This window comes from Consotaella salsifontis, assembly GCF_900167365.1.
Taxonomy (GTDB): domain Bacteria; phylum Pseudomonadota; class Alphaproteobacteria; order Rhizobiales; family Rhizobiaceae; genus Consotaella; species Consotaella salsifontis.
The window spans coordinates 110,936-168,092 of record NZ_FUXL01000010.1 but is presented as its reverse complement, the minus strand read 5'-3'; the positions used below and the strand labels follow the sequence as shown (position 1 = coordinate 168,092).

General features: G+C 64.3%; 53 protein-coding genes (2 of these 53 cut by a window edge). 38 read left to right on the top strand and 15 right to left on the bottom strand.

Annotated features, from left to right (window positions below):
* Window positions 1-1,033, bottom strand: the 5' portion of a protein-coding gene (locus tag B5D38_RS15135; protein WP_078708955.1) for an FGGY-family carbohydrate kinase. The gene continues 383 nt to the left of window position 1, outside the view; only the first 1,033 of its 1,416 coding nucleotides appear in the window; it begins with the start codon at window positions 1,031-1,033; the stop codon falls past the left edge of the window.
* A gap of 8 nt (window positions 1,034-1,041) precedes the next feature.
* Complete coding sequence (locus tag B5D38_RS15130; RefSeq protein ID WP_078708954.1) at window positions 1,042-1,836, bottom strand: class I fructose-bisphosphate aldolase; 795 nt, start codon at window positions 1,834-1,836, stop codon at window positions 1,042-1,044.
* Between the two features lie 415 nt (window positions 1,837-2,251).
* On the opposite strand from B5D38_RS15130, the gene B5D38_RS15125 reads away from it, so the two are divergent.
* The 10 genes from B5D38_RS15125 to B5D38_RS15075 all read left to right on the top strand — a co-directional run bounded on the left by B5D38_RS15125 (window position 2,252) and on the right by B5D38_RS15075 (window position 13,662).
* On the top strand, window positions 2,252-3,190 hold the full coding sequence (locus B5D38_RS15125; protein WP_116002767.1) for an ABC transporter substrate-binding protein: 939 nt from the start codon (window positions 2,252-2,254) through the stop codon (window positions 3,188-3,190).
* A gap of 194 nt (window positions 3,191-3,384) precedes the next feature.
* Window positions 3,385-4,947, top strand: coding sequence for a sugar ABC transporter ATP-binding protein (locus tag B5D38_RS15115; RefSeq protein ID WP_078709267.1), 1,563 nt, complete (start codon window positions 3,385-3,387; stop codon window positions 4,945-4,947).
* A 35-nt stretch (window positions 4,948-4,982) separates the two neighbouring features.
* Window positions 4,983-5,927, top strand: a complete 945-nt coding sequence (locus tag B5D38_RS15110; protein WP_078709281.1) for an ABC transporter permease subunit — start codon at window positions 4,983-4,985, stop codon at window positions 5,925-5,927.
* A 204-nt stretch (window positions 5,928-6,131) separates the two neighbouring features.
* Entirely contained in the window at window positions 6,132-7,298 is a 1,167-nt protein-coding gene (locus B5D38_RS15105; RefSeq protein ID WP_078709266.1) for an ROK family protein, read from the top strand.
* Between the two features lie 157 nt (window positions 7,299-7,455).
* Window positions 7,456-8,721 carry an ABC transporter substrate-binding protein gene (locus B5D38_RS15100; protein ID WP_078709265.1) on the top strand — a complete coding sequence of 422 codons (1,266 nt, stop codon included), beginning with the start codon at window positions 7,456-7,458 and terminating at the stop codon, window positions 8,719-8,721.
* A gap of 53 nt (window positions 8,722-8,774) precedes the next feature.
* A complete protein-coding gene (locus tag B5D38_RS15095; RefSeq protein ID WP_245319257.1) occupies window positions 8,775-9,695 on the top strand; it encodes a carbohydrate ABC transporter permease in 921 nt (306 codons plus the stop codon).
* On the top strand, window positions 9,692-10,543 hold the full coding sequence (locus B5D38_RS15090; protein WP_078709264.1) for a carbohydrate ABC transporter permease: 852 nt from the start codon (window positions 9,692-9,694) through the stop codon (window positions 10,541-10,543). Before B5D38_RS15095 ends, B5D38_RS15090 begins: the two co-directional genes overlap by 4 nt.
* A gap of 17 nt (window positions 10,544-10,560) precedes the next feature.
* Complete coding sequence (locus B5D38_RS15085) at window positions 10,561-11,679, top strand: ABC transporter ATP-binding protein (RefSeq protein ID WP_078709263.1); 1,119 nt, start codon at window positions 10,561-10,563, stop codon at window positions 11,677-11,679.
* Window positions 11,676-12,647 carry a BadF/BadG/BcrA/BcrD ATPase family protein gene (locus tag B5D38_RS15080; RefSeq protein WP_078709262.1) on the top strand — a complete coding sequence of 324 codons (972 nt, stop codon included), beginning with the start codon at window positions 11,676-11,678 and terminating at the stop codon, window positions 12,645-12,647. The genes B5D38_RS15085 and B5D38_RS15080 overlap by 4 nt, the downstream gene beginning before the upstream one ends.
* 13 nt (window positions 12,648-12,660) lie before the next feature.
* Window positions 12,661-13,662 carry an SIS domain-containing protein gene (locus B5D38_RS15075; RefSeq protein WP_078709261.1) on the top strand — a complete coding sequence of 334 codons (1,002 nt, stop codon included), beginning with the start codon at window positions 12,661-12,663 and terminating at the stop codon, window positions 13,660-13,662.
* Window positions 13,663-13,902: 240 nt separating this feature from the next.
* Here B5D38_RS15075 and B5D38_RS15070 read toward each other — a convergent pair whose 3' ends face one another.
* From B5D38_RS15070 to B5D38_RS15020, 11 genes are all read right to left on the bottom strand, one after another.
* Entirely contained in the window at window positions 13,903-14,829 is a 927-nt protein-coding gene (locus B5D38_RS15070) for a LysR family transcriptional regulator (RefSeq protein ID WP_116002761.1), read from the bottom strand.
* A gap of 10 nt (window positions 14,830-14,839) precedes the next feature.
* Complete coding sequence (locus B5D38_RS15065) at window positions 14,840-15,520, bottom strand: aspartate/glutamate racemase family protein (protein ID WP_078709260.1); 681 nt, start codon at window positions 15,518-15,520, stop codon at window positions 14,840-14,842.
* Window positions 15,517-16,980, bottom strand: a complete 1,464-nt coding sequence (gene hydA / locus B5D38_RS15060; RefSeq protein WP_078709259.1) for a dihydropyrimidinase — start codon at window positions 16,978-16,980, stop codon at window positions 15,517-15,519. Before hydA ends, B5D38_RS15065 begins: the two co-directional genes overlap by 4 nt.
* Window positions 16,981-16,997: 17 nt before the next feature.
* Window positions 16,998-17,786 (bottom strand): SDR family oxidoreductase, encoded by a 789-nt coding sequence (locus B5D38_RS15055; protein ID WP_078709258.1) that lies wholly within the window; start codon window positions 17,784-17,786, stop codon window positions 16,998-17,000.
* Window positions 17,787-17,788: 2 nt separating this feature from the next.
* Window positions 17,789-18,724 (bottom strand): dihydrodipicolinate synthase family protein, encoded by a 936-nt coding sequence (locus B5D38_RS15050; protein ID WP_078709257.1) that lies wholly within the window; start codon window positions 18,722-18,724, stop codon window positions 17,789-17,791.
* 10 nt (window positions 18,725-18,734) lie between these two features.
* Window positions 18,735-19,370, bottom strand: a complete 636-nt coding sequence (locus B5D38_RS15045; protein ID WP_078709256.1) for a flavin reductase family protein — start codon at window positions 19,368-19,370, stop codon at window positions 18,735-18,737.
* Window positions 19,371-19,372: 2 nt separating this feature from the next.
* Entirely contained in the window at window positions 19,373-20,302 is a 930-nt protein-coding gene (locus B5D38_RS15040) for an N-carbamoyl-D-amino-acid hydrolase (RefSeq protein ID WP_078709255.1), read from the bottom strand.
* 29 nt (window positions 20,303-20,331) lie between these two features.
* The gene (locus tag B5D38_RS15035) at window positions 20,332-20,997 is read right to left on the bottom strand and encodes an amino acid ABC transporter permease (RefSeq protein ID WP_078709254.1); all 666 of its coding nucleotides are present in this window, start codon (window positions 20,995-20,997) and stop codon (window positions 20,332-20,334) included.
* Between the two features lie 4 nt (window positions 20,998-21,001).
* Window positions 21,002-21,685 (bottom strand): amino acid ABC transporter permease, encoded by a 684-nt coding sequence (locus tag B5D38_RS15030; RefSeq protein ID WP_078709253.1) that lies wholly within the window; start codon window positions 21,683-21,685, stop codon window positions 21,002-21,004.
* A 4-nt stretch (window positions 21,686-21,689) separates the two neighbouring features.
* On the bottom strand, window positions 21,690-22,427 hold the full coding sequence (locus tag B5D38_RS15025) for an amino acid ABC transporter ATP-binding protein (protein ID WP_116002759.1): 738 nt from the start codon (window positions 22,425-22,427) through the stop codon (window positions 21,690-21,692).
* A 97-nt stretch (window positions 22,428-22,524) separates the two neighbouring features.
* Complete coding sequence (locus B5D38_RS15020) at window positions 22,525-23,373, bottom strand: transporter substrate-binding domain-containing protein (RefSeq protein ID WP_078709251.1); 849 nt, start codon at window positions 23,371-23,373, stop codon at window positions 22,525-22,527.
* 942 nt (window positions 23,374-24,315) lie between these two features.
* Between B5D38_RS15020 and B5D38_RS15010 the strand changes: the two genes are divergently transcribed.
* The 5 genes from B5D38_RS15010 (at window position 24,316) to B5D38_RS14990 (ending at window position 30,613) form a co-directional block, all read left to right on the top strand.
* A complete protein-coding gene (locus B5D38_RS15010; RefSeq protein ID WP_078709249.1) occupies window positions 24,316-26,235 on the top strand; it encodes an ABC transporter ATP-binding protein in 1,920 nt (639 codons plus the stop codon).
* A 28-nt stretch (window positions 26,236-26,263) separates the two neighbouring features.
* Window positions 26,264-27,796: a glutathione ABC transporter substrate-binding protein GsiB gene (gene gsiB / locus B5D38_RS15005; RefSeq protein ID WP_078709248.1), complete on the top strand. Its 1,533-nt coding sequence runs from the start codon at window positions 26,264-26,266 to the stop codon at window positions 27,794-27,796.
* Window positions 27,797-27,881: 85 nt separating this feature from the next.
* Entirely contained in the window at window positions 27,882-28,802 is a 921-nt protein-coding gene (gene gsiC, locus B5D38_RS15000; RefSeq protein ID WP_078709247.1) for a glutathione ABC transporter permease GsiC, read from the top strand.
* On the top strand, window positions 28,799-29,686 hold the full coding sequence (locus B5D38_RS14995) for an ABC transporter permease subunit (protein WP_078709246.1): 888 nt from the start codon (window positions 28,799-28,801) through the stop codon (window positions 29,684-29,686). The genes gsiC and B5D38_RS14995 overlap by 4 nt, the downstream gene beginning before the upstream one ends.
* Before the next feature lie 51 nt (window positions 29,687-29,737).
* Entirely contained in the window at window positions 29,738-30,613 is an 876-nt protein-coding gene (locus tag B5D38_RS14990; protein ID WP_342587360.1) for a M55 family metallopeptidase, read from the top strand.
* Between the two features lie 174 nt (window positions 30,614-30,787).
* Here the strand turns inward: B5D38_RS14990 and B5D38_RS14985 are convergent, their stop codons facing one another.
* On the bottom strand, window positions 30,788-31,549 hold the full coding sequence (locus tag B5D38_RS14985) for a DeoR/GlpR family DNA-binding transcription regulator (RefSeq protein WP_165690874.1): 762 nt from the start codon (window positions 31,547-31,549) through the stop codon (window positions 30,788-30,790).
* 183 nt (window positions 31,550-31,732) lie between these two features.
* Between B5D38_RS14985 and B5D38_RS14980 the strand changes: the two genes are divergently transcribed.
* From B5D38_RS14980 to B5D38_RS14945, 8 genes are all read left to right on the top strand, one after another.
* Window positions 31,733-32,719, top strand: a complete 987-nt coding sequence (locus B5D38_RS14980) for a TRAP transporter substrate-binding protein (RefSeq protein WP_078709243.1) — start codon at window positions 31,733-31,735, stop codon at window positions 32,717-32,719.
* 81 nt (window positions 32,720-32,800) lie between these two features.
* Window positions 32,801-33,274 (top strand): TRAP transporter small permease, encoded by a 474-nt coding sequence (locus B5D38_RS14975; protein WP_078709242.1) that lies wholly within the window; start codon window positions 32,801-32,803, stop codon window positions 33,272-33,274.
* Between the two features lie 2 nt (window positions 33,275-33,276).
* On the top strand, window positions 33,277-34,548 hold the full coding sequence (locus B5D38_RS14970; RefSeq protein WP_078709241.1) for a TRAP transporter large permease: 1,272 nt from the start codon (window positions 33,277-33,279) through the stop codon (window positions 34,546-34,548).
* Window positions 34,549-34,556: 8 nt separating this feature from the next.
* Window positions 34,557-35,579, top strand: coding sequence for a zinc-dependent alcohol dehydrogenase family protein (locus B5D38_RS14965; RefSeq protein WP_207552963.1), 1,023 nt, complete (start codon window positions 34,557-34,559; stop codon window positions 35,577-35,579).
* Window positions 35,580-35,583: 4 nt separating this feature from the next.
* Window positions 35,584-36,507 (top strand): carbohydrate kinase family protein, encoded by a 924-nt coding sequence (locus B5D38_RS14960; RefSeq protein ID WP_078709239.1) that lies wholly within the window; start codon window positions 35,584-35,586, stop codon window positions 36,505-36,507.
* A 4-nt stretch (window positions 36,508-36,511) separates the two neighbouring features.
* Window positions 36,512-37,357, top strand: coding sequence for a class II fructose-bisphosphate aldolase (locus B5D38_RS14955; protein ID WP_078709238.1), 846 nt, complete (start codon window positions 36,512-36,514; stop codon window positions 37,355-37,357).
* A gap of 32 nt (window positions 37,358-37,389) precedes the next feature.
* Entirely contained in the window at window positions 37,390-38,841 is a 1,452-nt protein-coding gene (locus B5D38_RS14950) for an NAD-dependent succinate-semialdehyde dehydrogenase (protein ID WP_078709237.1), read from the top strand.
* Window positions 38,842-38,843: 2 nt separating this feature from the next.
* Window positions 38,844-39,896 (top strand): tartrate dehydrogenase, encoded by a 1,053-nt coding sequence (locus B5D38_RS14945; protein WP_078709236.1) that lies wholly within the window; start codon window positions 38,844-38,846, stop codon window positions 39,894-39,896.
* Between the two features lie 225 nt (window positions 39,897-40,121).
* Here the strand turns inward: B5D38_RS14945 and B5D38_RS14940 are convergent, their stop codons facing one another.
* A complete protein-coding gene (locus B5D38_RS14940; protein ID WP_078709235.1) occupies window positions 40,122-40,949 on the bottom strand; it encodes an oxidoreductase in 828 nt (275 codons plus the stop codon).
* A 75-nt stretch (window positions 40,950-41,024) separates the two neighbouring features.
* Here B5D38_RS14940 and B5D38_RS14935 point away from each other — a divergent pair, with 75 nt between their 5' ends.
* From B5D38_RS14935 to B5D38_RS14865, 15 genes are all read left to right on the top strand, one after another.
* On the top strand, window positions 41,025-41,948 hold the full coding sequence (locus B5D38_RS14935; RefSeq protein ID WP_078709234.1) for an AraC family transcriptional regulator: 924 nt from the start codon (window positions 41,025-41,027) through the stop codon (window positions 41,946-41,948).
* A gap of 215 nt (window positions 41,949-42,163) precedes the next feature.
* Window positions 42,164-42,604: a response regulator gene (locus B5D38_RS14930; RefSeq protein ID WP_245319254.1), complete on the top strand. Its 441-nt coding sequence runs from the start codon at window positions 42,164-42,166 to the stop codon at window positions 42,602-42,604.
* 256 nt (window positions 42,605-42,860) lie between these two features.
* Window positions 42,861-43,544, top strand: coding sequence for a Crp/Fnr family transcriptional regulator (locus tag B5D38_RS14925; protein WP_078709278.1), 684 nt, complete (start codon window positions 42,861-42,863; stop codon window positions 43,542-43,544).
* 73 nt (window positions 43,545-43,617) lie between these two features.
* Window positions 43,618-44,754 carry an HWE histidine kinase domain-containing protein gene (locus B5D38_RS14920; protein WP_165690873.1) on the top strand — a complete coding sequence of 379 codons (1,137 nt, stop codon included), beginning with the start codon at window positions 43,618-43,620 and terminating at the stop codon, window positions 44,752-44,754.
* Between the two features lie 82 nt (window positions 44,755-44,836).
* Window positions 44,837-46,282, top strand: a complete 1,446-nt coding sequence (locus tag B5D38_RS14915) for a GAF domain-containing protein (RefSeq protein ID WP_078709231.1) — start codon at window positions 44,837-44,839, stop codon at window positions 46,280-46,282.
* Window positions 46,180-47,814, top strand: coding sequence for a PAS domain-containing protein (locus tag B5D38_RS14910; RefSeq protein WP_245319253.1), 1,635 nt, complete (start codon window positions 46,180-46,182; stop codon window positions 47,812-47,814). Before B5D38_RS14915 ends, B5D38_RS14910 begins: the two co-directional genes overlap by 103 nt.
* Window positions 47,807-48,187 (top strand): response regulator, encoded by a 381-nt coding sequence (locus tag B5D38_RS14905; RefSeq protein WP_078709230.1) that lies wholly within the window; start codon window positions 47,807-47,809, stop codon window positions 48,185-48,187. The genes B5D38_RS14910 and B5D38_RS14905 overlap by 8 nt, the downstream gene beginning before the upstream one ends.
* Before the next feature lie 865 nt (window positions 48,188-49,052).
* Window positions 49,053-50,612, top strand: a complete 1,560-nt coding sequence (locus B5D38_RS14900; protein WP_165690872.1) for a beta strand repeat-containing protein — start codon at window positions 49,053-49,055, stop codon at window positions 50,610-50,612.
* Between the two features lie 123 nt (window positions 50,613-50,735).
* Window positions 50,736-52,142: a beta strand repeat-containing protein gene (locus tag B5D38_RS14895; protein WP_078709228.1), complete on the top strand. Its 1,407-nt coding sequence runs from the start codon at window positions 50,736-50,738 to the stop codon at window positions 52,140-52,142.
* 98 nt (window positions 52,143-52,240) lie between these two features.
* Window positions 52,241-53,953, top strand: a complete 1,713-nt coding sequence (locus B5D38_RS14890) for a hypothetical protein (RefSeq protein WP_078709227.1) — start codon at window positions 52,241-52,243, stop codon at window positions 53,951-53,953.
* Window positions 53,954-54,075: 122 nt separating this feature from the next.
* Entirely contained in the window at window positions 54,076-54,576 is a 501-nt protein-coding gene (locus B5D38_RS14885) for a hypothetical protein (protein ID WP_078709226.1), read from the top strand.
* Between the two features lie 71 nt (window positions 54,577-54,647).
* Window positions 54,648-55,403, top strand: coding sequence for a hypothetical protein (locus B5D38_RS14880; protein WP_131829932.1), 756 nt, complete (start codon window positions 54,648-54,650; stop codon window positions 55,401-55,403).
* A 10-nt stretch (window positions 55,404-55,413) separates the two neighbouring features.
* Complete coding sequence (gene csgH, locus B5D38_RS14875; protein WP_078709224.1) at window positions 55,414-55,791, top strand: curli-like amyloid fiber formation chaperone CsgH; 378 nt, start codon at window positions 55,414-55,416, stop codon at window positions 55,789-55,791.
* A gap of 99 nt (window positions 55,792-55,890) precedes the next feature.
* Window positions 55,891-56,625, top strand: a complete 735-nt coding sequence (locus B5D38_RS14870; protein WP_165690871.1) for an SH3 domain-containing protein — start codon at window positions 55,891-55,893, stop codon at window positions 56,623-56,625.
* Between the two features lie 396 nt (window positions 56,626-57,021).
* Window positions 57,022-57,157: the 5' portion of a curli assembly protein CsgF gene (locus B5D38_RS14865; RefSeq protein ID WP_245319251.1), read on the top strand. The gene runs 344 nt beyond the window's last position; the window shows 136 of its 480 coding nt (coding positions 1-136); it begins with the start codon at window positions 57,022-57,024; its stop codon lies off the right edge, out of view.

Genomic DNA, 57,157 nt, shown 5'->3' with positions numbered 1-57,157 from the left:
GCAGCGCCCCGGTCAATGCCTCGGGTCTCGCCTCTCCGCCGATCAGCGCCGCGGCCTGCTCCCTGCCGCTGAAGGCGTGCTCCGGCCAGCCACGGTCGAGAAGATCGCGCAGCGCAGGGCCCGGCACCGCTCGAAGCTGGGACGCCAGTTCGAAGACGTAAAGGCAGGCTTCGCCAGCGGGTGCGAGCAAGGCCGTCGAACGCACGAGAGGGGGATGGTGCTGCACGCACGTTCCCGTTTCCGCGTGAAGCAGCTCGGCGGTTCCGAGCGAGTCGACGATCGCATCCGGAGCGCCGGCGCGGATCAGGGCCGCCGCCACCGGGTGGTCATGCCCGCCCGCAATGAGCGCCGCGCCGGGCGCGACGGCGCCGCGCAGAACGAGTGAACACTGCCCGCCCACGGTTCCGATCCGGCTCCCCGCCAGCGCCACGTCGGCAAGCGAGGGGGCGCGAGAGGCCTCCAGAAGTTCGGGAAGGAAGGCGCGCCGGGAAATGTCGTAACATCCGCTGCGCACCGCCAGCGACTCGCTGAAGAATGGCCGATGGGCCCACTTGGCCAGGGGGTAGTCGGTGAGCGAAATCCACCACCGCCCCCGCGCGAACTCCTGCGGACGGTGGCGCGCCGACCACAGCCATTTTGCCGCCGTCCTCGTCGGATCAATGGCAATGCCCGTCCTTCCTTCCAGCGAGTGGTGTTCGGCTAGAAGTGCTGCCTCCGCCTCGGCCCGGCGGTCGAACCAGGGAATCGAATAGCCGACCGGCATGATGTCGCCATCGACCATGAGCCCATCCTCGCCAACGCCCGCGGCGCTGATGGCGAGGATGCGCCGGGGGGTCGAAAGACGCCGCCAGGCCCGCACGATCATGTCCTCGAGGACCGACGTCAAATAGGCTGCGTCTGTTTCGACCGCTCCCTCGGCCATGATCCGCGGCGTCGGGCGCGCCTCGGCGGCGAGCGTGGCGCCGCCAGCGTCGACGATCGCCACCTTGACGTTCGTCGAGCCGATGTCGATGCCGCAGAAAAGGCCGTCCATCTTCTGCCTCACCAGGCGCGCTTGAACTTTTCCCGGCTGACGCGCGCCAGCTCGCCGATCACGCGCTTGGCCTCGGCTTCCGGCCGCTGCCAGACCTTGCGGCCCACGACGAGACCCTGGGCTCCGGCGGAGATCGCCGCATCGGCATCCTTGATCGTGGAATCCGAGTCGCCCGACAAGGCGCCACCCGCCACGACGATCGGCACGCCAAGCTCTGCCACCAGCTTGCGGGTGCCTTCCGCGCCCGGGAAGGTGATCTTGATGATGTCCGCGCCGAGATCATAGGCGACGCGAGCAACTTCGAGTTCGGCTTCCAACACCTCTTCGCTGCGGGGAGCCGCGAGCAGGACCGGCTCGACCATCACCGGCATTTCCCAACGCGAAGCCTCGGAGATGACCCGGCCGATGCGCTCGCAATAGAGGACCTTCTCGGCGTCCGAGACGTTCCAGGGCAGCAACAGCTTGACGCAATCGACGCCAAGACGGACCGCGTCTTCCACCTGGGCAACCAGCGTTCCGGTCCCGGTCTCGGGCTTGCCGGTCGGCCAGAATGCGTCGATGGCCAGAACGCGCACCAGGGCAGGGTGCCGCGCAAGGTCGGCTTCGGTGGCGCGGACGATGCCGGTCGTCACCATGAAGCCGGTGATGTCTTCGCCCATGAAACGATGCATCACGTCGACCGGCGACTCCAGCGCCGGCACGCGCCCCCAAACGACGCCATGGTCGACGGGGACGATCAGGCACGCCCTGTCCGGCCGGAAGATGCGGTTCATGCGGTAGTTGGTGGAAAGGCGGTGCGCCATCGCTCGCTCCCAAATTGCGGACCACTTCGAAGATACCGCGACTGCAGCATCCAAATTGACCGTATTGTACGGACAAAAAACTTCTATGCTCTCGTTGTGTCTCCGTCAACGCCCTTGACAATGCGCCGAATCCACTCGTATCGTCATGTTTGTACGGACAATAACGGCATGCCGAGGCGCTGGACGCGCAACGCTGCGCGTGTTGCATCCGGCGGAGAATGACGGGAGGTCCGATCGATCCGACCAGTCGCGGCTCGTCCGACGGCATCGTGTCATCGGGAGTTGGTCTGTCCCCGTTTCGGGCGCAGATCGACAGGGCGGGATTGCGCTGATCGTTCAGATCGCCTCGCCATGGCGAATGCTCGTCTCGCAACCGGCGTGGGCGCGAGACATCCAACGGAAGTGGAGGAACATGATGCATAAACTGAAACTGCTGGCGGCAGCAGCGCTGGCGGCGGCCTCCTTCTCGAGCGGTGCGCTCGCCGATGGCCCCGATCGCGTCGGCATCACCGTCGGAACGCTCGGCAACCCATTCTTCGTGCCGCTTGTGCAGGGGATGAAGGACGCCATTCTCAAGGCCAATCCGAGCGCCGAGATCACGGTGGTCGGCGCGGACTACGAGCTCGCCAAGCAGTCGTCGCAGATCGACAATTTCATCGCCGCGGGCGCGAAGATGATCATGCTGAACGCTGTCGATCAGGTGGCCATCGCCCCCGCGGTCCAGCGCGCGAAGGCTGCGGGGATCGCGGTCGGCGCGGCGGATGTTTCGGCGGCCGGGGCGGACGTCACGGTCATGACCAACAATGTCCAGGCCGGGCAGATCGCCTGTCAGTATCTGATCGATCAGCTCAAGGGCAAGGGCGATGTCGTCATCATCAACGGCCCCCCGATCTCCTCGATTCAGGATCGCGTCACGGGCTGCAAGAAGGCCTTTGCCGACGCTCCCGGCATCAATGTCCTTTCCGACAACCAGGATGGCAAGGCGAGCCGCGAGGGTGGCTTCGCCGTGATGCAGGGGCTGCTCACCCGCTTCCCCAAGATCGACGGTGTCTTCGGCGCCAACGATCCGACGGCGATCGGTGCCGATCTCGCGGCCAAGCAGTTCAATCGTGACGAGATGATCATCACCGGCGTCGATGGTTCGCCCGATCTCGTTGCCGCGCTCAAATCGGGCAATACGCGCATCGTCGGTTCCGCCTCTCAGGACCCGTACAAGATGGCCTACCGGGCGACCGAGCTGACGCTCGGCATCCTCAAGGGGGAGAAGCCCGCCAAGGACACCGAGCTCCTCGACACCAAGCTGGTGACGAAGGACAATGTCGACAGCTATGTCGGATGGGACGCCCAGCGCTGATCGCGGGCGATTTCAGCTAGAACTCGAAGGCGCGCTCTCGAAGGCGCGCCTTCCTCCCGGCCAGCCGCGAAGGTTGGCCCCGGTCTTCGCCGTCCTGCTGCTTCCTCGCGTCCTGGATCACTTCCGGGCGGACGGGAAGCCGTGTCCGCAGCCCAACCTGCCGACGCCTGGCGAAAGAGTTTTCGGATATCCTCATGGAGCGTTCTCTTCGTCTGCCTGATGATGCGAGTCCCGTTCTGGAGATGCGCGACATCAGCAAGACATTCGGCGCCGCGCGAGCTCTCTCGGGCGTCTCCTTCGCCGTTCATGCCGGAAGCGTCCACGCGCTGATGGGCGAAAACGGCGCCGGCAAATCGACGCTCATGAAGATCCTGTCCGGCGCCTATCGCGCCGATCCCGGCGGAACCATCCTCGTCGATTCAGCGGTGGCCGACATACGCTCGCCCGAGGACGCGCTGCGCCTGGGCATCGCGGTCATCTATCAGGAGCTCTCCCTCGCGCCCAATCTGACGGTCGCTGAGAACATGTTTCTCGGCCATGAGATGAGCCGGCGCGGCTTCAGCGACCGAGCCGCCCAGGAGGCGCGCTGCCGCTTCATTCTCCAGCGCCTCGCCGCCGATTTCCTGCCATCGTCCATCGTCTCCCGCTTGTCCATGGGTCAGCGTCAGCTCGTGGAGATCGCACGGGCACTTCTTGCCGACGCGCGGATCATCGTGATGGACGAGCCGACGACATCGCTCAGCGAGAAGGAAAGCCTCCGTCTCTTCGACGTCATCGAGGATCTCAAGACGCGCGGCATCGCCATCATCTACATCAGCCACCGCATGGAGGAGATCTACCGGCTGGCCGACAAGGTGAGCGTTCTGCGCGATGGCCAATCCGTGGGCACCTTGACGGGCGCCGAGATTTCCTCCGCCCGGCTGATCTCCATGATGGTCGGTCGCGACATCTCGACCTTCTACAAGAAGCAGCACTCGCGCAGCCAGGGTGAAGATGTGGCGCTTGCCGTTCAGGACCTCGGCGACAATCGCTTGATCCAGCCCACCTCCTTCCATGTCCGAAAAGGCGAAGTGGTCGCGTTGGCGGGGCTTGTCGGATCGGGCCGCACGGAGATCGCCCGCCTGATCTATGGCGCCGATCGCAAGGCGAGCGGAAGCATCGCCGTCTGTGGCAAGGTGGTCGATATCGCCGGGCCGACTTCCGCGCTTGAAAACGGCATCGCCTACCTGACCGAGGATCGCAAGCATCTCGGCCTGTTCCTCGACATGAACGTCTCGGACAACGTCAACATGTCCGTTATGCCGCGCGACGCGCGCGCGTTGGGGTTTCTGGATCGCGGCCGTGCGAAGCAACGGACCGACGAGTCGATCCATGCGCTGGACATTCGAGGGGCGGACGAGGGTACGCGCATCGGCCAGCTGTCCGGCGGTAATCAGCAGAAGGCGCTTCTTGCGCGTCTTCTTGAAACTGAGCCGAGCGTCCTGATCCTCGACGAACCCACCCGCGGCGTCGATGTCGGGGCGAAGTCGGAGATCTATCGTCTCATCGACGAGCTCGCGCGCAAGGGCATGGGAATTCTCGTCATTTCCAGCGAGCTCGCCGAAGTCATCGGCATTTCCGACCGCATCCTCGTCATGCGCGAGGGACGAATCGTCGGCGAATTGAACAATCCGGTCGGCGCCCCAGTCAGCCAGGAAGCGATCATGGCGCTGACTGCCGGTGAAGAACAGGGCGCGGCCGGGATTCAAGCGGAGTGAAGCAAGTGACTGCCAATGTCGGAGCCGGAAGGCTCATGAGTGGTTCAAAACGCATGCGCACGCTGGTCCGGCTGTCGGGAATGCTCCCGGTGCTGATCCTCATCTGCGTTGGCTTTGAGCTCATGACGGGCCGCTTCATCGCCGTCGGAAACCTTTCCATCGTGCTGCAGCAGGCCTCGATCAACACCGTGCTCGCGGCGGGAATGACATTCGTCATCCTCACCAGCGGCATCGATCTTTCCGTCGGCTCGATCCTGGCGCTCTCGGCCGTCGTTGCCGTGACGACCTCCACCCTGCCGGATTGGGGCCTGCTCGGCATTCCCGCCGGCGTGCTCATTGGTCTCGTTTGCGGCCTCGTCAACGGCGTGCTTGTCTCGCTCGTTCGTCTGCCACCCTTCATCGTCACCCTGGGAACGTTGACGGCCGTGCGCGGCGCCGCCCGGCTCGCAGCGGGAGACACCACTATCTTCAATCCGTCGCTGCCCTTCGATTTCATCGGCAATGGCAGCTTCTTCGGCGTGCCCTGGTTGGTGATCATCGCACTGGCGACGGTGATCGCATCCTGGGTGATCCTGCGGCGCACCGTGCTGGGGACGTGGATCTATGCGGTTGGAGGCAATGAAGACGCCGCGCGGCTCGCGGGGATCAAGGTGCCATGGGTGCTGGTGTTCGTCTATGCGATGTCGGGGCTGCTGTCCGGCCTCGGTGGCGTCATGGCAGCGGCGCGCCTTTACGCCGCCAATGGTCTCCAGTTGGGGCAGTCCTACGAGCTCGATGCCATCGCCGCGGTGATCCTGGGTGGAACAAGCTTCGTCGGCGGCATCGGCTCCATCTGGGGAACACTCGTTGGTGCGCTGATCATCGCCGTTCTTTCGAACGGCCTGATCCTGATGGGGGTTTCCGACATTTGGCAGTTCATCATCAAGGGCGTCGTGATCGTCCTCGCCGTGACCATCGACCGCCTGCGAGTGAGCCGATAGGACTCTTGATGCAGATGAGATCAGCGATTTGCATGTCGTGCCGCATGGCCTTCGCGGGGACGAGCGTCCGTGGCGAAGGCGCTCTAGGCATGGCGCGACGTCGGGTGATATGGCATGCAACTCCAATGATCTGAGCGCACGTCGTACTGTCACCGAACTCCGTAATCGGCTGTTGCGTTAGGGCCTGATGCAATAGATCCGAGCATGGACGTGTCAAACCGCCAACCGCCGAATTCACAGTCGCTGACCTCGAGCGCTAAGGCCGTCCTTCGTCGGCTGGTCGGGCACGGACCATCGACGCGCCCGCAAATCGGTTCCGAACTTGGTCTTTCGCGGCCGACGATGTCCGCGGCGATCGCCGAGCTTGAGCGCGCGGGCTACGCGATGGAAGTCGGCGCGGTCCAAGGCGCGTTGGGTCGCAGTGCGGTACAATATCAGGTGGGTCGCAACACCGGGCATGTGCTGGCGGTCGACGCCGGCTCGACCCATGTGAGAGTTCGGGTTTCAACCCTTGATCGCCGCCTTCTCTATAGCAGGATCGGCCGTCTGCCGGGCAGTCAGTTCGTCTTGAACGAGGCGATCAGCCACGCGGTGAGTGAGGAGGTCCATGCGGCACTCGCGCAGACTCGGGAGGCCTGGGGGCCGCTTCAGGCGCTGGGCATCGCGCTTCCCACCCACGTCATTCGCCCCAACAGCGGCGTGGAAGACTCGCGCCAGCGCATGATCTTTAGCGCCTTCGAACCGCCGGAGGGGGTCGAGGTCCTGCTGGAAAACAACGTGAATTGCGCCGCGGTTGCTGAGCAGCACTATGGCGCGGCCCAAGGTCGGACAACCTTCGCCTACGTGCAGATCGGCCTGAAGATCGGCATGGGCCTGATGATCGGCGGCCATCTCGTCTCCGGCTTCAATGGCACCGCGGGCGAGATTGGACATCTCAGTTTCCCGTTTGCGCCTGGGCTCGCGCCCGAGCCGGGATTGGTGGAGCGTTACCTCGGCGCGGAATCCTGGATCGCCCGGGTTCGGGATGATTGGCCGGTCCATGCCGGACCGCCTCCCGAGACACCCGTGGATCTTCTGGGCGCGGCCGAAGCAGGCAATCACGCTGCGATCGAGCATGTCGAACGTCATGCCGCAGACATCGGCGCCTTGATCGCGACCTGCGTCAGCGTCCTCGATCCCGGCCTCGTGGTCATGGGCGGGGGCGTTGGGGCTTCGGCGCTGCTCCTGCCAAAGCTGCGCGAGGTTGTCGGCCGGCTGACGTTCCCTGTCGAACTCCAAACGACGGCCCTTGGCGGGGACGCAACGATCCTCGGCATCGAGAAGCTGACCATCGCCCGCGTGCTCTCGCGGCTGATTGGCGCCGAACGCTAAACGCGAACCACAGCGCATTCTGGGATCGGATCGTCTCGCGATTGCATCGCGATCGACCGCGTTGACATTTGTCCATCTTCATTTATTTGTTAAGTGGCCTAACTTAATAGGGCTGCCTGACAAGGCTGTCTGCGCCAGTTTCGATAGGAGGAGGAAAATGGCAAAGCTCAACATGATCACCGGCGGCATCGCATCCTTGATGGCGATCTTCGCTTGCAGCACTGCGATGGCAGACGATGTCACGCTCGAATACTGGGTCTTCTCTGATTTCGCCCAGGGCGATGCACTGGCGCTTCAGGAAACCTTCATCAAGGAGTTCACGGACAAGCATCCGGGCGTCAAAATCGAGATCGTCGGCAAGGGGGATGACGATCTGACCGCCGGACAGGTGGCAGGCGCGGCAAGCGGCAACCTCCCTGATGTCTTCATGAATGGCATTCGCGTCGGCGCGCAACTGGCTGAAGCCGGCGTCCTCGCCAATCTCTACGACAAATGGATGGCCATGCCCGAGGAGTACCGGGCACAGTTCGACAAAAACGAGATCAAGAACTGTATGCCCGAGGAAGGCAAACTGTACTGCCTGCCTTATACGGGCTACGGCTCTCTGCTGTTCCGCAACCTCACGGTGCTTGAGAAAGCTGGCATCGACCCGTCGAAGCCGCTCACGACCTGGGACGAGTGGCTCGACCAGATGAAGAAGGTCAAGGCCGCGGGTGTGAATGCCATTCCGGACCAATCGCTGGTGTTCAACTCCATCGCCGAAATGTACGCCATCTCGGGAGACGCCAGCACCTGGAGCATCGACTGGGACGCCAGAAAGACTCGCATCGATCCCAAGATCATGGCCAAGGTGCTTGAGAAATTCGTCGCCATGGCCGATCTCAACTCGGGCACCAGCCGCAACGATCAGGCGACGAAAGACCTGTTCATCACAAATCAGCTCGCGTTCCACACGGTTGGGCCGTGGGTGGACCCGACCTACGTCGAGGCCGCGAAGAATAGTGGCTTGAAATACGACTATGTCCTGATTCCGGGCGACACCGCCGGCAAGCATGGCGGAATCAAGTATTACGAGTTTGTCGGCGTCGCACCGGGAAAGAATTTTGACATTTCCTGGGAGTTTGCTTCTTTCATCACGGAAAAAGAGCAAATGGTGCGTTGGGCGAAGCTGCTTTCCCGCTACAATTCAAATGCCGCCGCGATGAACGATCCCGAAGTGGCAGCCTTGCCGCTGGTTGCCGCCTCGGTGGAGGCGGTCAAGGGCGCCATGGACGTCTTGCCACCCTACTTCGTGAAAGCGGTTCCGAACTGCTATCTCTCCACGGTCGTGGATTACACCTCCGCGACGGCGGACGGCGACTATTCGCCTGAGGAAGGTGCGGAAGAGATGATCTCTGAGCTGAACGCCTGCCTCGCTCAGTAACGTTGATCCTTTGCAAAGCTCGGAACTGAACCCAGGCGAAAGCGCGGCCGGCTGTGCCGGTCGCGTTTCAATCGGTGATCATCATGTCGTCGTTTCGTAAATATCTCCCGCATTACTTGATGATAACCCCGTTCATGCTCCTGTTCGTGGTTTTCTTCCTATACCCGATCATAAGCGGTCTCTTTTACAGCTTCCATGATTGGAATGGTGTGCGAGAGCCGACATTCGTTGGACTTTCCAACTACCGCTGGCTCATCTCCTCGCGGGATTTCTCCCGAGCGATGACCAATCTCTGCGTGTACCTGTTGATTACCGTTCCGATCGGCATCTTCGCGGCGCTTGGCTTGGCGTTGCTCGTGGACAGTTTTACCGGCCGCTGGGCGAACTTCTTCCGAAATGCCTATTTTCTTCCGGTCGTGCTGCCGGCGTTCCTGGCGGCGACGATCTGGCGGTGGATCTACGCGCCGAATTTCGGCCTGCTCAACATGATTCTCGGCTGGTTCGGCATCCCGGCGGTCAATTTTCTCAATGATACCGGCACGATGATGTATGCGTTGATCGCCGTCGACGTGTGGGTCTCGGCGGGCTTCAATATGGTGATTCTACTTGCCGGGCTGAAGAACATCCCTACCGAGCTCTACGAGGCGGCGCGCCTCGATGGAGCGAACAAGTGGCAACAGATCATCCATATCACCCTGCCGATGCTAGGGCCGGTGATGTTCTTCGTCGTCACCTACAGCGTGATCTCGGCCATGCAGGTTTTCGACAAGCCATGGCTGCTGACCGGCTCCTCCTTCACCGAATATGGCGGGCGCCGCGGCGCGTTGCTTTTCCCGGTCATGGACATGATGGGGCAAGCTTTCGGTGAACTGAAGTTTGGTCTTGCCTCTGCCTACGGTTTCATTCTGACGACCGCCATCGTTGCAGTCACTGCTGTCATGTACCTGCTGGGCAACCGCAAGGAGACGAAATGACCGTGATCCGTTTGGCGCGCCGGCCTGACGTCTGGACCGTCCTCAAGTGGGTCGTGGCCATCGCCGTCGCCGTCATCGCCATCTTTCCCCTTTGGTGGATGGTCAACGTCGTCTTCTCCCTGCCTGGAGAACCCGTGTCGATCAATCCGCGTCTTTGGCCCACTTCGGTTGCGGCGGGTATCGACAAGATCGCGATGATCTTCGCCGAAACCGAATATTTCCGCGCGTATGTAGTCTCGTTGATCTACTCGATCCTCACGATTTTCGGCGTTCTGGCCGTCAGTTCGCTGGCTGCCTTCGAATTCTCGCTCTTCGATTTTCCAGGCAAGAAAATCACCATCGCCATCGTCATGCTGTCGCTGATGGTGCCGACGGCCGTCACGATCATTCCCACCTACCTTCTGACCTCGGAGCTCGGCTGGCTCAACACCATGCAGGGGCTTGTCGTGCCCGGCATCGCCTCCGCGTTCGGCCTGTTCATGCTGATGCAGTTCATGAGAGCCATTCCTAGGGACATGATCGAGGCTGCCCGCCTCGATGGCGCGGGCCACTTCGAGATCTACTGGCACATCGCCTTGCCCCTGTCGCGCAACGCCATGGTCACGCTCGCGATCCTGACTTTCATGCGCACATGGGGGAACTACATGTGGCCGCTCATCGTCGGCACACGCCCGGAGATGTACACCGTCGGTCAGGTCGTGGGCCTCTTCAACGCCCCGCTTTCGCACCAGACAGTCGATGTGGTGATGACCGCCAATCTGTTGGCGGCGGTTCCTCCCTTGCTCTTCTTTCTGATCTTCCAGCGCAAGATTGTCGAAGGCATCGCGATGTCGGGCACCAAGGGCTGATGGGAGTTCGAAACAAAATGTCTTTTCTTGAAATATCGTCGGCGACCAAGTCCTACGGCAGGCACAAGGTGCTCGAGGACGTCAATCTCACCATCGAGCGCGGCGAATTCGTCGTTTTCGTCGGCCCTTCCGGCTGCGGAAAGTCCACGTTGCTGCGGATGATCACCGGGCTGGAGACCATCACCTCCGGCACCATTTCTATCGAGGGTGCGGTGATGAACGATGTCGATCCCGCCAAGCGTGGGACGGCGATGGTCTTCCAGTCGTATGCGCTCTATCCGCACATGACAGTCTTCGAAAACATCTCCTTCGGATTGCGCATGGCGCGAAAGCCCAAGGAATACATCGCCTCCCAGGTCGCCCAAGGCGCGGGGATTTTGCAGCTCGAAAAGCTGCTCGAACGAAGGCCCGGTCAGCTTTCCGGGGGGCAGAAGCAGCGTGTTGCGATCGGCCGAGCCATCGTGCGGGACCCACGGGTTTTCCTGTTCGACGAGCCGCTTTCGAACCTCGACGCCGAGCTTCGCGTTCAGATGCGCGCCGAACTGATGGATCTGCATCGCAGGCTCGGCACCACGATGATCTACGTCACGCACGACCAGGTGGAGGCCATGACCCTGGCCGACAAAATGGTGGTGATGAACGGCGGCCGGGTGCAACAGGCCGGCAGGCCGCTGACGCTCTATGATGATCCCGACAACCGCTTCGTCGCGGGCTTCGTGGGATCGCCGAAGATGAACTTTCTGCCGGCGCGCGTCGTCGGCTCGGATATGGGACGAATCCTGCTGGAGGGGATTGGCGGCTCGGCTCGCCTTTCGCTGCCCTTTGCCGGGGAGCTGGCTGTCGGTACATCGGTCGAGATCGGTTTGCGGCCGGAGCACGTTTCGCTTCGTCCGCTCCTCCCGACGGAAAGCAGCGAGGCGCTCGTGGGCGAGGGGAAGGTCGCCTATGTCGAGGATCTCGGTGCGGAATCCCATGTGCATCTCACACTCACCGACGGCACGGCCGTCTGCCTGAGGGCGGCGCGGGGAGAGGCGTCGCCTGGAACGACGGTGCGCTTCTTCGCGTCGCCGGAACGGGCGCTTTTGTTCGACGCCGGCGGGCTTCGCCTGCGCAACCGGAGCGCGCGAACGAAATGAAGCCCCCGTCAGCGACGAATGCCGCTCCGCTGGTTGTCGGGATCGACATCGGCGGAACGAAGACCCATCTGCGCGCTTTTCGCGACGGCGAAGGCCGCATCGATGCCGGTAAGAACCTTGTGCTGCCGAGCAGCGAGTGGCGCAGCCGCGACTGGCAAGAGGACGCCGACCGGCTTCTCGAACTGGTCTTCCGGCTCACGGCAGGCCATCCGCTCGCGGCGATCGGCATCGGCGCTCACGGCTGCGACGATGTTCCGGAGTGCGATTCCTTCACCGCGGCCATCGCCGCTCGCTGCGATGTTCCCGCGGTTGTCGTGAACGATGCCGAATTGATGCCTTGGGCGCTCGACCTTCCCGGAGCGATCGGCCTTGTGGCGGGCACGGGGTCCATCGCTGTTTGCCGGTCTACGGACCAGGGCATGATGACGGCAGGCGGCTGGGGCTGGCTGATCGGTGACGATGGCAGCGCGGCGGGCCTCGTGCGCGAATCTGCCCGAAAGGCCGCACACCATCTCGATGCGGGCGGCGCGCCGGACGAGCCGTTGCTTCGCGCGCTCTCGGCGTCCCTTTCGCTCTCCGCTCTTCCCAGACTCGGCAGCGCCCTGGGAACACTTGGCAATGCGGCGGCCATTGGCGCCCACGCGCCCGCTGTTTTTGCGGCTGCCGAAAAGGGGTCGGCCTTGGCGCTTGCTACCATCCGTGAGGGGGGGGAGGCATTGGCTCGGCTCGTCCTTCATCTCGTCGAACGCGGCGCACCCACAGCGCATGTCGTCGCGGGCGGCAGTGTCATCGTGGCACAGCCGCTTCTGTGGCGGGCCTTTTGCGAAGCGCTGGCTGGCGCGGCCTCCGGCCGCATCACGCCGCACCTCTTCACGGAGAAACCCGTCGAGGGTGCATGCCGGCTTGCCGTCAGCCTTGCGCGCTCTCGAAACGCGGGCCCCTCACGCACCGCCGCCAAACTTCAGTAACAGGAGAAGCCCCATGAGCTATCGTTCGACCATCGCTCGCCAACCCGAAGCCTTGGCAGACACCCATGCTGCTGTGCGCGATCAACTCGCAACGCTTGATCTTTCCCCGTTCGACCGCCCGGTGATCGGCATCACGGGGATTGGCGCGAGCTTCGCCGCGGCCGTCGTCGGGGCGGGTGAGTTGCAGGCTCGCGGCCGCCGCGCCTTTGCCATCCGCGCTTGCGACATGGCCTATGGTCATGATCTTGTCGACACGTTGGTTGGCCTTTCCGCGGGAGGGCGCAGCGTGGAAACGGTTCTCGCCCACCAGAAGCTGCCCACAGCCAAGCGCATCGGCATCAGCAAGGACGGCGCGAGCCCGCTTGCCCAGGCGTCGGATATCCACGTCACGCTGAAGCAGGGATCGGATGCGACGCCATCGAGCACCGGCTACACGGCAACTCTTCTTGCGATGGGCATGGTCTTCGAAAAGCTTCTCGGCGGCACGCAAGACAGCTTTGCCGACATTCCGGCCCAGGCGGCAGAGGTGATCGACCATGCCAGCCAGAAAATGAAGCGCCTGGGCGAGCTTTTTCCGTCGCGGCGCGCGATCGATTGTGTCGGCTTGGGTGCCTCTCTCGGTACTGCCGACGGGGCCTCTCTGCTCATCCGGGAGGCTTCCCGCATTCCCGCCTCGGCCTATGACACCCGCCATTATCTCCACGGACCGCTCGAAGCGATGGATGCCTCGACGGGAGTCGTGATCTTCGGCGATGGCCGTGAGGTGGAGCTTGCCCGTCAGGTGGAAGCGATCGGTTGCCCGGCTCTTCTCGTCACCACAGCTCGGGACGCGTCCGACGGTGATCTTCTCACCACGGTGAGCGTACCCAAGCTCGACAACCTGATCGCACAGGAAATACTGAAGATATTCGTCGCGCAACTCTTCGCGGCTGAACTTTCTGACGCCGCTAATCTGACGGACGTGAAGTTCCGCTACAGGATGTCGGACACCAAGATCGCGGCCGCATCCGCATAGTATCAGCGCTTGTACGCTGAACGGGCGGGGAAGCGGCTCTGCTCTTCGGCGTTCTAGGCGGACGGCGGCAGGTTCGGTTCCAGCATCGCCATGACCTTGCCGCCGCGCCATCGGATCCAGAGGCCCGCGTCCCGCTTTCAACATCCGAGACGCGTTGATGCAGTTTGCGAAGCCGCCGCCGGAAGCCTCGGGCTGGCGTCCAGAGTGGCGGCGCGCCATCGCCCGACGATGGCGCCGGAATTAGCCGGCAAAACTCGGGGTTGCCAGCACGATGGCGCGGCGAACCTCCTCGGCGAAGTCAGCAGCCAGTTGCGGCGGCGGAAATAAAAGGCGCGTCAAAAGGCTCGAGGCAATGCGCGTCGTCGGTGAGAAAGGCCGCACCGTCACCGCAAAGCTCGACAGGAAGCGGGCCGTGAAACGGTCGACGATCGCCACGCCGAGCCCCGTGCTGGCGAGAACGGCGGCTGTGTGGCAGTAGCGCACCTCGACCCTGGGATGGTAGCCGACCCCGGCGCTCTCGAACGAACGCTGCAGCTGCTGCCCGAGGCGCGACCCGAGCTCGATCCCGATCAGGCCGTGCTCGGCGGCCAGTTTCGGCGTGATCACCGCCTCGCTCTCCAGGGGATGGCCGCGAACCACGAGAGCCACCATGTCGCTGCGTTCGAGCACCGAGACGTTGACGGCGGGATGGCCTTCGAGGCCGAGCGCCAGGCCGATGTCGACCGTCCCCATCTCGACCGCCTCGATGACGCTGTCGAGGCGGCGCACGTCGTAGAAGACGGAGAGTTCGCCGCGCTCGGAGAGAAAGCGCTTCAGAGCCAGGGGAACGATCGTGTGTCCGAGCGGCGGCGTCGCCATGATCCGGAGCCGGCCGGCATTGCCGCTGCGCACGTCGCGAACGCGCGACTCGAAGGAGCGGAGCTGGGTGAAGATCGGCTCGATCTCCATGAAGATCGCCCGCGCCTCCTCGGTCGGCTGAAGCCGCCGATTGGCCCGCTGGAACAGCGTGACGCCGAGCTGCGCCTCAAGCTGGCGAATGCCCGTGGAGACCGCCGGTTGCGATATGCCGAGTTCCTCGGCCGCCTGAACGGTCGTCTGGCAGCGCATCATCGTCCCGAAGATTTCGAGAAGGCGCAGCGAGACGTCGTTCTTGCGGTCGATCTTCAAGGGGCTCGGCTCATGTCTGAAGGCGGGCGGCCAACACGCCACCGAGTGCCATCGCGACGGCCGCCTGGGTTGGATCGATTACCGGCACCCCCACCGCCCGCTCCAGCGGCGCGCGGTGACGCGCCATGCCGGCGCAGCCGAGGACGATGGCTTCGGCTCCGTCTGCGATAAGCTGGCGCGCGACCTCGGTCAATCGTGCGAAGGTGCCCTCCGCGCGGGCGCTCTCATCGACCGAGAGGCCGAGCGGGCGTTCCGCGGCGAGCCGCTCGAGCACGCCCATCCGCCGCATGGTCCGCCGATGACGAACGACCGAAGCCGCCGCGATGGCAACCACACCGATCCGGTCGCCGCGCGTCAATGCCGTCAGCACCCCGCTTTCCTGGATGCCGTAGACCGGAACGCGCGCGATCGAGCGGCAGGCGTCGAGGCCGGGGTCGGAGTAACAGGCGAGCACGAAGGCGGCGGCGTCCGGGCGCGATTCGACGAGCCGAACCAGCGGCAAGACGACGCTATCGGTGTCGAGCTGGCTCTCGACGCCGAAGGGACCCTCGGCCAGCGTCAGGCACTCGATCGCCGGTCCGCCGCCGAGCCGAAAGGGCTCCAGCGCGGCATCGAGGCCGGCGGTGACGGCGGCATTGGAGTTGGGGTTGATGACGACGATCGGTCCGCCGGCTCGGGCTGTGGCGTTCATGGGGCGATCCTCGCGCCGAAGTTCCGTGCCGGATCGAGCTCCGGCGTGCGGTGGCCGGGCAGACCCGACAGATCGACCGTGCCGCGAGCGACGAAGGCGCCGCTGCCGGCCGCGGCCTTCAGTTCGCCCTCCAGGACAACGGGGCGACCGCGCGACAGGACGGTGCGCGGCCAGCCGGTGACGCGCATGCCCTCGAAGGGCGTGTAGTCCATCGCGTCGTGCTGGTCGGCGAGCGACACGGTGCGCGTCTCATTAGGGTCCCATATCGCGATGTCGGCATCGGCGCCGATGGCGATCGTGCCCTTCTTGGGGGAGAGGCCGAAGGTCTTGGCGGCGTTCGTCGAAGACAGGGCCACGAACTGGTTGAGCGAAATGCGGCCCTTGACCACCCCTTCGGAAAAGAGAAGCGGCAGGCGCATGGCGATGCCCGGCATGCCGTTGGCGATCTGCTTGAAGGCGGCGTTGGGGCCGCCCATCAGCTTGCCGGTCTCGTCGAAACGGTAGGGCGCGTGGTCGGAGGAGACGGAAGCGAAGGTGCCGGCCTCGACGTGCCGCCACAGCGCATCCTGCGTCGCGGCGTCTCGAACCGGCGGGGAGCACATGAACTTGGCGCCCTCCATGCCCGGCCGATCGAGATCCTCTCGGGTGAGGAACAGATACTGCGGGCAGGTTTCTGCGAAGATCCGCGCGCCGGCCTGGCGCGCGCGGCGCACGAGCTCGGCGCCTTCCGGCGTCGAGACGTGGACCACGAAGAGCGGCGCGTCGACGAACTTGGCCAGGCTGATCACGCGGTTGATCGCCTCCTCCTCGGCCAGCGCCGGATGGCTGATCGCATGATAGCGCGGCGCGGTATAGCCGCCTTCCAGCAGTCGCTTCGACGTCCACTTGATGATGTCGTTGTTTTCGGCGTGAACCATGGTCAGCGCGCCATGGGCCTTGGCGACCGAGAGGATGTCGAGAAGCTGGCCGTCGCCGAGCCTCATCAGATCATAGGTCATGAAGACCTTGAAGGAGGTGACGCCGCGCGCGAACGCCTTCGGCAGCTCCGCCAGTACCGCCTCGCTCGGGTCCGAGATGATGAGATGGTAGGAATAGTCGATCACCGATTTCGGTGCCGCGCGGCTGTCGTAGAGATCGAGCGTTTCGGTGACGCCCATGCCCTTGTGCTGGGCGGCGAAGGGAACGAAGCACGAATTGCCGCCAAAGGCCGCGGAAACGCTGCCCGTGTAGTAGTCGTCCGCCGACATGATGCCGGAGGAGGATTCCTGCTCGATGTGGCAGTGCCCCTCGATCCCGCCCGGCAGCACGAGCCGGCCGGTCGCGTCGATGGTCTCGGCGCCGCCGTCGAGGCGCTCGGCCAGGGCGACGATCCGCCCGTCCCGAACGCCGATGTCGGCCTGGAAGGTGTCGGAGGCGGTGGCGATCGTGCCGCCTAGGACGACGAGGTCGTATTCGGCCATGCTCGTGCGTCTCCTGTCTAGACCGATCGGATCAGGCCGCCGTCGCAGCGCACCAGGCTTCCGGTGACGTAGCCGGCGCGGCCGCTCACCAGGAAGGCGGCGACCGAGGCGAACTCCTCGACGGTGCCGTAGCGCCCCGCCGGGATCCCGGCCTTGGCGGTCTTTTGCACCTGGTCCAGCGGCTGGCCGGTGCGCTCGGCTGCCGCCGCGTCGAGTTCGTCGACCCGCGCCGTGTGGATGCGGCCTGGCAACAGCATGTTGACCGTGACGCCGTCTCCGGCGACCTCGTTCGACAGCGACTTGGTCCAGCCGACAAGGGCGGAGCGCAAGGTGTTGGAGAGCGCAAGGTTCGGGATCGGCTGCACCACGCCGGACGAGCCGACGGTGAGGACGCGGCCCCAGCCTGCGGCGCGCATCGCCGGCAGCGCCATGGCGGTCAGCTCGATGACTCGCGCCACCATCATGGCGAAGTGCTTGTCGAGCATGGCGAGCGACATGGCGGCCGCGCCTCCCGGCGGCGGGCCGCCGGTGTTGTTGACCAGGATGTCGATGCCGCCGAGCTTGTCGCCGGCGACCTCAACCAGGCGCTCGGCGAAGGCAGGATCGGCGAGATCGGCCTCGACGAAAACGGCCTTGCCCTTGCCGGCGGCGTTGATCCTGTCGGCGTTGGCCGCGAGCTTCTCGGCGCTGCGGCCGCACAGAAGGACGTTGGCGCCCTCGGCGGCGATAGCCTCGGCGATGCCGAGCCCGAGCCCGCGCGAGGATGCGAGCACGACGGCGCGCTTGTCGGCGATCTGAAGATCCATGACTAGAGCTCCTTCACCTTCTTTTCGGTGCGCGCGATGAGGCGCAGCAGCTCGGCCTCGTCGGTGGGGCTAAGCTTCGGTCCGGGCGCGCGAGTGCGCGGGCAGGCGATGGCGCCGCGATGATGCAGCACCGCCTTGCGCACGGCGAGGCCATAGCCGGGCTGCTGCTCGTAGCGCAGGATCGGCAGATAGGCGTCGAAGACGTCCTCGGCCCGGTCCGGGTCGCCCGCCTGATGGGCCCGCACCACCTCGACCAGCATTTCGGGAAAGGCGAAGCCGGTCATGGCGCCATCGGCGCCGCGCGCCAGCTCCTGTGGCAGATAAAGCCCGCCATTGCCGCAAAGGATCGAAAGGCGCGGCGTGTCGGCCGTGCCGGAGCCGGCGCGCACGGCTGAAATCTTGGCAAGACCCGGACAGTCCTCGTGCTTCAGCATGACGATCTGCGGGCAATCGCGGGTCAGCGTCAGGATGGTGGCAGCGGAGATCGGCACGCCGGTCGTCTGAGGAAAGTCCTGGAGACACACGGGCACGTCGGGGCCAAGGGCCGCGCAGACCTGATGGAAGTAGCCGCGAACCCTGTCCTCCACCGCCGGTCCGGGGGAAGGCGCCACCATCACGCCCGCCGCTCCCGCGTCCATGGCGAAGTGGGCCAGCGAGGCGAGATTGTCGAGGCCGGCGGCGGAGACGCCGACCACCACCGGAATGCGCCCGCCGACGCGCTTCAGCACGCGGGCGGCAAAGCCCGTCGCCTCCTCGGCCGTCAGCTTGTTGGCCTCGCCCATGATGCCGAGGATCGTCATGCCCGTAACGCCATGCTCGAGATAGAAGTCGACGAGCCGGTCGGTGCTCGCATCATCGACGGCGCCTGTCTCGGTGAAGGGCGTTGCGGAAATGATGAAGACGCCGTTCGTCTGGCGATCGATGAGTTGGCTTGGCATGGGAGCTCCCTTAGGAATGGCTTGAAAAACCCGGCTCTTGCGGGGCCGGTGGGATGGAATGGCGATCGCTCTCCCGCGTCCGCGAGTAGCGGTCGGCGAAAAGGCGGCCGACAGGATAGTCGTCGTCCCATTCGACGCGGTGCGTCACGGGATCGATCAGCCCCTCGCGCGCGTGGAGCGCCAGGACCTCGCCGATCAGGATTTCGCGATGGTCGCCAAAGGCGATCGTGGTGTGCCGGCGGCATTCGAGGGCGACGGGCGCGGCGGCGATGCGCGGCGTGGCAATCCGCGCGCCCGGCTCCACCGCGAGCCCCAGCGCCGCCGTCTCGCTCTTGCCCGGTGGGTAGGCGGCGGCGGTGCCGATCATGGCCGGCAGGAGTTCTTCGGACACGATGTTGACGACAAACTCGCCGCGCGCGTGGATGTTGCGGGTGGTGTCCTTGGGCGAACCGTCCGGATGGTGCTGAAGGCCGAGGATGATAAGCGCCGGCTCCTCGCTGAAGACGTTGAAGAAGGAGAAGGGCGCGGCGTTGACCTGTCCTTCCTCGCCGAGCGTCGTCACCCAGGCGATCGGCCGCGGCAGGACGGTGGCCGTCAGCAGCTTGTAGCGGCTCGTCGCCGGCAGGGTGGCGAAGTCGAGGAGCATCGTCAGTCGGCCGGCCGGGAGGCCCCGGTCTGGCTGGTGATGATGCCGTAATGCTCGATGCGCCGGTGACGGGCGAAATCGAAGATCGTCGTCTTGCCGAATTCGCACAGATCCATGTCGCAGCCGTGGACGATCAGCTCATCGTCCTCGCTCTCGGCCTTGGCGACCACGAAGCCGTTGGGGTCGACGATCATCGAGCCGCCCATCAGCGGATGGCCGTCCTCGACGCCCGCCTTGGCGACGCCGACGACCCAGGTGGCGTTCTGATAGGCGCCGGCCTGCATCGACAGCTGCGAATGAAACAGGCGCTTCTCCAGCCCTTCGGCGCTCATCTGCGAGTTCACCGACGGCGTGTTGTAGCCAAGGAGCACGAGCTCGACGCCCTTCAGACCCAAGACCCGGTAGGTTTCGGGCCAGCGCCGGTCGTTGCAGATGCACATGCCCATGACGGCGCCTTCGTTGCTCCACACGTTGAAGCCGAGGTCGCCGGGAAGGAAATAGCGCTTCTCCAGATGCTGGAAGGCGCGCTGGGTGTCATATTCGACATGACCCGGCAGGTGGACCTTGCGGTATTTGCCGACGATCTCGCCCTTGCGGTTGGTCAGGATCGAGGTGTTGAAGTGGCGGCCGTCCGGCGTCAGCTCGGCATAGCCGAAGGAAATGGCGATGCCGTAATCCCTCGCGCGGGCGAACAGCGGCTCGGTGGCGCCGTTCGGCATCTCGCGCTCGAACCAGAAGTCGACCTCGGCCTGGTCCTCCATGTACCAGCGCGGAAAGAAGGTGGTGAGCGCCAGTTCGGGAAAGACCACCACGTCGCAGTTCCGCGACTTGGCCTGGTCGAGCAGCGCGATCATCCGTCTGACCACCGCCTCGCGACTGTCGGCCTTCTGGATGGGGCCCATCTGGGCGCCGCCGATGATGAGTTCGCGCATGAGGGTTCTCTCTTTGCTGGCCGGCTGCGCTAGAGGCTGAGCCGGCGCTCGAAACGACTGACCAGCCGCACCAGCGGCCAGAGGATGACGAGATAAACCGCCGCCGCCATCACGACGGGCGAGGCGTTGTAGGTGACGGAGCGGGCCATGTCGGCGGCGTAGAGCAGCTCGCCCAGCGAGACGACGCTCGCCAGCGACGTCAGCTTCACCACCTCGACGGTGTTGGACAGAAGATCCGGCAGGACGTTCCTCACTGCCTGGGGCAGAACGACGTAGAGCATGGTCTGCGCCCGGGTAAGGCCGGTGGAGCGCGCCGCCTCGAACTGTCCCTTGCCGATGGACAGGATGCCGGCGCGGTAGACCTCGCCGTAATAGGCGGAGTTGTTGAGCAGGAAGGCGATCACCACCGCGGCGAAGGGCGACAGGCGGATGCCGGCGAAGGGCAACCCGGAATAGACGAAGATCAGGAGGACCAGTGGCGGGATCGCCCGGAAGAAATCGACCAGCACGATGGACGGCCAGCGGACCCAGCGGCTGGAGTGGAGCGAGCCGAGGGCGACGCCGAGGCCGCCGGCCAGACCGAGCAGGATTACCACGACGCAAATTTCGGCAGTGGTGAGGAGGCCCGCCATTAGCGTCGGGAACGCGGCGCCCATCACCTGAAAATTCAGGAACTGGTCGAGGATCTGGTTCATGGCGTCAGGCCTTGCGCCAGGCAAAGCGCGTTTCCAGCCAGCGCGCCAGAACGACGAAGGGCAGAAACAACGCGAGATAGGCGAGCGCGCCGAGGGTGAGCGGCGAGGCATTGCCGGAAAAGGACTGGGCGGTGGTTGCCTGGTAGAGGATTTCCGGCACGCCGATGACGGTGCCGAGCGCCGTCATCTTGGTGATGGCGATCGCCCGGTTGGCGAGGGGCGGCAGCGTCAGCCGCACGGCCTGCGGCAGCACCACATAGCCGAGCGTCTGGGCGAAGCCGAGCCCGGTGGAGCGCGCAGCCTCCCATTGCCCCTTGTCGACCGAGGTGATGCCGGCCCAGAAGATTTCCTCGGCGAAGGCGGCGAGCACCAGGGACAGGACGACATAGACGACCATCGGTCCGGACAGGACGATGCCGATGTTGGGAAACCCGAAATAGATCAAGAGGATCAGAACCAGCGGCGGCAGCGACCGAAGGATGTCGGCGAAGCAGACGATGGCGATATTCGCGGCTCTGATCCCGACAGCTCTCAGGCAGGCGAGCGCCAATCCGACGAGAATTCCGGTGACGACGACGGCGATCGCCAGTTCCAGGGTGACGATCAGCCCGTCAAGAATGTCCGGCCAGTATTTGCCGATCACCCGGGGATTGAGGAAGGTATCGAGGAAACGTTCGAGCGGAGACATGCGCTTAGCCCCGCACACGCGACAGGAAGGCCTGCGTTCGCTCGTGCTTCGGCGCGCCGAACACCGCCTCGGGCGCGCCTTCCTCGACGATCACGCCGCCATCCATGAAGATGACACGGTCCGCGGCCTCGCGGGCGAAGCCCATTTCGTGGCTGACGACCAGCATCGTCATGCCGCTCGCCTTGAGATCGCGCATCACGGCGAGGACGCTGCCGACGAGTTCGGGGTCGAGCGCCGAGGTCGGCTCATCGAACAGCATCACCTTGGGCTCGAGCGCCAGCGCCCGCGCGATGGCGACCCGCTGCTGCTGCCCGCCGGAAATTTGGGACGGGAAGAAATCGGCGCGCTGGGCGAGGCCGACCAGATCGAGCGCCGCCATGCTTCTTTCGTCCGCCTCGGCGCGCGGCAGTTTCAAGACTTTGCGAAGCGCCAGGGAGACGTTGGAGCGCACGTTGAGGTGCGGATAGAGGTTGAAGGACTGAAACACCATTCCGACCTTGCGGCGCATGGCGTTGATGTCGACGCCGAGGCCGCAGATGTCGGTGCCCTCGATGAGGATGGCGCCGGAGGTCGGCTCTTCCAGGCGGTTGCAGCAGCGCAGCATCGTGCTCTTGCCCGATCCCGAGGGGCCGATGACGAAGACCAGTTCGCCGGTGGGCACTTTCAGGTTGATGCCGTTGAGGATGGCGTTTTCGCCGAATGCCTTGAAGAGTCCGGCGATCTCGAGCATCGGGCGTTTCATGAGCCGCCTCTCTCGGTGAGGGGAAACGGGTGACGGACCGCCGGAGACGGCCGAGCGAGCCGTCCTTGTGAGTACCTCCGGTCCGTCGGCATCTGTCTCACTTGCAGGCCGGCGTGTGGTCGTCCTCGACATAGCCGGGGAAGCCCGGTTGGCCGTAGCCCTTGATCGGGGTGATGGCGGTCGAGCCCTCTTCCGGGGTGACGCCGAACCACTTCTCCGACATCGCCTTCATCGTGCCGTCGATCTTCATGCACTCGATGGCGCGTTCCACCTCGTTGCGCAGATCGACGGAGTCCTTGCGGAAGGGCATGCCCCAGACGAGGCCCGTCTTGTGGAGATAGGAGAGCTTCAGGGCCGGATTCTTCTTCACGGCCCAGGCCGAAACGGTGTTGCCGGCGACATTGGCGGCGGCCCGCCCGGTCAGCACCGCCTGAATGGCGTCGGAATTGGTGCCGTAGCTCTCGACCTTCCAGCCGATCTTCTCTTCCAGTCCTCGCGCCCAGGAATCGTAGGCCGAGCCCTTGTTGACGGCGATCGTCTTGCCCTTGAGCTCCGAGAGGTCATCGATCTGCGGGCCGTCGGCCTTCACCACCAGTTGGAAGTCGGTGTCGAGATAGCCTTCGGTGAAGAGCAGGTTCTCGGCGCGCTCCGGGGTGATCGTGGTCGGCGCGGCCAGGAAGTCGAAGGTGCCGGCTTGCAGGCCGGGGATCAGGCCGGAGAACTGCGTCGCGGTGATCTCCATCTTCGCGCCGAGCCGCTTGCCGATCTCGTTGGCCAAGTCGACGTTGAAGCCCTCGACGCCACCGCTCATGGTCGGCATGGCGTGTGGCGCGAAGGTGCCATCGAGCCCGACATGGAAGGTGCGGTCCTCAGCGGTCGCCGCCGAGGATGCCAGCGCCGTGAGGAGCGCCGTCAAGACGAGAAATGAACGGTGTGCTGAGGCCATTGGCTTTCCCTTGAGAGACGGGGGGATTCTCAGTCAGGCGACCGCTTGAGGCGGCATCACTCCAACCGCGATGGCCAAGAGTTCCATTCGACAGCTCACCCGGTCAAGATAAGCTGTTATTTTGCTTGGCATCGAAAAATGCGGAAATCTTATAGATCGCTTCGATATTGCATATAAAATGGGCGTGACGATTTTATCATCACAATCTGCACTCTGTGCCAACATTTTGCCATTGACAGGAGCGCCGGCGAGCGGTTTCAAGGGGGTCTCTCGGTGGTCGATAGCTTTAGGGGGGCAGGTTGAGATGCCGCTCTGAGCACTACCATCAGCGTCGAGACGGGGCGGTGCGGCGAGCTGATGCTCCGGTCGCGCATCAGGAAAAGGAGCCTTGCAAATCTCATCTCGTGTGAAAAGATGCTTCTAGGTACTGACCGCCGGGTTCCCATGCATCCGTCTCGATCCCTGTTGCCCCTGATCCCGCGTGAGCGCGGATCCATGGCCGGATCGCAAGGCGGCCTGGGGTATCGGTGCGCGGCGGGTCCGGTTCATGAGGGAGCCGATCGCGCCATGCAGTCAAGATCAGCTCGTCTTGGAAGGCTGGGACGATGACGAACGCATGATCTGCCGGACGGCGCGGATCGGAGCGGGGAATACTGCTATCGCGACTATGGTTTCCCGTGATCTCAAACCCTTGGTTGAGCGGGTTCGCTCGCTGAGCGAGCGAGGCAGGTGAATGATGGGGATAACCGTCGCATCGACCGCGTCGATCATGCCATTCCGCGATGCGGTTCTATTAGGAACCGGTCAGTATTCGGCCCCACACATCGGTGACGGCGGGATCATTGCGGTTGAGGGAAGCCGAAGGCCGGTTCTGAGCCGAAGCCGCCAGATCGTTGTCGGCGCCGCGCAAGCCGATGATGCCCCGTCCCAAAAGGCAGGTGAATGACGTCGATCCCCCAAGCCGCCCCAACCACAGGATCGCTATCAAATGCCGGCGCGCCTCCGGCGACGCATTCGACGCCGTTGGTCGAGGTCAAGAACCTGACCGTCGAGTTTCCGACCGAGGACGGGCCGTTCCGCGCCGTCGACGGCATCGACCTGCACATCAGGCGCGGTGAGACGCTGGCGATCGTCGGCGAATCCGGCTCCGGCAAGTCGGTAACGGCCCTTAGCCTGATGCGGCTGATCGAGTTCGGCGGCGGGCGCATCGTCGGCGGCTCGATTCAGCTCGCCGGCCGCGACGGCGGCCTGCGCGACCTCGCCCAGGAATCGCTTCCGGCGATGAACCGGCTTCGCGGCGATGAGATCGCGATGATCTTCCAGGAGCCGATGACCTCGCTGAACCCGGTGTTCACGATCGGCGATCAGATCGCCGAGGCGGTCATGCTGCACCAGGGGCTGGGCCGGAAGGAGGCGCGGTCGGAAGCGCTGGCCATGCTCAACAAGGTGCGCATTCCGGAAGCCGCGCGGCTCCTGGACCGCTACCCTCACCAGCTTTCCGGCGGCATGCGTCAGCGCGTGATGATCGCCATGGCGCTGTCCTGCCGGCCGAGCCTTCTGATCGCCGACGAGCCGACGACGGCGCTCGACGTCACCATCCAGGCGCAGATCCTGCGGCTGGTGCGTCAGTTGCAGGACGAGATGGGCATGGCCGTCATGTTCATCACCCACGACATGGGCGTCGTTGCCGAGGTCGCCGACCGCGTTCTGGTGATGTACAGGGGCAAAAAGGTCGAGGAGGGGGTGGTCGACGACGTCTTTGCCCGGCCGCAGGCGCCCTACACCAAGGCGCTGCTGGCCGCCGTGCCGAAGCTCGGCAGCCTTTCGGGCGCGCCGCTGCCGCGCCGTTTTCCGGTTTTGACCGTGGAAGGCGAAGCCGGCATCGCCACCGAGGCCGAACGCTGGCAGGACACCGTCGAGCCCGCCGCGCCGCCCATTCTCGATGTCGACGATCTCTTCACCCGGTTCGAGGTTCGTCGCGGGCTGTTCGGTCGCCTGACCGGCCGCATCCACGCAGTCGAGCGGGTGAGCTTCAAGGTGCATCCTGGCGAGACGCTGGCGCTGGTTGGCGAGTCCGGCTGCGGCAAGTCGACCGCCGGGCGCACGATCATGCAGCTTCAGGCGCCGGATTCCGGTTCGATCCGCTTTTCCGGCCGCGATATCTTCGCGATGCCGGAAGCGGAGCGCCGGCGCATGCACCAGAAGATCCAGTACATCTTCCAGGACCCCTATGCCTCGCTCAACCCGCGCGTCACCGTCGGCTTCAGCATTGCCGAGCCGTTGATCACCCACAACCTGGCCAAGGGCGCCGGGGTCGAGGAGCGGGTGGCGCAGCTGCTGGTCGACGTCGGCCTCTCGCCGGACCATGCCAAGCGCTATCCGCACGAGTTCTCCGGCGGTCAGCGCCAGCGCATCTGCATCGCCCGCGCGCTGGCCTGCGAGCCGGATCTGATCATCGCCGATGAGGCCGTTTCCGCGCTCGACGTCTCGATCCAGGCTCAGATCGTCAACCTGCTGATGGATTTGCAGGAAAAGCGTCGGCTCGCCTATCTCTTCATCTCCCACGACATGGCGGTGGTCGAGCGGGTCAGCCACCGCGTGGCCGTGATGTATCTCGGCCAGATCGTCGAGATCGGACCGCGCCAGGCGGTCTTCGAAAACCCGCAGCACGCGTACACGCGGCGGCTGATGGCCGCTGTGCCGATCGCCGACCCGGCCCGACGCGATCGATCCCGGCCGCTTCTGGAGGGCGAAATTCCTAGCCCGATGCGCAAGCTGGGAGACGAGCCGATCTGGGCGCCGCTGGTCGAGGTCGAGCCGGGCCATTTCGTCGCGCGCCATCCGGTGGGCGATTTCGCTTGAGTTCAAACAGGGAAAAGGGGAACAACGAATGCCTTTGAAGAAGCTGATGGCCGCCGTGGCGCTGGCGGCGCTGACGGCAGCGGCGCCAGCCGTCGCGGCAGCGAAGACGCTTGTTGTCGGCGTCCCCGACAATCTCACCGGTCTTGATCCGACCAACATCAACGACACGCTGTCGCAGACTTCGCTGAGGACGGTCTACCAGGGGCTGTTCGGCTTCGAGGAGGGCATGAAGCTGGTGCCGCTTCTGGCCGAGAGCTACGAGGCCAACGACGACGCGACGGAGTACACCTTCCATCTGCGTCAGGGCGTCAAGTTCCATGACGGAACGGATTTCAACGCCGAGGCGGTGAAGGTCAATATCGAGCGTCTGGCCAACCCTGAAAACCATCTGTCGCGGCGCAGCCTCGTCTCGATGGTCGACAAGGTCGAGGTCGTCGACGACCACACCGTCAAGATTTCGCTGAAGGAGCCGTTCGGCGCGTTCGTCAACAATCTGGCCCATCCCGGCGCGATGATGATCAGCCCGGCCGCCCTCAAGAAGTACGGCAAGGACATCGGCCGCAATCCCGTCGGCACCGGCCCGTTCAAGTTCAAGAACTGGGCCGCCGACACCTTCGAGGTGGTCAAGAACGACGACTACTGGAAGGATGGCCTGCCGAAGGTCGATGGCGTCACCATCCGCTCGGTGCCGGAAAACGGCAGCCGCGTGGCGATGCTGCAGGCCGGCGAGGCGCAGTTCATCATGCCGATGCCGCCCGAGATGGTTCCGGTGGCTGAGAAGAACCCCAACGTCGATCTCGTCAAGACGCCGTCGATCGTCGCCACCTATGTGGCGCTGAACACCATGAAGAAGCCGTTCGGCGACGTGCGCGTGCGCCAGGCGCTGAACTACGCCGTCGACAAGGACGCCTATGGCAAGGTCGTGTTCAACGGCTTCTGCACGCCGGTGGATTCGCCGCTGCCCTCGCTCCTGGAGTTCTATCAGGGACAGACGCCCTACACCTTCGACGTCGAGAAGGCGAAGAAGCTGCTTGCCGATGCCGGTTATCCCGACGGCTTCGAAACCGAGATGTTCGGCCGCAACAACACCACGACCATCCGGGCGATGCAGTTCCTACAGCAGCAGTTCGCCCAGGTCGGCGTCAAGGTGAACGTGACGCCTCTGGAATCGGGCGTTGCCGCGCAGAAGATCTGGAGCGTCGAGAAGCCCGAGGACGCCACCGTCCAGATGGAATATGGCGGCTGGTCCTCCTCGACCGGCGATGCCGACTGGGCGCTGCGGCCGCTGCTGGCCAGCACCAGCTTCCCGCCGTCCATGTACAACGTCGCCTATTTCAGCAATCCGGACGTCGACGCGGCGATCCAGGGCGCCATCGGAACCGCCGACCCGGAGAAGCGGGCGGAATTCTATAAGACCGCCCAGGAGCTCATCTGGAAGGAAGCGCCCTGGGTGTTCCTCGGCACCGAGCAGATCCTGTCGGCCAAGTCGAAGGATCTGACAGGCGTCTACGCGCTGCCGGATCGCGGCTTTATCGTCGAGACCGCCGAGTTCAAGGACTGACGCGACCGCCCCGGACCCCCGCGCGGGGGTCCGGGGCGCCCATAGGCCGAAAGCGGCTGAGCCGCGCATGTTTCGGATCTGCTGAATGCTCAATTATCTCGCCCGGCGTCTGGTCGGCACCATTCCGGTGATCGTGGCGCTGTCGGTCCTTGTCTTCGCCTTCGTCCATCTCTTGCCGGGCGACCCGGCGCGGCTTGTCGCCGGCCAGGACGCGACCCCGGAGGACGTGCAGGCGGTGCGCGTGTCGCTCGGCCTCGACCGTCCACTCTGGGAGCAATATTTCCGCTTCGTCTCCAATGCCGTGCAGGGTGACTTCGGCACTTCATTGAAGACGAGGCGCACCGTCGCCGAGGAGATCGGCGAGCGCTTCATGCCGACCGTTTGGCTGACCGTGTTCAGCATGATCTGGGCCACCATCTTCGGCCTGCTGATCGGCGTTCTGTCCGGCGTCAAGCGGGGGCGATGGCAGGACTATACCGGAATGCTCGTCGCCGTGTCGGGCATCTCGTTTCCCGCTTTCTGGCTCGGGCTTTTGTTGATCGACCTGTTCTCGGTGCGGCTCGGCTGGCTTCCGACCGGCGGCTATGGGACCTGGCAGCACTTCGTCATGCCGTCCTTCACTCTCGGCCTCGGTGTCGCCGCGGTGATGGCGCGCTTCACCCGATCGGCCTTCGTCGAGATCACCCGCGAGGACTATGTGCGGACCGCCCGCGCCAAGGGCGTGCCGGAACGCTTCGTGATCTGGAAGCACACCCTGCGCAACGCGCTGGTGCCGGTCATCACCATGGTCGGTCTGCAGTTCGGCTTCCTGCTCGGCGGCTCGATCGTGGTCGAGACGGTGTTCTCCTGGCCCGGCCTCGGACGGCTGCTGGTCGATTCCGTCTCCTATCGCGACTACCCGGTGATCCAGGCCGAGATCCTGATCTTCTCGCTCGAATTCATCCTCATCAATCTTGCCGTCGACGTGCTCTATGCCGTCGCCAATCCGGAGATACGCTACCGATGAGCGCGGTCGTGCCCGCTGCCCCGGCCGCCTCGCGGCCCGTCCGCAGCCCGTTTCGCGAATTCCTGCGCCGCTTTCGCCGCGAGCGGCAGGCGATCGCTGCGGGCGTCTTCCTGCTGGCGCTCGTGCTGATGGCCGTCTTCGCCCCGCTCCTTGCCCCCTATGCGCCCGCCCAGCCCGACTACATGCATATCCTTGAGGGGCCGTCCGCGGCGCACTGGGCGGGGACCGACGCCTATGGTCGCGACATCTTCAGCCGGATCATCTGGGGCAGCCGCATCTCCCTGTCCGTCGGTTTTCTGTCGGTGACGCTCGGTGGCATTATCGGCGTCGTGCTCGGCCTTATCAGCGGCTTCTATGGCGGCTGGCTCGACTCGCTGATCATGCGCGTCTGCGACGTCCTGTTCGCCTTCCCCGGCATCCTGCTGGCAATCGGCGTCATCGCGATCTTGGGACCGGGCATCTACAACGTCATCTATGCCGTCGCCGTGTTCTCCGTGCCGGTGTTTGCCCGGCTGGTCCGCGGCTCGACGCTGGCGCTCAAGCAGGCCGTCTATGTCGACGCCGCAAGGGCGATCGGCGTGCGCGACCGGCTGATCATGCTGCGGCATCTGCTGCCCGGAACCATGCCGAGCGTCATCGTCTACTTCTCGATGCGCGTCGGCACGGCGATCCTCACCGCCGCCAGCCTCAGCTTCATCGGCCTCGGCGCGCAGCCTCCGAGCCCGGAATGGGGCGCGATGTTGGCGGACGGCCGCAGCTATATCGGCATCGCCAGTCAGGTGACGCTGTTTCCGGGCCTGGCGATCTTCGTCACCGTGCTCGCCTTCAACATGCTGGGCGATGGCCTGCGCGATGCGCTGGACCCCAAGCTTCGCAAGCTCTGAGGGATCGACGCTCGGGCTGGCGGTGCTGAACGCGATAGACTCTGACTGCGGATGGCGGCGGGACGGCCGCTTCCGGGCGTCGCTCGCCGACTGGCTAATGGAGAACACATGAAGCTCTATATCTGTGCCGATATCGAGGGCGTTGCCGGCGTCGTCAAGTCCGAGCAGTGCAGCCCCGGCAACACGGAGTACGAGCGCGCCCGACGCTTGATGACCGAAGAGGTCAACGCCGCCGTCGAGGGAGGGTTGGCGGCGGGCGCGAACGAAATCGTGGTCAACGACGCGCACGGGCCGATGACCAATCTCCTGCCCGAGCTGCTGCATCCGGCGGCGGAATTGATCCTTGGCAAACCGAAGCCGCTCAACATGTTCGCCGGGCTGACGAAGGATTTCGATGCTGTCCTGTGCATCGGCCACCACGCCGCCGCTGGCGGCTTCGGCGTCCTGGCCCACACCACCAACGGCTTCGCCTTTCGTGCCGTGCGCATCAATGGCCGCGCGTTGGGCGAGCCGGGGATCTATGGCGCCTATGCCGGCAGCCTCGGTGTGCCCGTTGCTTTGATCTCCGGTGACGACCGCTGCGCAAACGAGAACCGCGAGCTGTTTCCGCAGGCCGAGATGGTCGTCGTCAAGTCGGCGCTTGGCAGCAATGCTGCCCGCAATCTGCCGCTGCAGTCAGCGCGCCAGGTGATCCGCGAAGGCACCACGCGGGCTCTTGAGCGACTGGGCAGCCTCAAGCCGTTCATCATCGAGTCCCCGTTCGAACTGGAGTTCGAGCTGAATCACGGCGCGCTCGCCGATCTTGCTGAGGCGCTGCCGCCGGCACGCCGCATCGATGCGCGCCGCGTGCAGCTTCCGGCCGCCTCGCTCGCCGATGTGATCGGCTGGATGAACGCGATCTCCGCCATGTCCGCGTTTCTGCGCTGAGGAAACTGCAACGCCCCGGTTTCCGATCCCGGCCCGCGCAGTGGAAGGGCAACGCGCGAGGCGGGACGTTTGGGATCGGGCCTGGCGAGCCTCAGATCACCGGGCCAATAACGCAGATGTCCATCGCCCGTGTGTAACAGGCGATGGACAGCGCAATGGGCGAGCCGATCTTCATCATGGATGGATGACTTCGACGCCATGCTCGCGGCAGAGCCTTTCGATCGGCTCGGGCGGTGGCACATCGGTCACCATGACGTCGATATCGCCAATGAAGCCGGACTTTATTGTACCGAAGTCGCCGAATTTGCTTCCGTCGACAGCGAGGACGGTCTTGCGCGAGGTCGCGATCATTTCGGTGATCGGAGCCACGACCTCCTGATCGTGTTCCAGAATCGTCCCGTCGGCGGTAATGCCTGATGCGCTGATCACCGCGAAGTCGAGGACGAAGCGCCGGATGACGCGCAGCGTGTCGTCGCCGGTCAGCGACCCGCTTTCATTGCGTATGAGCCCGCCGGCGACGATCACCCGCAAGCCATCATTTTCGTAGAGCGCGACCCCTGCCTGCAGATTGTTGGTGACGATGAAAAGCCGTTCCTTCTTGGCGAGTTCCGCGGCTGCGATCGCCAGCGTCGAGCCACCGGCGAGATAGAGCGACGCATCTTCCGGGATGAACGAGCTCAGCAGTCGTGCAACGACCTTCTTTCGCTCGACATGAGTCGCGGAGCGCAGGGCGTAGGGCGGGCTGGACTGGCCTTCCGGAGCCGTCGCTCCGCCATGGTACTTCTGAATCAGGCCGCGCTGCTCGAGCAGGGCAAGATCGCGGCGAATGGTTTGGTCGGAAATCTGGCAGGCCTCAGCGAGATCGCCGATCGCCGCAAACCCTCCGCGGCGAACCATGTCGAGAATGATCTCATGTCGTTCAGCGCTGCGCTTCATGACTCCCTCATGTCGAAAATTCAACATTTGATACTACCAAAGCCCAATCAATGTCAAAAAATGGCGGAATGTCATGGCGTTTGTTGACAAAACAACAAAAATCGACAAAAACAGACAATGCGACCGGAGAATCGCACAATCGATGGCGCGGCAGCGTCGCGTTGATTTTAAGGGAGAAGCACCATGAATTTCGTCCGCAATGGCATGCTTGCGACCACTGCCGCCCTTGGCTTGATGGTCGGCGCAGCCCAGGCAGCCGAGGTGACGCTGAAGCTTGGCCACCATGTTCCCGCCGAGCACAGCACGAACCGCGAATATGCTCAGTACTTTGCCGATCTGGTTGGTGATCTGTCCAACGGCGAAATCGAGGTGCACAACTATCCGGGCGGCCAGCTCGGCGGACAGCGCGACCTCCTGGAGGGGCTCGAGCTCGGCACGGTCGATATGACCTATGCCGATCTGGGGGTCATCGCCAATTACGACCTGGCGCTGGGCGTTCTTGATCTGCCCTATGTCTTCGATAGCATCGATCACGCCTACCGGGCGATGGATGAGGGGCTGCTCTCGGCGGTGCAGGCGCGCGTCGACAAGGCGACGAGCTTCCATGTCGTGGGAATGATCCCGGTTGCCTTCCGCGATACGCTCCTGGCCGACAAGGACGTGGAAACCCTGGATGATCTTAAAGGCGTCAAGATCCGCACGCCCCAGGCGCCGGTCCTGATCGATACCTTCCGCGCGCTGGGTGCCAATCCCACGCCGATCCCATCAGGCGAGGCCTATACGGCGATCCAGACCCACGTCGTCGACGGCATGGAGGGCCACAAGGAATTCATCTACGCGATCCGGGTTCCGGAAGTCGCCAAGCACTGGGTCGAGACCAAGCACAATCTGACGTTCAACCTTCTGAACATCAGCGACATCACCTGGAATCGTCTCACCGAAAAGCAGCAGGCAACCGTCATGGAAGCCGGCAAGAAGGCGGGTGAGCATTTCCGCACCGCCAACGCCGAGATCGACGATCAATTCCGGCAGAAGCTCAAGGACGAGGGCGTGACCTTCTCGACCCCGGACCTCAAGCCCTTCCGCGAAGCCACCGCCCCCATGGTGGAGAGCTTTGTGAAGGACAACGACGCCAGCGATCTGTGGAACATTATCGAGAAGACGCGCTGACGCGTCGCGGCTCCGTGAATCCATCTCGGAGCCGCTCTCGCCACGGGTCCGACGCTCGTTGGTAGAGTGGGAGGGGTGCAAATGTCCGCCGCCTGGCGTGTGTTCGAATACTTCATCGCCGTTCTGTTCTCGTCTCTGGTCCTGGTGATCCTGGCCCAGATCGTGTTCCGCTATTTCATCGGAAGCTCGCTTTCCTGGGCGGACGAGGGAGCGCGCTATCTCTTCGTCTGGCTCGTCTACCTGTCCGGTGTCCTGGCCGCGCGGGAAGGGCTGAACATCACCTTCGAGATGATCCTGGAGGCGCTTCCGCGGCCAGTATGGCTCGTCCTTTTCGTCGCCTCCAACATCGTCGTCTGCGCTTTCCTGGCGCTTGCCGTCTGGCTGGGAATAGAGGCGACCGCCGAGATGCGGCAGGTTTCCTCGATCCTGCGCATCCCAATGAAATACGTCTACCTCGCGATCCCCATCGGCTGCTTCGGAATGTTTCTCGCCCAGATCTCCTTCTGCGTGAAACGTCTGAAAGACCCCCGGCACCCGCACCTGGACGTCACCTGACCATGGCCCTGATCACCTTCATCGCATTTGCCGGCTTCCTGCTGGCCGGCGTGCCGATCGCCTTTTCGATGGCGAGCGCTGCGGTCCTTGGCATCTATTTCGCTTCGCCGCTTCCGCTGACGCTCGTGCTGCAGCGTCTTTTCGTCAGCGTCGACAGCTTCAGTCTGATGGCCATTCCTCTGTTCATGCTGGCAGGCGAACTCATGACCGCCGGCGGGATCTCCATCCGGCTGGTCCGCTTCGCCCAGGCCGCGGTCGGACATCTGCGCGGCGGCCTCGGCCAGGTCTCCATCCTGACGAGCGTCATCTTCGCCGGCGTATCGGGCTCCGCCGCTGCCGATACCGCCGCCGTCGGCTCCATCACCCTGCCTGCGATGAGCCGGGAGAACTATCCCCGGGGGCTGGCGGCGACCCTGCAGGCCATGGCGGGTTCGCTCGGACCGATTATCCCTCCGAGCCTCACGATGATCATCTTCGCCTCTCTGACGGGCGTTTCCGTGTCCAAGCTCTTCATCGCGGGGATCGTGCCGGGCTTGTTGATCGCCGTCGGCCTGATGGCGCTCACATGGCACTACGGACGGGTCTATGATCTGCGCGTCGACCGCAAGGCGACATGGCGCGAGTTCATGATCGCGGGGCGCGGAGCGTTCTGGGCGCTGATCATGCCGTTCTTCATCGTCGGCGGCATCATCGGCGGCATCGTCACCGCGACCGAGGCCGGAGCCATCGCCGTCGCCTACGCTCTGTTCGTCGGTGCCTTCGTCTATCGGGAACTATCCTTCTCCATGTTCGTGGAGGTGCTGGTCCGCTCGGCGGCGTTGACGGCCATGGCCATGCTCGTCATCGCGGGCGCTTCGGTGCTCAACTGGATCGTCGCCTACGAGCAGATTCCGGCGACGATCGTCGGCTTCCTGACCGGCATCACTGAAAGCCCCTCGCTGATCCTCTGCCTGCTGGTCGTCTTCCTGATGCTTCTCGGCATGTTCGTGGAGACGATTTCCGCAACCATTCTCGTCGCGCCGATCCTGATGCCCGTGGCGGCTCAGTACGGCATCGACCCGACCCATTTCGCCTTGGTGATGGTCATGACGCTGGTCTACGCCGGTGTGACGCCACCCGTCGGCGGGATCCTCTTCATCACCATGGCGATCGCGCGAACCTCGCTCGGATCGCTCTTCCGGTTCCTCCCGGCCTATCTCGGCGTGATGCTGTTCGTGCTGCTGCTCGTGGTCTTCGTACCCGACGTCGCCCTGTTCCTCACCACCTTCTTCTGAGGCACCCAATGTCCAGATCCATGACCGCGGCCGTCTTCGACGGCACCCAACGCCTCGTTCTGACCGAATTGCCGATCCAGGAACCCGCCGACAACGAGGTTCTGATCGAGATCGACAGCGCCACGATCTGCGGGACGGACCTGCACATCCTCGAGGGCAAGTTCGAATCAAAGCCTCCCGTCGTCCTCGGCCACGAGTTCTCCGGACGGGTGGCGAAGACGGGATCATTGGTACGAAATTGTACCGTCGGCGACCTCGTCTCGGTCGAACCGCACATCTATTGCGGCCGGTGCAAGCCATGCCGGACCGGCAAGCCGCATCTGTGCACCGACCGCCTGGCCTGGGGGATCAACCTCAATGGCGGATTTGCCCAGTACGCGACAGTGCGCGACGACGTGGTTTATCACGTCCCGGCCGGCCTTTCCGGGGAGGAGGCCGCTCTTGCCGAGCTCCTGGGCTGCGTGATGAACGGCATCGAGCGCCTTGCGGTCGGAATCGGTGACGCCGTCGTGATCCTGGGCGGCGGTGCCGCCGGCATCCTTCTGGCGAAGCTGGCGCAGAAGCGCGGCGCCGCGCAGATCATCTTTTCGGAGCCGAACGAGGCCCGGCGCGAAGCCATCCTAGAGCTCGGCTACCGCCATGTCTTCGATCCCGGTGCCGTCGATCTGGCGCAGGAGATCGAAAAGCTGACGGAAGGCGGGGCGGATGTCGTGATCGACGCGGCCGGTGTTCCCGCGACGGCGGAGCTCGCCCCGCGACTGGCCGCGCGCGCCGGGCGCATTCTGTTCTTCGGCGTCATGGCGCCGGGACGCCGGATCGAGATCGAACCGAACCTCGTGTTCTCGCGCGAGCTCAGTATTCTCGGTTCGATCCGCAACCCCTTCACGCACCACCGCATCCTGCAGCTGATGCCGCAGCTTGGCCTCGACGGGCTCATCACCCACCGCTTCGGCCTCGATCAGATCCAGGAGGCTTTCGATGCCGCCCGCCAGGGCGCCGGCCTGAAGATCTGCATCAAGCCCAACGGGTGATCCGGTGAAACCCCTCGACTGTCTCAGCTTCGGCAGCGCCGGCTTCGACCTCCTGGTGGAGGTCGCGAGCCTGCCGCAGAGCGATACCCGCATCCCCGCGTCGGGCTATGTCGCGGGGGGCGGCGGGCCGGCGGCGACCGCGACCACCGCGCTTGCGCGCCTCGGCGCCCGCACCGGGCTGGTCACTGCCGTGGGGACCGACCATATCGGCGATCTTATCCTGGCGGAGCTTGGCGCCGACGGCATCGATCTCTCCGGAGTTCAGCGGCTGGCAGGCGTGCCATCGACCGTCGCATCGGTCCTGGTGGAACCCTCGGGCGCCCGCGCCATGGCCGTCTATGGCGGATGCATCAACGCCATTCGTCTCGATGCCATCGATCTCGAACGGATCGGCGCCGCCCGGGCCGTGCTCGCCGACGGCAACAATCCCGATCTCGCCCGCCTGGTCGCGTCGGAGGCGCGGCAGAAGGGCGTTCCGGTTCTTCTCGACGGCGGCAATATTGGCGGTGACGAGTTGGCCACCCTGCTGCCGTCGATCGACATCTACATTCCCGACATCGCCTCAGCGCGTCGCCAGGCCGCGAACGTGACGGATCCGCTCGCCCTGGCGCGCGCATTTCAGGCGCAGGGGCCGCAGACCGTCTGCATCACGCTCGGCGAAGAGGGCAGCCTCGCGGTGCGCGGCGACGAGGTCGTCGCGATGCAGGCCGCCACCGGAATCAATGTGAAGGATACGACGGGCGCCGGCGACAACTTCCACGGCGCCTTCCAGTTCGCGTGCCTCCAGGGATGGGGCCTGCGCCAGACCCTCGCCTTTTCCAACGCCTTCGCCGCCCTGACGACCCGCGCGATCGGCGGGCGAGGCGGCATTCCCACCCTTGCCGAGGCTGAACGCCTCGCGCTCACGCTTCTCCCAATCAAAGGATAGAGTCATGCCTCTCGTTCCCATGAAGGAACTTTTGTCGGACGCGGTGGCGCGGGACTATACGGTGGTCCAGTTCAACACCGACTGCATCGAAATCACCCAGGCCTTCCTGCGCACCGCCGAGGCGAACCGAGCGCCAATTATCATCGGTGTCGGGCAGGGTGCGGCGAAGGACGGCAAGATCGAACCGATCGCCGCGATGCTGCGCGATTACTGCAGCCGCTCCAAGCTGCCGGTGAGCCTCCACCTCGACCACTCGGAGGACCCCGCCCAGGTCATGCAGGCGCTCCGGGCTGGCTTCACCTCCATCATGATCGACGGCTCGGCGCGACAGCTGCCCGAGAACATCGCCGTGACGAGCGAGGTCGTCGAGATGTGCCGGCCGCTCGGCGTCTCGGTGGAAGCCGAGCTCGGCCGTATTCCGGGCGTGGAGGACGACCTGGTCGTCAGCGAGGACCAGGCGAACAAGGTCGAGTTGAGCGTCGTCGAGGAGTTCGTCGGCAAGGTGACGACCGATGCCCTGGCGGTGGCTGTCGGTACGGCCCACGGAATCTACAAGTCCGAGCCGAAGATCGATTTCGAGCTTCTCGACCAGGTTCTGAAGGCAACCAGCACGCCTCTCGTTCTGCACGGCGGTTCGGGCGTTCCGGACGCCTCGCTCCGCAAGGCCTTCGACATGGGCATCAAGAAGCTCAATGTCGGCACGGAGCTTCGCCTTGGCTTCCTCAAGGGCGTTCACGCCGGCGTCGAGGCCGGCGACAACATCTACGCCTGTTTCGAGCGCGGCAGGCAGATCGTCGACAAGCTCGTCTTCGACAAGCTGAAGATCAGCAGGTCCGAGGGCAAGGCGTGAGCGCCTCCTTAGGCCCTTCGACGGGGAAAGGCATGCCGGACTGGTCAGACTTCCGGAAGGAAGCTCTCTATATCGACGGTGCATGGATCGAAAACTCCGCCGATCATGTCGAGGTCCACGATCCCGCCACCGGCGAACTGATCGGCGTCGTCCCGAAGGCCGGGCGGCAGGAAGCGGAAACAGCGGTTGAGGCGGCCAAGCGGGCGTTCCCGGCATTCGCGGCCCTTCCGGCGGCCGAGCGCGCCAAGATGCTTCATCGCCTCGCCGACGAAATCGAAGCCGCGCTGGAGCCGCTGGCCGAGTTGCTCACGCGCGAGCAGGGCAAGCCGATGACCGAGGCGCTCGGCGAAGTGAGGATGTCGGCGGCCTATATTCGCTGGTTCGCCGAAGAAGCACGGCGCGTCTATGGCGAAACGATTCCTTCGCCCTGGCCCAACCGGCGGATCATGACGACCAAGGAGCCGGTGGGTGTGGTAGCCGCGATCACGCCTTGGAACTTCCCGTCCTCGATGCTCGCACGCAAGATCGGGCCAGCGCTCGCCGCCGGATGCACCCTCGTCGCCAAGCCCGCCAGCCAAACACCCTATAGCGCTCTCGCCTGGGGCATTCTGTGCGAGCGCGCCGGTATCCCGTCCGGTGTCGTGAACATCGTCACGGGCGACGCAGGCGAGATCGGCGGGCTCTTCACCTCACACCGGGATGTTGCGAAGATCACCTTCACCGGCTCGACCGCTGTCGGCAAAATGCTGCTGCGACAGGCGGCGGATACCGTGAAGCGATGCTCCATGGAACTCGGCGGGAATGCGCCCTTCATCGTGTTCGACGATGCCGACCTTGGCGCAGCCGTCGAGGGAGCGATCGCCGCGAAGTTCCGCAACGCCGGCCAAACCTGCGTGTGCTCAAACAGGATCTACGTTCAGTCGGCAATCTACGACCGGTTCGTCGCGCAATTCTCCGAAGCGGTCAGCCGCTTGAAGCTCGGACCCGGAACGGCGGCGCAGACCGATGTCGGTCCGCTCATAGATGCCCGCGCGCTATCGAAAGTGGAAGAGTTCCTGGCCGATGCCGAGGCGAAAGGCGCCCGCATCGTATGCGGCGGGAATCGTCAGCAAGGCCTCTTCTTTCAGCCGACGGTCGTCGCTGAAGCGACCGAGCAAATGAATGTCGCTCGCGATGAGATCTTTGGTCCGGTCGCACCGGTTTTCCGCTTCGAAAGTGAAGCGGAGGTCGTCGAAGCGGCGAACGCGACCGAATACGGCCTTGCCTGCTATTTCTATACCCGCGATCTTGGTCGAAGCTTCAGGGTCTCCGAAGCCCTGAAATTTGGGTTGATCGGGATCAACGAAGGGATCATCACCACCGAGGTCGCCCCGTTCGGCGGCGTGAAACAGAGCGGCTTCGGCAAGGAAGGCTCGCGCTACGGCATCGAGGATTACCTCGATACGAAATATGTCTGCCTCGGCGGGCTGGGGATGGATGCCTGAAGATGAGAACCCATAACATCGCCTTGTTGCCGGGGGACGGAATTGGTCCCGAGGTGATTGACGCGGCCATGCTGGTGCTGGAAGCAGCCGCTGCAAGATTCGATTTTGCCCTCAAGACGCAGCGCTATGACTGGTCCTGCCAAACCTATCTCGACACCGGGAGGATGATGCCCGCAGACGGCATCGAGAGGTTGCAGACCCATGACTGCATTCTGCTCGGCGCCGTCGGATGGCCCGCCAAGGTGGCGGACAGCGTGTCGCTGCACGGCCTGTTGCTTCCGATCCGCAAGCAGTTCGACCTCTACGTCAACATGCGGCCGCACAGGTTGCTCGCCGGGGTCGACGGCCCGCTGCGCGCGAAGGATTTCGACATCCTGTGCATTCGGGAAAACACCGAAGGCGAGTATTCCGGAGCGGGCGGACGCGTTCACCAGGGAACGAAAGCGGAAGTGGCGGTGGAAACCGCGATTTTTACGCGGCACGGCGTGGAGCGCATCCTTCGCTACGCTTTCGAGAAGGCGCGCCAGCGTTCGGGACGACTTGCCTCGGTGTCCAAATCGAACGCTCAGAAGCATAGCATGGTCTTCTGGGACGAGGTTGCCGAGGAGGTTGCGGCGGACTTTCCGGACGTGAGAATGACCCGCTATCACGTGGACGCTTTGGCCGCGCGCATGGTGACCCATCCCGAGACACTGGATGTCGTCGTCGCGTCAAACCTCTTCGGCGATATTCTCACCGATCTCGGCGCGGCCATTCAAGGCGGTCTGGGCTTTGCCGCATCGGCCAACCTCAATCCTGCCGGCGGCGGTCCCTCGATGTTCGAGCCCGTGCATGGATCGGCGCCCGATATCGCGGGCAGGGGTCTCGCAAACCCCGCCGCGAGCATCTGGGCCGGGGCGATGATGCTGGAACATCTCGGGGAAGTCGCTGCCGCCGAAGGCGTGATCGCAGCGCTCGAGGCGACCACCGCCGCCGGGCAGACGGTAACACCGGACTGCGGTGGCGAGGCATCGACCTGGGAAATGGCCGAAGCCGTGGCGCAGGCGATCCGATGACATAGGGGCGGACCGAGAGGGAAGAGGTCGCGGAAGGCATCGCCCCCTCGCTTCCGATGATCCTGATCGCGGCGCGATGGCGCCGATTGAACGAGCCATTCGAGCGTCGCGCAACGAATGTCCGCTTCGCTCCCTTCGAGCGATGACTGCTTAGGGCCAGGCTTTCCGAAGCAGTCAGCGATCACGCGGCTTGAAGAGCAGCACGAGGCTACCTGCGTGGCTGCTTCAGCCGTCCGTCGAGCGGCTCAGCTGCTCCCAGTCCATGATCTCTTGCGTCATCCGTCCGATCCGGTTCCGCACCAGTTCCAGAGCATCGCTGCCCAGCAGGAGCTGCGGCGGCGGATTATCCGAGGCGACGAGGGTCAAAACCGCATCCGCCAATTTCGCGGGATCGCCGAGTTGCCGGCCATCCTTCTGCTGGCGTGCCGCGCGGATCGGATCGAAGAGCGCATCATAGTCCGCGATCGAACGCTTCGTCCGGACCATCGAGCGACCGGCCCAATCCGTGCGGAAAGAGCCTGGGCACAGCGTCGTGACATGGACCCCGAAGGGCGCCATTTCCGCGCGCATGACCTCGGAGATGCCCTGCAGCGCGAATTTGCTGCCGCAGTAGTAGGCGATGCCCGGCATGGTGATCATTCCGCCCATCGACGTCACGTTGACGATGAAGCCGCTGCGCCGCTGCCGGAACCTCGGCAGGAAGGCCTTTGCGACAGCGACCGCGCCGAAGACGTTCACGTCGAACTGCCGCCGCATCTCGTCGAGCGGGGATTCCTCCAAAACGCCCTCATGGCCATAGCCCGCATTGTTGATCAGGACATCGACTGGGCCATGCTCCTGTTCGACCTTTGCGACGACGTCCGCAATGCGGTCGAACTCGGTGACATCGCAGCGCACCGCGCTCGCCCGCGGCAGTCGCTCCAGCAGAGAGGCCCGCGCTTCCTCCGAGCGGACGGTGCCGATGACCTTGTGTCCGGCCTGAAGGGCTGCCTTTGCGATGGCAAAGCCGAATCCGGAATTGGAGCCGGTGATGAAGAAGGTCTTGCTTGACATGAACGCCTCACGGATTGAATTCCATCAAGGCTTGACGGATATTATCCTAGGCGTCGCGTAAATAGGTCGGATCATATGAGTTCATTGCCTGATCCTATGAGTTCGAGCGTGGCGGCGTCACTGACGGATCTCGCTTTTCCTCTCGCGCCAAAGCCGGGCTACAATCCGACGGCGTTGCCTTCCATCCGTATCCTCCGGTCTAACGTGATCCTCGAGGATGTTCCCGTGCTCTACCGGCCGGGGGCGGTCTTCGTTCTGCGAGGCTCCAAGCAGGGTTTGCTTGATGGGACGGTCTATCGCTACGATGCCGATCACTACCTGGCCGTCGCGGTGCCAGTGCCTTTCAGGATGACCTCTGAAGCCACCTCCGAGCAGCCCTTGCTGGCGATCTACGTCGATTTCGACCTGCAACTCGCAGCCGAGATCGCCGTCCAGCTGGAGGCGCAGCACCGGAACTTGAAAACCGAGCCGGCGCGAAGTCTTGTTTCCAGCCGGATGGAGCCTGCGATCGAGGACATGCTTCGGCGGACCCTGCGGATGCTGGCCGACCCGACCGAGTCGGCCATCCTGGGACCGGGCGTCTTGCGGGAGCTGCACTACCGGGTGCTGATAGGCCCCCAGGGCGGGGCGCTTGTTGCCGCGCTGCAACAGCGCGGCACCACCGGCCGGATCGTCCGCAGTCTCGCTCGGATACGGGAAGGCTACAGCACAGGCCTATCGGTGCCCGACCTTGCCGCGGCGGCGGGCATGAGCGTTCCCTCCTACCATGCGCATTTCAAGGCACTGACAGGCAGCACGCCGATCCAGTATGTCAAAGCCATCCGGCTGCATGAGGCGCGCCTCATGATAGCGCGGCGGAACGGTCCTGTCGCCGCCATCGCAGGCGAGGTCGGCTATGCCAGCGCGGCGCAATTCAGCCGGGACTTCAGACGCCACTTCGGCCGCAGCCCGACGGAAGAGGCGGGCTGGGTGCGCGAGCATCTGGGTGAGATCGTTTGAGGCAATGGTCGTCAGCCCTGGAAATCCGCGATGAGAGAGCGCCGCTCGCCCTTGTCGATCACGAACAATGGCTCTCTGCGCCAGGAGCCGCCGAGGCTCTCGCCGGCACGAGCCCGCTCGACTCGGGTTGCGACTGGATGCCATTATGGGTTGCGGCGATGGGAGGTGTTGTCACCGGCCGGTTGGAGCGGAATAATGGCGTCGAATGCCATCCAATGAGTGGGGGCAACACCGTCGCGGCGGATGGGTCTGAGGTCGATGTCGGGGGACTATCGGGCATGACGGACGAAGCGAGTTTCAGCGGGTGCCGCATCCTGGTGGTGGAGGACGAGTATTACCTCGCGGCCGATGCCGCCCGGGTTCTTCGGGAGGCGGGAGCCGAGATTCTCGGCCCCTGTTCCAGTGAGGAAGCTGCTCGGATGGAGCTGGAGGAACAGCGGCCGCGCGCCGCCGTGGTCGACATCAACCTGGGACTGGGACCTTCCTTCGCTTTCGCCGAGACGCTCAAGGACCTCGGCATCCCTTTTGTCTTCATCACCGGCTACGACAGGGAGGCCATTCCGCCGGAGTTCGTCGGCATCGAACGTTTGGAAAAGCCGGTTCTGCTTTCGGACCTCGTCGCCGCCGTTGCCAGGCTGCTCGGCAGGAACACTTAAGCCCCCGGCCGGCAGAGCGGTGCTGCCGTGTCACCTCACCGATTGATCATGTGCGGCCGGGGCCGGCCGCTTTGCGCGGTTCTTTGGACGGATGGACAGAAAACACCGAGGATGACGGCGCATTTTATGACAGGTTAATCTTCGTCGGCGCCTCGGCCGTTATCTAGCACGATGGATAGATCGAGGGGTGGAACAGAGATTGGCGAACGTCCTAGCGCGCAAACTGGGGGCTTTCACGCGCCTGTCGCCAGAAGACATGGCGGTTCTGGACCGCATCGCTTCGCAACGTACACGCACTTTTTCGCCCGGAGAGGATATTGTGCGGGAGGGCGACCAGCCCACGGTGATCAACCTCTTCCTGGATGGCTGGGGGCGCCGCTACAAGGATCTGCCGGACGGTCGGCGGCAGGTCGTCTCCTTCTTCGTCCCTGGCGATCTATGCGATCTCAATATCTTCATTCTGCGGCAGATGGACCATTCGATCGGCGCGCTCACGCCGCTCACCATCGCCGAGATCCCGCGTTCGGCCTTCGAAGAGATCATCGACCGGCATCCGCGGATCACCCAGGCGCTGTGGTGGGAGGCGCTGGTTGCGGCGGCAACGCAGCGGGAATGGACAATGAGTCTCGGCCAGCGCAACGCGGCGGAGCGGATCGGACATCTGTTGTGCGAACTGTTTCTTCGTCTGCGGACGGTCGGGCTGACCAATGGCACGAGCTGCCCGTTTCCTCTAACACAGTCGGTCCTGGGCGAGGCGACGGGCCTCTCCCTCGTCCATGTCAATCGCACACTTCAGGACTATCGCGCGGCGGGCATGATCGTCCTCAAGCAGCGCGAACTGACGATCCCGGATCTGCGGGCGCTGATGGAAGCTTCGATGTTCGATGCGAACTATCTGCATCTCGACCACGAAGGACGGCACTTCGACGCCAATATCTAGCCGACTGGCGTATTAGGAGCGAACGGCAGGCCGCTTCGACCGTTTCAAGAGGATCGAGCACGGAGCGATGACGATGACGGAGGCTTCCGCCGCATTGGTCGACTGGCCCCCCGGCGACAGCGGAACCGCGAAATTCTTGCGGAACCACGACTGGTCGCAGACCAGCCTTGGGTCGGTCGAGACCTGGTCGCTTGCCCTGCGGACAGCGGTCGAGATCATGCTCGCGACCCGTCAGCCCGCCTGCGTTGCCTGGGGGAGCGACCGCCTGCTGCTCTACAATGACGCGCTGGCCGTCCTTCTGGGAGAACGGCACCCGGCGGCGCTGGGCCGGCCGCTCGCCGACGCGTGGAACGACGCTCGACAGGCCTATCGCCCCATCATCGAGGCCGTCCTGAACGGTCGGTCCCAGCAGACGGCGGATCTGCCGCTCGGCCTTATGCCTGAAAGCGGCGCGTTCGCCCGGTCCGGATGGACATGGACGCCGCTGCGGAACGAGGCCGGCGTGGTCGCCGGATTTCACTGCACGGCCAATGCGGCAACGACAGACTTCGCGGACGGCGCCCTGTTTGGCGCTGCGCGGGAACGGTCGGAGGAACGCGAGCGGCGGCTGATGCTCGAACTCCAGCACCGGACGAGGAACATGTTGGCCGTGATCCGCTCGATCGTTCGGCGCAGCGCCGAGACCGCCGCGTCGCCGGAGGACTATGCGACCCATCTGGAGGGGCGCATCGACGCCTTCGCCCGCGTCCAGTCGGCAGCGGCCCGCGATCCGTTGGGCGGGGTCGATCTCGGCTCGCTGTTGGCGGACGAGCTCCTCGCCGCCGCCGCCCGCGAAGGCGACCAGGTGACGATCGAGGGGCCGCCCATCACCCTGCGGGCGAAGAGCGCGGAGACGCTCGGGCTCGCCATTCACGAACTGACGACAAACGCCATCAAGTTCGGCGCGTTGGGGGCGCCACGGGGTCATATCGCCATCCGGTGGTCCGTGGGGGGAGAGGCGCCGCTCCGCCGCCTCGTGTTGGAGTGGAAGGAGAGCGGGGTTCGGGGGCCGCCTCCGCGCGAGCCTCGCGAGGGCTTTGGCACGGAACTGCTGGACCGGACGCTGGATTACCAGCTTGGGGCCAAGGTCGAGCGGCGGTTCGAGCCAAACGGGTTGCGCTGCAGGATCGAGATGCCGTTGACAGAACGAATCATCGCGGAGAACCGTTAGGGATTTTCGGGTGGCGAAACGACCCTGGACGGCCGCGACAGGATATGTCGGCTGTGCGTCTCCCGGAACCGGAGAGGCTTCCATGCTTGATCCTCACCAGCTGATGAAGCGCCAGCAGGTGCTGGTTGACTTCGGCGAATTCGCCATCCGTTCCGACGACCTTGACGAGGTGCTCATGGAGGCCTGCCGGCTGGTGGGCGATGCGCTCGGCACCGGCCGCGCAAAGGTTCTGGAGATCCAGAACGAGCGGCAGGAACTCTTCGTGCGCGCCGGCGTAGGCTGGGGACCGGACGTTGTCGGCCAGGTTCGCCTTCCCATGGGCGAGCGTTCGTCAGAGACCTACTCGATCCGTGTTGGCAAGCCGGTCATCTCTCAGGATATCGCCACGGAGACGAGGTTCGGCGTTCCCCGCTTCATGAGGGACGCCGGCGTGGTCGCTCTGATCAATGTGCCGATCTTCGTCCCAGGCGAGCGTCCCTATGGCATCCTTCAGGTCGACGACACCGAGCCGCGCGAATTTGGCGAGGACGAGATCCAGTTCCTGCGCACCTACGCCACCATTCTCGGTCCCGTCATCGATCGTCTGCATCTGGTTGAGGAAAGGCGGGCGACGCAGGAACAGTTGACGGCAGACCTCGCCGCCATGGAGGAGTTGCAGAGGGTCAGCGCCGAACTCGTCGGCGAGCAGGAGCCGCAGGCGCTCTATCAGCGGATGGTCGAGGCCGCCTGCGCCTTGATGCAATCGGACGCCTCCAGCCTTCAGGAGCTGGACGCGGCGACCGGAGAACTCAAGCTCCTCGCCTGGCGCGGCTTTCACGAGGAGTCCGCCCGCTTCTGGCAAAAAGTGACGCCGTCGATGGGCACGTCCTGCGCCCAGGCACTTGATGCCGGCGGGCACGTCATCGTGTCGGACGTCGAAACACCCGACGCGCGCGATGACGTGATCCAGGCGTTCCGGCGCTCTGGGCTGAGATCGGTCCAGTCGACGCCACTCAAGGCGTCCAGCGGACACTTTATCGGAATGCTCTCGACCCACTGGCGAGACCGCCATGCGCCGAGCGAGCGCGAGTGTCGCTTCTTCGATCTCCTCGCCCGCCTGACCGCCGATCTGATCGAACGGGTGAACGCCAACAAACAGCTGCAGGAAAGCGAGGAGCGACAGAGTTTCCTGCTCAAACTCAGCGATGCTCTGCGCCTCATCGCCGATCCGGAGGCCATCCAGCGTGAAGCGGCGCGCGTGCTCGCAGAGGCGCTTGGCACGAACCGCGCCTTTTTCGCACAAATCGGCAGGGATCAGGACACGGCCCGCATCCTTGTCACTTACGCCGGCGGCATCAGTGTGGCGCTGGCACCTATTCCGTGGGCGACTTTGCGCCGCATTGGCTGTCGGAATGGCGGGCCGGCAGAACGACAAGAACCACCGACGTGCTGGCCGATCCTCGCTTCGACGAGGAGCGCAGGAAAGCCTACGCCTCGGTTTCGGCGCGCGCGGCCCTCGGCATTCCGCTGGTCAAGGAGGGCCGGCTAGTCGCCGTGCTCGGCCTGAACGATAGTCAGGTGCGTCACTGGACCGACGCGGAAGCCGACCTCGCTCGGGACGTGGCCGAGCGCACCTGGGCGGCGGTCGAGCACGCCCGGGCGGAGCAAGCGTTGCGCGAAAGCGAGGAGCGACTCCGCCAGTTCGGCGCGGCCTCGCAAGACGTGCTGTGGATCCGCGACAGCGAGACCTTGCAGTGGCAGTACCTGACGCCGGCCTTCGAGACGATCTATGGCCTCAGCCGCGAGGAGGCTTTGTCCGGCAACAACTACCGCAGTTGGTTGGAGCTGGTCGTTCCGGAGGACCGCGAGAAGGCGACCGCGAGCATTCGAAAGGTACGCGACGGCGAGCACGCCACCTTCGAATACCGTGTTCGGCGGCCGAGCGACGGCGAAATCCGCTGGCTGCGCAACACCGATTTTCCGATCGTCGACGCCACTGGCAAGGTCACTATGGTCGGAGGCATCGGGCAGGACATCACCCTGCCCAAGCTTGCGGGGGAGAGGATCGAGCGGAGCGAGGAGCGCCTGCGCAGCGCAGTCGAGGTCGGCAAGCTCGGCTTGTGGGACTGGAACGTGCGCACCGGCGAGATCCACTGGTCCGACGAGCACTTCCGCATGGAAGGTTATGCTGTCGGCGAGGTCACTCCGAGCTACGACACCTGGGCAGCCCGCATCCATCCCGACGACCGGGCGACGACCGAGGGGGCGCTGTACCGGGCGATGGAGCGTCATGAGGAGTACGTCCGGGAGTTCCGCGTGATTCATCCGGACCATTCCGTTCATTGGCTCTTCGGACGAGGTCGCTTCTTCTATGATGACGATGGCACTCCGCTGCGCATGATCGGCGCAATGACCGACATCACCGAGCGGCGCGAATGGGAGGAGCGGCAGAAGATCCTGGTGGCCGAGCTCCAGCACCGCACGCGCAACCTCATGGGCATCGTTCGCTCGACCGCCGACCGGACGGGTGAAGCAAGCGTGGACCTCGCCGACTTCCGGGGGAGATTCGCTGATCGGCTGGATGCCCTGGCGAGGGTCCAGAGCCTCCTCTCCCGCCTGAGCGACACCGACCGGGTGGCGTTCGACGAGCTCATGCGCACCGAGCTGTCAGCGATGGACGGCGCCGCCGACCGGGTGACGCTTGACGGGCCGAACGGCATCAGGCTGCGTTCCAGCATGGTCCAGATGCTGGCCATGGCGTTCCACGAATTGGCGACCAATGCCGTGAAATACGGCGCATTAAGCCAGTCGGGGGGGCGCCTCGCCATTTCGTGGCAGATGATCGAGCCCGATCGCCGGGGGCGCCCGCGCCTCCATATCGACTGGCGCGAAAGCGGCGTGACGATGCCGCCCGCCGGCACCGCGCCTCAAGGCGGTGGCCAGGGCCGCGAACTGATCGAGCAGGCGCTGCCCTACCAGCTCGACGCCAAAACCCGCTTCGAGCTCGGCCCGGACGGCGTCCACTGCACGATCACCGTCCCCGTATCCGCAAGCAATGTCACGGAGCCTGCCCATGTCTGAAACAACACTGACCGGGCGCGCCATCCTCGTCGCCGAGGACGAATATTTTACCGCGACCGATCTGCGGCAGGAACTCACGCGCCTTGGGGCGTCCGTCATCGGCCCCGCGCCGTCCCTGGAAAGGGCGATGGACCTGATCGACGCCGCGCTTAGCATCGATGCCGCCGTTCTCGACATCAACCTCGGCGGCGAGACGATCTTCCCCGCTGCCGAGCGGCTCATCCAGCGAGGCGTGCCGTTCCTGTTCACGACCGGCTACGACCAGCCGATGATCCCTTCGCGCTTCGAGCGCATCCCGCGATGCGAGAAGCCGGTCAGCCCGGAAAAGCTGATCCGGACCCTGGCGTCGGTGCTGCCGAACAGGCCGTCGTGACGCATCGGCTTCGCCGAGGCGCCGACCGGGCCGACGCGCGGCCAAAGGGGATCGCCAGCAACGCGACAGCATCGCCGGGTGCTTACATCGAGGCGTTGCGCACCTTGATTTGCTGCCTCTTCAGAACCACTTTGCGGGCGTCTCCACCCGATTTGTCGTGCAGTATTAAGGTGGATGTTGGCGACTGATACTTAAGGGGCACAGGTCGGCCGTATTCGCGAACATCCATCGGATTAGGCCGTAAGACGCTATCGGTTCGAATTCCGTCCAAACGGCCTGGCCGCATGGCCATATGGCTGCGGTCTACGTTCCTTCGGCTTAGCGTGGCGAGAGGTCCACTCGCTGATACTAAACCAATAAGATATTGATCTAACTGGAACAATTGGTCGAATTTTAACGGATCGGGCGTTGTGAGCTGCAGTCGCGGCACCGGAGCGCGAACAGTGACGAAACCATACACCTTAACGTTACCAATGAGTTGACGCGGTGGGGCGAGAGTCTCCCGATTGACCGTGAGCCCGGAAATCTCCTAATGGTTACCCAGCCGTTAACGGAGCAGGTCAGATAGCCCAATCCAAGTAGCGTCCTAGGGGGTCTAGAGAAACTCCGAAGAAAAGCAGACGGTTCGACGCAGGGGGAGATTCCTGTGAGCGCTCCCGGCTTGTCCGCGGCTTGGCCGCGGGGAGGGCTGTCCGGCCCGGCCGCCTCCGCGGTCGATGAGCGAGGCTGTGCCTCGGGCAGACCCGGAATGGCCGCGCGGCCGCCGGTCGAATGACGAGATCAACAACGCCACGGCGGATACCGGGCGGGGGTTAGGGGTTTGAACATGACGAACATCAAGACGCTTCTTCTGGCCGCGACGGCCATGAGCCTGGTGGCCGGCGCCGCGTATGCAGGTGGCAACACGGCGAACGTCGACCAAAAGCAGACCAACAACACGGCCCTGGTCACGCAGTCCGGCAGCTCCGACAATGGCGCCTACCTGCTGCAGGACGGCACGTCGAACGACGCGACGGTGACTCAGTCGGGCGCTGGCGGCAACATTGCCGGCGGCACCGGCGGTCTGGCCATGACCCAGAAGGGCGGCAGCAACAAGCTGACCGTCGATCAGAACGGTTCGTTGAACAAGATCGGCGCCAGCGGTCTTGGTGTGGATCAGATGGTCGGCCGCAACGAGGCCACCCTGACCCAGACGGGTTCGAGCAACGCGATCCAGAACGTCCAGCAGACGGGTCGCGGCAACAGCGGCAAGAACGTCCTGACGATCACGCAGGGTTCTTCGGGCAACCTCGTCGACACCGCGAGCCAGAATGGTCGCGGCAACAGCGGTACGATCACGCAGTCCGGCGGCGGCAACGAGATCACGAGCTTCTCGCAGAACGAAACGGCCGGCAGCTTCTTCGGCTTCGGCTACGATCGCCCGGGTAATACGGCGACCGTGACGCAGTCCGGTAATGGCAACCTGATTTCGTCGGTCAGTCAGGCGAGCACGTCGGGCGGGTTCCTGGGGATCGGCAGCCGGAACACCCTCACCATCGTGATGAGCGGTAACAACAACGGCAAGGGCTCGCTCTCCGGCAAGGCTGCTGCCTCGGGTGCTGCGACCAGCACGCTTGCCCAGAATGGCGACTCGAACGCCATTCAGATGGCGATCAGCGGCAACACCAACCAGTTCGGCATCAATCAGTCGGGCTCGAGCAACTCCGCCGAGGGTATCTCGATCTCCGGCAACAGCAACCAGCTTGGCATCAACCAGGTAGGCTACGAGAATAGCGTCGATCTCGCCGAGATCGCTCGTCAGGGCAACAATGTCGGCATCGCTCAGTACGACGGCTACAATCGCGCGTCGGTGTCGATCGCGGGTGTCAGCGACAACAACAACGTCGGCATCACGCAGGATGGTCCGATCGTTGCGGTCTCGGAAACCAATCGCGCCAACGTCTCGATCCTGGACGGCTCCAGCAACGACTTCAACATCAATCAGAAGGCAGGCGAGCTCGGAGTCTACAACACCGCGTCAGTCAGCCTCAAGGCTGGCAACAGCAACAGGCTCACGGTCGACCAGACCGGCTCGGGCCTTGGCTCGCGCAACACTGCCACCGTCAAGCTGTGGGGCAGTTTCAACAACAATGACTCGTTCGGCTCGAACGACGCTGGCGGCGTTGGACTTACGGCGGGCCGACTGACCCAGGCTGGGTCCGGCAATGATCTGAACCTGACGGTCGGCGGCACCACGAGTTCCAACGGGAACATGTTTGCCTTCAATCAGGACGGCAGGGGCAACCAGATCAGCGGCTCGATCCAGGGGAACCTCGATGGTCCCGTGTCCAAGGGTAACCAGGTCGCGGTGACGCAGAGCGGCAATTACAACTCGACGACCTTCTCGCAGAACGGCACAGGCAACGTCCTCGGCGTGAAGCAGTAATCCATACCTGACGGGGGCGGCGCGAGCCGTCCCCGTCGTCTGATTTCGTCTCGTTAATCCCGCTTTGTCGCGGCAGCCGAGCTGCCATCGAGTCTGTCGGGTGCGCAGGAAACAGGAGATCCCATGACATCTCTGAACAAAATCGCGATCCTCTCCGCTTCGGCTTTGGCACTTGCGACGACCGCAGCTTTGGCTGACGACAACACCGTTTTTTCCACGCAGACGGGTGAAAACAATTCCGCGCTGGTGACCCAAAGCGGTGTTGGCGCGAACGCTGCAGGTTCGTCCACTCATGCGCTGACGCAGAACGGCAAGGGCAACCGGATCACTATCTCCCAGTCTGCGACCGACTCCCGCAACGGCCGCGGCAACAATGTTGGTACCGGCGCGACGGACAAAACCAGCGCTGCCTTCAAGGGACTGTCGCAGCAGGGCGACGGCAACACCGTCGCCGTGACGCAGTCCGGCGAACGCCAGAACCTTTACCAGCTGCAGCAGGCCGGCAACGGCAACGCGGCGACGGTGTCACAGAGCGGCAGCTTCAACGGCATCAGCTCGATCAGCCAGAGCGCCGACGGCAATGCCGCGACGGTGACCCAATCCGGCAGTCAGAACCTCATTGGTCGCAGTCAGTACCGCGCGCTGCCGAGGGCGACGCAGGGTGAAACGGAATCCGGTATCTATCAGAGCGGCGGAAAGAACGTCCTAACGATCTCTCAAACCGGGACCAAGAACCAAGTCAACGTGGCCCGACAGGACTCGACCGGCTATTTGACAGGTAACACCGCGACCCTGACCATCGACGGCTCATATACTGGAAGTGCCGACTTCTCGGGTGGGTTCGCCGCAGGCAGCGGTTTCGGCAACTATGCCTATCACACCGTCGGGCTCGAGCAGGGAGTCGTGCGTCAGACAGGCTCGAACAGCCTTAACTACACCATCACCAACAACAACAATTCCTACGCCTTTCAGCAGAACGGCACCGGTACGATCCGAGGCGCGACCGCCGGAACGGGCAACCAGATCGCAATCGGACAGGAGCTCAACAGCACCGCTGACCTCAACGTCACCGGCGACTCCAACAATATCGGCGTATATCAGAAGACCAACACCGCCGCGGTCGCCGCCGCCAAGGCCGACATCACCGTCGTCGGCAACCGCAACAATCTCGGCGTGTCCCAAACCCAAAACGGCAACGCGACCTCGTCGATCACCGTCTCGCTCTACGGCGACGGCAACAACTCCAGCAATCTTGGCGGCTTCACCGGCGATGCCGGGTCGGTCTTCTTCAGCCGTACCCCAGGGCTGATCGAGCAGGCCGGCGACAACAACAGCATCAACCTGACAGTTGGCACGGCCGGCAGCAACTCGAACGACAATCTGTTCGCATTCCGCCAGTCCTCGGGCAACAACACCATCGTCGGGTCGATCAAGGGCAACAACAATCAGGTCGTGGTTTCCCAGTCGGGCGGCGCCATGACGCATTTCACGCAGGTCGGCAGCTTCAACAACATCGGCGTGAAGCAGTAGGTGAGCATCGCCGCGACATAGCTCCGCGGTTAGGGCGGCCGGGTAAATCGCGCCCGGCCGCCTACGACGTTGTCGGCTCGGTCATGGGGACGATCTAGATGGGTGCATTCGGTGGAATGAAGTTTGGGCGGCGGGAACTGGCGCTGGCGCTGGCTGGGGGGATCGTGGCATTCGCGACCCCGGCGCTTGCCCAATCCGCCGGTGATAACTCCGTCTCCATCGGCCAGACCGGCGACACCAACACGATCGGCATCGTGCAGGACGGCAACAGGAATGTCGTCGGCGGTCCGGCGGACGGGCTGCCGCTCGGCCAGGACGGCCGCTACAACCAGATCAGCATCACCCAGACCGGCTCCGGCAATTCGGTCGACACCAACACCCGCCAGGGCGTGCGACCGAGCCTTGGGCTGGTCGTCACCGGCACCGGCCAGACCGGCGACCGCAACGAGATCGACATCATCCAGGAGACGCCGCTCGGCGGCCTTGCGACGACGGTGATCGAGGCGATCCGGCAGGAAGCGAGCGCCGCCTTCGCGGCCGCCGCCGCCGCCTCGAACCGCCTCGTCCTGCGCCAGACCTCGCTCGCCGGCGCGCAGTCCGTCGGGCAGGTGATCCAGAAGAATACTGTCGACAGGCCGGGTGCGGGCGTGACGAACCTCGTCAGCATCACCCAGGACGGCGCCGGCACCGGCGCCGGCAACAGCCTGATCACCGCCCTGCAGGAGGGCTTCGGCAACAGCGCGGCCGTCATTCAGACGCAGTCCGGCCAGCGCATCGAGACCATCAACCAGGTCGGCTCGAACAATGGTGCGACGCTGGAGCAGTCGCGCGGGCTCGACAACACGGTTCTCGCGATCGAGCAGATGGGCATGGCGAACCAGCTTCGGCTGCTGCAGAGCGGCTCGCGCAACGTCGTCGGCAAGGTGATGCAGAACAATGACGGCGTCGCGATCGCCGGCAATGAGGTCACCCTGACGCTTGCCGGCCGCGACAATGGCGGCGACGGTCGCGGCGGGCTCGGCGCCTTCGCGCTTCTGCCGGCGGCCTGGGACGGGTTCCAGGGCTGGAGCCTCTTCCAGGGCTTGATCTCGCAGATCGGCGACGGCAACAGCGTCAGCTACGTCACCAGCGACGCGAGCTCGAAAAACCTCTACGGCATCGTGCAGGATGGCGACGGCAACGGCGCCATCGGGACGGTGTCGGGCACAGGCAACGAACTGGCGCTTCGGCAGACCGGCGGCGACAACAACATCGACTTCCGGCAGGACGGCACCGACAATGCCGCCGCAGCCGATCTCAGGGGCGAGCGCAACCAGCTGAGGCTCGTCCAGTCGGGCGCCGGAAATGCGCTGCTGGCGAGCGTCGGGACGGAGGCGATCAAGGGAAGCGACAACAGCCTTTCCTTCGACCAGTCGGGCAGCGACAATTCGGCTCGGGCGAGCGTGCTCGGCTCCCTCAATCGGCTCTCCGTCACACAGTCGGGCAAGGACAATCAGGTCGACGCCGCGATCACCGGCAGCAACAACAACGCGGTCGGCGGAACCGTCTTCACCGGCGAGCGGCTGACGTCGGCGCTCGGTGCCAAGCTTCAGCCCGGCGACATCAGCCAGTCCGGGTCCCTGAACGGCGTCGATCTCGTGCTATCGGGCGACCTCAATGCCTTTGCCTTTTCGCAGAAGGACCAGGATAACCGTATCTACGCCGTCATCGAAGGCAGCGGGAACCAGGCCGTGGTGACGCAGGCGGGAAGCGGCAACGTCGCCTCGTTCTCCCAGCACGGCAAGGGCAACGGGCTCAGCATCCAGCAGTAGATCAGGGCCGCAGAAAAGCGGAAGCAGAAAAACGCAGCTTGCTTAAAATACGAAAGATCGGCGGAAAATGACTTTAAGTCGCATGCGCCATAGTCCGGGCAAGATAAACCCGGAGCAGCTTGATGAAGCGGATGCGCGCATGCCTTGCCGTTGCGGCACTGTTGACGGCCTTTCCGGCCGCTGCCGAGAATTCCCTGGTCATCCTGTCGGATCCCGGCCCGCTGAATGCGACCGAACTGACGGTGGCCGGCAGTGGCAACAGCCTCATGATCTTGCAGGAAGCGCCGCTGAATGCGGCGGCGATGAACTCAATCCGCGTCAGCCTTACTGGAAACGGCAATGGCGGGCCGGCGGGATCCTCCTTCACCGGGGCGGCGTTGCGTTCCGGTCTGACGCCGGGCAGCCTGACCCAGAAGGGGCAGGGCAATCTCGTCAGCCTCGGCGTGATCGGCTCCCACAACCTCTTCGCCATGCTCCAGCAAGGCGACGGCAACACGATCGCCGCCTCGATCTCGGGCACGGGCAACCAGGCGGCCGTGCAGCAGTTTGGCGGCCGCAACTACGCGTCCTTCTCCCAGACTGGGATGGGCAACAACGTCAGCATTATCCAGAGGTCCCGCTAGGGCAGGGACCTCGCATTCGGAAAGGTTCCGGCATGCGTCCCTCCCTTCTTGCTCTTCTCACTGCCGGCGCGGTGCTGTCCGCAACCGCGCTTCCTGCGTTCGCCGATCAGAACACCCTGACGATCCTCCAGCAGGGCTCGGGAAATGCCCTGTCGGTGGATCAGTCCGCGGCGACGAACAGCGAGGTCAAGGGTCTTTCCATCACCTCCGGCGAGCCAACGGCCGGCAGCGGTCTCGCCCCCGGCAACAGGAAACTCAACGAGCTTGGCCTTGAGATCACGCTGACTGATGAGGCCCGCCAGCTGGGGAACAACAACGACGCCACCGTCACAATGTCCGGGAACGGCGGCAAGGTCTATCTCTACCAGAACAATCCGGCGATCGGGCCGAGCGGCGGGGTCAAGGGCAACAGCGCCGAGATCAACTCTTTGGCAGGCGGTGTCGGCCTGGTGTCGCAGGACGGAATCGGCAACGTCGCGAACTTGACGGTCACGGGCGGGCTCGGCGGTGATCCCGCGCTGATCGTTGGCGGCCAGCGGATCGATGGGGCCATCATCCAGCGTGGCTCTGGCAATTATGGCACGGTGATTACCGGTTCCAGCACCGACGCTCTTCTTGTCCAGAACGGCAGCAGCAACAAGGGCGCGCTCGATGTGACCGGCTCGGTTCCGGGCAGTTCGGTGGTGTTCACCCAGAACGGCAACAACATGAACTCGGCCGCCGCCGCGCAGGTCTACACGAACGTCACGAACGGGACGGTGTCGGTGACCCAGAATTCGTTCAGCAGCGTCGGGGCGCAGGTCTCCGTTACGCAGACAGCGCGCTGAGCCGCCGGCCATGCTTCATCCCATTTATGCGGCCCTGCTCGCAGCCGGCCTCCTCTCGGCGGCCGGTGCCGCCGCGCATGCCGGGCAATCCGGATCAGCGCTCGCCACCATCGCCATCGAGCCCACTGACACCGGCGTCCGACTGACCGGCAAGGCGGTGGCACTCGCCGCGGTATCGCTTGACGCGAAGATGACCATCGAGCGCACGGGCACGGCGGGGCGGACTGCGACGTCACAGGGCGGAGCCTTCCAGCTCAAGGCCGGAGAGCGGGCGGACGTTGCCAGCGTTGGGCTGTCTATGGCTCCGGGCGACCGGCTTTCTGTCGAACTGGTGCTGAGCGTCGATGGTCAGCCGATTGCGCGGAGCGTGGTCGAAACCAGCCGCTGAGTTGGAACGAACCATGAAGTGGCGGAGGTGCTCTGCTCCGCCTGCAGGGGAATACGAGCGCTCCGTCGCGGGATGGCGGCGCTAGGATGTGACGGGGACATGATGAAGGTATTGAAGATCACCGGGCTCTCGCTGGTTTTAGGCGCGGCGATGATGTCGGGCGCAGTGGCACAGAGCGAAAGCGATTTCGTCGCGGCCTTTTCCGGCAACTGGCAGACTCTCGACCCGTCGCTTTCAGACGGCGGCGCCTGCCGCATCGAATTGAAGAAAGATAAGACCGGGGCGACCTATGACCTTGCGGCGGAGCATTGCGGCGGCGACCTCGCGGGCATCCGCAGCTGGGGCATCGTCAACAGCCAACTCGCTCTCCTGGGGAAGGAGGACAAGATCCTCGCCCGCATGGGCGGCAATCAGATGCGCATGAGCGGCGACACCGAGTCCGGCAAGGCCCTGGTGTTCGAACGGGTGAACGGGAGCACTGCCGCGGCAGCGCGGCCGGCAGTCGATGCGCCATGCGTGTACTACGGCTACACCGCGACCTGCGCCAAGCCCGAGGACTTCGCCGAACCAAAGCCGGCGGCGCCCGGCGAGGTGGCGAAGGCATCAGTGCTGGTGCGGGTGAACGCCCGCGCCGAGGCGCGCCCGGATGCCTCGGTCGTCTCCACCATTCCGGCCGATACCTGCGTCGTCGTCGATCAGTGCACCACCGCCTCGGACGGGCTCTGGTGCCGTGCCAAGGTCGCGAACTACACCGGTTGGATCCCGCAGAAGGCAATCCGCCAGGGGCGCTGGCCGGTCCTGACATTCACCAACCAGTGCCACGGCGCCAACTAGGCGCCAGTGGCTCCACAGCCGTTCTGGCGCCAGGGTCCAAATACTCCGCTGGCCGCCACACACCAACGATCCTCAATTGCCATGCCCCCAAGTGAACAGCAGTCGCGAATGATGATGTCCCCGAACTGGTCTGGCCTGCAATTGCCGGCATGGTCGGCGTTACGGTTGGCCGGCTGGGAGTGGCTTTGCTCAGGGGCGCGCTGGACGCCGCTTGCTCTCGCTGTTGAGGCGCAAGATCGGATTTGTGCCCCGCACCTGTGGCGCAAATGCCGCTACGTCAACCATTTCACTAAAAGGGAGTCCACATTTGAAATCGCACCATGCTAACGCTAGGGCAGTATGGTTGCAGCTGCAACAGAGCACCGGCGGTTATGCCGCTGGTCGGGGGAGTGGAACGTGGTGAGGACGTCTCGCATCATCTACCTGGCATTCGGCCTTTGCATCAGCGTGACCGCAAACGCAACGGCGGGTGACCTCGTCTATACGCCTATCAATCCGTCCTTCGGCGGCAATCCGCTGAACTCCTCGCATT

Bases quoted from the DNA above. Each gene is read 5' to 3' on its own strand.
- B5D38_RS15130 (WP_078708954.1), bottom strand. From the start codon at position 1,836: ATGGCGCACCGCCTTTCCACCAACTACCGCATGAACCGCATCTTCCGG.
- B5D38_RS15125 (WP_116002767.1), top strand. From the start codon at position 2,252: ATGCATAAACTGAAACTGCTGGCGGCAGCAGCGCTGGCGGCGGCCTCC.
- B5D38_RS15115 (WP_078709267.1), top strand. From the start codon at position 3,385: ATGGAGCGTTCTCTTCGTCTGCCTGATGATGCGAGTCCCGTTCTGGAG.
- B5D38_RS15110 (WP_078709281.1), top strand. From the start codon at position 4,983: ATGAGTGGTTCAAAACGCATGCGCACGCTGGTCCGGCTGTCGGGAATG.
- B5D38_RS15105 (WP_078709266.1), top strand. From the start codon at position 6,132: ATGGACGTGTCAAACCGCCAACCGCCGAATTCACAGTCGCTGACCTCG.
- B5D38_RS15100 (WP_078709265.1), top strand. From the start codon at position 7,456: ATGGCAAAGCTCAACATGATCACCGGCGGCATCGCATCCTTGATGGCG.
- B5D38_RS15090 (WP_078709264.1), top strand. From the start codon at position 9,692: ATGACCGTGATCCGTTTGGCGCGCCGGCCTGACGTCTGGACCGTCCTC.
- B5D38_RS15085 (WP_078709263.1), top strand. From the start codon at position 10,561: ATGTCTTTTCTTGAAATATCGTCGGCGACCAAGTCCTACGGCAGGCAC.
- B5D38_RS15080 (WP_078709262.1), top strand. From the start codon at position 11,676: ATGAAGCCCCCGTCAGCGACGAATGCCGCTCCGCTGGTTGTCGGGATC.
- B5D38_RS15075 (WP_078709261.1), top strand. From the start codon at position 12,661: ATGAGCTATCGTTCGACCATCGCTCGCCAACCCGAAGCCTTGGCAGAC.
- B5D38_RS15065 (WP_078709260.1), bottom strand. From the start codon at position 15,520: ATGAACGCCACAGCCCGAGCCGGCGGACCGATCGTCGTCATCAACCCC.
- hydA (WP_078709259.1), bottom strand. From the start codon at position 16,980: ATGGCCGAATACGACCTCGTCGTCCTAGGCGGCACGATCGCCACCGCC.
- B5D38_RS15055 (WP_078709258.1), bottom strand. From the start codon at position 17,786: ATGGATCTTCAGATCGCCGACAAGCGCGCCGTCGTGCTCGCATCCTCG.
- B5D38_RS15050 (WP_078709257.1), bottom strand. From the start codon at position 18,724: ATGCCAAGCCAACTCATCGATCGCCAGACGAACGGCGTCTTCATCATT.
- B5D38_RS15045 (WP_078709256.1), bottom strand. From the start codon at position 19,370: ATGCTCCTCGACTTCGCCACCCTGCCGGCGACGAGCCGCTACAAGCTG.
- B5D38_RS15040 (WP_078709255.1), bottom strand. From the start codon at position 20,302: ATGCGCGAACTCATCATCGGCGGCGCCCAGATGGGCCCCATCCAGAAG.
- B5D38_RS15035 (WP_078709254.1), bottom strand. From the start codon at position 20,997: ATGAACCAGATCCTCGACCAGTTCCTGAATTTTCAGGTGATGGGCGCC.
- B5D38_RS15030 (WP_078709253.1), bottom strand. From the start codon at position 21,685: ATGTCTCCGCTCGAACGTTTCCTCGATACCTTCCTCAATCCCCGGGTG.
- B5D38_RS15025 (WP_116002759.1), bottom strand. From the start codon at position 22,427: ATGAAACGCCCGATGCTCGAGATCGCCGGACTCTTCAAGGCATTCGGC.
- B5D38_RS15020 (WP_078709251.1), bottom strand. From the start codon at position 23,373: ATGGCCTCAGCACACCGTTCATTTCTCGTCTTGACGGCGCTCCTCACG.
- B5D38_RS15010 (WP_078709249.1), top strand. From the start codon at position 24,316: ATGACGTCGATCCCCCAAGCCGCCCCAACCACAGGATCGCTATCAAAT.
- gsiB (WP_078709248.1), top strand. From the start codon at position 26,264: ATGCCTTTGAAGAAGCTGATGGCCGCCGTGGCGCTGGCGGCGCTGACG.
- gsiC (WP_078709247.1), top strand. From the start codon at position 27,882: ATGCTCAATTATCTCGCCCGGCGTCTGGTCGGCACCATTCCGGTGATC.
- B5D38_RS14995 (WP_078709246.1), top strand. From the start codon at position 28,799: ATGAGCGCGGTCGTGCCCGCTGCCCCGGCCGCCTCGCGGCCCGTCCGC.
- B5D38_RS14990 (WP_342587360.1), top strand. From the start codon at position 29,738: ATGGCGGCGGGACGGCCGCTTCCGGGCGTCGCTCGCCGACTGGCTAAT.
- B5D38_RS14985 (WP_165690874.1), bottom strand. From the start codon at position 31,549: ATGAAGCGCAGCGCTGAACGACATGAGATCATTCTCGACATGGTTCGC.
- B5D38_RS14980 (WP_078709243.1), top strand. From the start codon at position 31,733: ATGAATTTCGTCCGCAATGGCATGCTTGCGACCACTGCCGCCCTTGGC.
- B5D38_RS14975 (WP_078709242.1), top strand. From the start codon at position 32,801: ATGTCCGCCGCCTGGCGTGTGTTCGAATACTTCATCGCCGTTCTGTTC.
- B5D38_RS14970 (WP_078709241.1), top strand. From the start codon at position 33,277: ATGGCCCTGATCACCTTCATCGCATTTGCCGGCTTCCTGCTGGCCGGC.
- B5D38_RS14965 (WP_207552963.1), top strand. From the start codon at position 34,557: ATGTCCAGATCCATGACCGCGGCCGTCTTCGACGGCACCCAACGCCTC.
- B5D38_RS14955 (WP_078709238.1), top strand. From the start codon at position 36,512: ATGCCTCTCGTTCCCATGAAGGAACTTTTGTCGGACGCGGTGGCGCGG.
- B5D38_RS14950 (WP_078709237.1), top strand. From the start codon at position 37,390: ATGCCGGACTGGTCAGACTTCCGGAAGGAAGCTCTCTATATCGACGGT.
- B5D38_RS14945 (WP_078709236.1), top strand. From the start codon at position 38,844: ATGAGAACCCATAACATCGCCTTGTTGCCGGGGGACGGAATTGGTCCC.
- B5D38_RS14940 (WP_078709235.1), bottom strand. From the start codon at position 40,949: ATGTCAAGCAAGACCTTCTTCATCACCGGCTCCAATTCCGGATTCGGC.
- B5D38_RS14935 (WP_078709234.1), top strand. From the start codon at position 41,025: ATGAGTTCATTGCCTGATCCTATGAGTTCGAGCGTGGCGGCGTCACTG.
- B5D38_RS14930 (WP_245319254.1), top strand. From the start codon at position 42,164: ATGAGTGGGGGCAACACCGTCGCGGCGGATGGGTCTGAGGTCGATGTC.
- B5D38_RS14925 (WP_078709278.1), top strand. From the start codon at position 42,861: ATGGCGGTTCTGGACCGCATCGCTTCGCAACGTACACGCACTTTTTCG.
- B5D38_RS14920 (WP_165690873.1), top strand. From the start codon at position 43,618: ATGACGGAGGCTTCCGCCGCATTGGTCGACTGGCCCCCCGGCGACAGC.
- B5D38_RS14915 (WP_078709231.1), top strand. From the start codon at position 44,837: ATGCTTGATCCTCACCAGCTGATGAAGCGCCAGCAGGTGCTGGTTGAC.
- B5D38_RS14905 (WP_078709230.1), top strand. From the start codon at position 47,807: ATGTCTGAAACAACACTGACCGGGCGCGCCATCCTCGTCGCCGAGGAC.
- B5D38_RS14900 (WP_165690872.1), top strand. From the start codon at position 49,053: ATGAGCCTGGTGGCCGGCGCCGCGTATGCAGGTGGCAACACGGCGAAC.
- B5D38_RS14895 (WP_078709228.1), top strand. From the start codon at position 50,736: ATGACATCTCTGAACAAAATCGCGATCCTCTCCGCTTCGGCTTTGGCA.
- B5D38_RS14890 (WP_078709227.1), top strand. From the start codon at position 52,241: ATGGGTGCATTCGGTGGAATGAAGTTTGGGCGGCGGGAACTGGCGCTG.
- B5D38_RS14885 (WP_078709226.1), top strand. From the start codon at position 54,076: ATGAAGCGGATGCGCGCATGCCTTGCCGTTGCGGCACTGTTGACGGCC.
- csgH (WP_078709224.1), top strand. From the start codon at position 55,414: ATGCTTCATCCCATTTATGCGGCCCTGCTCGCAGCCGGCCTCCTCTCG.
- B5D38_RS14870 (WP_165690871.1), top strand. From the start codon at position 55,891: ATGATGAAGGTATTGAAGATCACCGGGCTCTCGCTGGTTTTAGGCGCG.